The following is a 54,114-nucleotide window of genomic DNA, read 5'->3' on the forward strand; positions in this document are numbered from 1 at the left end:
CGGTCTCCTCGGCGGTCAGTCCGACCGCGACCCGCAGCACGAGCAGCTCGCGCTGGTTCTCCGGGAGGTTGGCGAGCAGCTTCTTGGCCCACTCGGCGTCATCGCTGAGCAGGGCGCGCTCCTCGGGGCCGAGGGAGTCGTCGGGCCGCTCGGGCATCTCGTCGGAGGGCACGGCCGTGGACCCGGGGTGCCGCATGGCGGCGCGCTGCAGGTCGGCGACCTTGTGTCCGGCGATGGCGAAGACGAAGGCCTCGAAGGGCCTGCCAGTGTCCTTGTAGCGCGGGAGCGCCATCAGGACGGCGACACAGACCTCCTGGGCCAGGTCCTCGACGAAGTGCCGGGCGTCGCCGGGCAGCCGGTTGAGGCGGGTGCGGCAGTACCGCAGGGCGAGCGGGTGGACGCGCGCGAGCAGGTCGTGCGTGGCCTGCGCGTCGCCGTCGACCGCGCGGTGCACGAGCGCGCCGATCTCCCCCTGCCCGGCAGGCATGGGGGTACCCACGGTCTCGTCGTCGCGCATCGCTCCATGGTGCCCCGACGCCTCGGCGTTCGTGGCACCGCGTCCGTAGTTGTGCACCGAAGCGTTATGAGTAGGTGCGCCGGCACTCATCTCCTGCGCCCTCCCGTCCCGCTCGATCGACTCGTCCCCGAGGAACTCCACATCTCAAGGATGCGGCATTCCGCGGGGAAGTGACACAAGCCCACCCCGTCCACCCCACGACGGACGCGGGCGAGGACGGGGATACGGCAGGTGACCTGCGATTCAGCGGACCAGGCCCCAGCGGAACCCGAGCGCGACGGCGTGCGCCCGGTCGGAGGCGCCCAGCTTCTTGAAGAGGCGCCGGGCGTGCGTCTTGACCGTGTCCTCGGAGAGGAAGAGCTCGCGCCCGATCTCCGCGTTGGACCGGCCGTGGCTCATGCCTTCGAGGACCTGGATCTCGCGCGCGGTGAGGGTGGGCGCGGCGCCCATCTCGGCCGAACGGAGGCGGCGCGGGGCGAGCCGCCACGTCGGGTCGGCGAGCGCCTGCGTGACCGTGGCCCGCAGCTCGGCGCGCGAGGCGTCCTTGTGCAGGTAGCCACGGGCACCCGCGGCGACCGCGAGGGCGACGCCGTCGAGGTCCTCGGCGACCGTGAGCATGATGATGCGGGCGCCGGGGTCCGCGGAGAGCAGCCGGCGGACGGTCTCCACGCCGCCCAGACCGGGCATGCGTACGTCCATCAGAATCAGGTCCGAGCGGTCCGCGCCCCAGCGGCGGAGGACTTCCTCGCCGTTGGCCGCGGTGGTCACGCGCTCGACGCCGGGCACGGTCGCGACCGCGCGGCGGAGCGCCTCTCGGGCAAGCGGGGAGTCGTCGCAGACGAGGACGGATGTCATGCCTGACCTCCGCGGCTCTCGCAGCTGTTGCGCGTCACCTTGAGCCTCCAGGGCTGTACGTATCGTCACCTGTGCGGTTGACGCTCTCGGACGTTTGCCCGATCGCTTGTTCTTTCAACCGCCTCCGCACTCTCAACGACGGTCACTCGAAAGAGTTACGGGTCGGACGGCGTCTTCGGCACTCTACGTGAGGGGTCGTGCGCGGAGGAGAGTGTCGCAGGTCGTTCGTCCCAACATCGAAAGCTATGCCCCATTTAGCGGGTTTTCTTCCCTTTTCGCAGTGTCTGTGACTAGATTCGCAATGAGTCATATTTACATCTACTTCGACAGTAGGTGTAGCCACCGGACCTGTCGGGACCCGAGGAGCCCCGGCCATCAGCCATCCACCCGCCCACCTATCCGTTCGACACGGTTTCAAGGGGACAAGCGCAATGGCAGATTTCTCCCGCCTTCCCGGACCCAACGCCGATCTGTGGGACTGGCAACTCCTCGCGGCCTGCCGCGGAGTCGACAGCTCCCTGTTCTTCCACCCCGAGGGAGAGCGCGGCGCGGCACGGAGTGCGCGTGAGAACTCGGCGAAAGAGGTCTGCATGCGGTGCCCGGTGCGCGCGGAGTGCGCGGCACACGCACTCGCCGTGCGGGAGCCCTACGGCGTATGGGGCGGCCTCACCGAGGACGAACGCGAAGAACTCATGGGACGCGCGCGCAATCGTCTGATCACGACGGCACCGGCCACCACGCCGGTCGCCTCCGCCACGCCCGTGACATCCATGACGTCGATGACATCCCTCGGGGAACGTATGTGAAGGAACGTTTCTTCACTGCCCTGGGCAGCTGAGCGGGCTGAACAGCGCCCGCAGCGGACCGTGCGCCCGCGCGCGTCGCCCTACGCGCGCGCGGCGGCGCGGATCAGTTCGTCGAGCGTGGCGGCCACGGTCGGGACCTGCGCGAGATCCGGCAGCGTCAGGGCCACGATCTCCCGCTCCACGGCGGGCTCCACGGCGACCGTCCGCGCGCCCTTGGGCCGTACGGACTCGATGGCCAGCTCCGGCAGGACGGCGACGCCCAGACCGGCGCCGACCAGGCCCACCACGGCCGGGTAGTCGTCGGTGGCGAAGTCGATGCGGGGGGTGAAGCCCGCCTCCTCGCAGACGTCCACGAGCTGGCGGCGGCAGCGCGGGCAGCCCGCGATCCAGGACTCGTCCGCGAGTTCCGCGATGCCGACCGAACCGGCCCCGGCGAGCCGGTGCCCCTCGGGCACCAGGCCGACGAGCCGGTCGGCGAGGAGCGGGCGGACGACCAGGTCGTCCCACTCGGCCTGCCCCGCCCCGTACCGGAACGCCAGGGCGATGTCGCAGTCGCCCTCGCGCAGCATCTCGATCGAGCGCGGCGGCTCGGCCTCGACGAGGGAGACCCGGGTGCCGGGGTGCGCGGCCCGGAGCGCGGCGAGCGCGGTGGGCACGAGGGTGGAGCTGCCGCTGGGGAAGGAGACCAGGCGGACGCGGCCCGCCCGGAGCCCGGCGATGGCGGCGACCTCCTCCTCGGCGGCGGTGAGCCCGGCGAGGATGCCGGAGGCGTGGCGCACGAGGACCTCGCCGGCCTGGGTGAGGCGCATCTCGCGTCCCGTACGGATCAGCAGCGGCGTGCCGGCGGAGGCTTCGAGCGCCTTCATCTGCTGGCTGACGGCGGGCTGGGTGCAGCCGAGTTCGCGGGCGGCGGCCGAGAAGGAGCCGGTGGCGGCGACGGCGCGCAGGACGCGGAGGTGGCGGGCCTCGATCATGCGTCCAGCATAAGCGACTCTTGGGTGAAGCAGCCCATTTTCGCGAGCGCCTTTGAGATCGGCGCCCGTAAAGTGCCGGCATGACCTTGCTGAGTGTGAATGTGGGCCGCGCGAGGTCCGTGGAGTACACGGACGCCGCCTCGGGGATGACGGGCATCGACAAGCGCCCCGTGGAGGGGCCCGTGCGGATCGAGGCGCCCGGGGCGCCCGGCGTCGGGGCGAGCGGGGTCGCCGGGGACACGGTCTGCGACCTGCGCTTCCACGGCGGGGACGACCGGGCGGCGTACGCCTTCGCCCGGGAGGACATGGACCTGTGGGAACGGGAGCTCGGCCGCGAACTGGCCAACGGCTCCTTCGGCGAGAACCTCACCACCCGCGGCCTCGACGTGAACGGGGCCCTGATCGGCGAGCGGTGGCGGATCGGCGAGGAGGTGGTCCTGGAGGTGACCGGCGGGCGCATCCCGTGCCGCACCTTCGCGGGCTTCGTCGAGGAGAAGGGCTGGGTGAAGCGGTTCACGCAGTCGCAGGCCGGTCCCGGCGCGCTGCTGCGGGTGATCGTGCCGGGCGAGGTGCGGGCCGGCGACCCGATCACGGTGCTGCACCGCCCCGACCACGACATCACCGTGGCGCTCCTGCACCGCGCCGCGACCACCGAACGCGCCCTGCTGCCCCGCACGTTGGCCGCCGCCGAGTGGATGGAGTCCGGACTGCTCGCGCTCGCCCGCCAGTACACGGAGAAGTACGCCCAGGCGTAGGCGCGGGACGGGGCACTAGGTTGCCCGTATGACGACAGCACTGATTACGGGCGCCACCGCGGGCATCGGCGCCGCCTTCGCACGGAGACTGGCGGCGGACGGCCACGACGTCGTGCTCGTGGCCAGGGACGTGAAGCGGCTCCGGGAGCAGGCGACCGAGCTGCACGACCGGCACGGCGTCGAGGCCGAGGTGCTCGCGGCGGACCTCTCCGAGGAGAAGGGCATCGCCGCCGTCGAGGCCCGGCTCTCGGACCCGAAGCAGCCGGTGGACATGCTGGTGAACAACGCCGGTTTCGGCAACAAGGGCCGCTTCCTCGAGGTCTCCATGGCCGACGAGCTGAAGATGCTGACGGTGCACTGCGAGGCGGTGCTGCGGCTGACCTCGGCGGCCGCCGCCTCGATGAAGGGCCGCCGCCGGGGCGCCGTGGTGAACGTGGCGTCGGTGGCGGCGTTCCTGCCCCGCGGCACCTACGGCGCCTCGAAGGCCTGGGTCGTGCAGTTCACCCAGGGCGCGGCGCGGGACCTCGCGGGCAGCGGGGTGCGTCTGATGGCGCTCTGCCCCGGCTTCGTGCGCACCGAGTTCCACGAGCGGGCCGGGATGGGCACGGACAACATCCCGGGCTGGATGTGGCTCGACGCGGACAAGCTGGTGGCGGCCGCGCTCACCGACCTGGAGCGGGGGAGGACCCTGTCGATCCCGGACCCCCGCTACAAGGCCCTCATGGGTGTGGTGAAGCTGGCGCCGCGGGGCCTGCTCGGCGGGGTCTCCTCCAAGGCGGGCCGCAAGTACGGTCCGGAGTAGGCCGGGTCAGGAGGCCGGCCCGGTGCGCGAGGTCGGTCCCGGCCCCTCGTACGACCCGATGGCGGGAGCCGCCGTCGCCGACACGGCGGCCAGGTCCAGTCGGGCGGTGGCGCCGTTCCGCCAGGTCACGGTGAGGGTGTGGGGGCCCGTGACCCGGACGTTCGCGAGGTCCGACACGGGTGCGGGGTCGGGCTCGGCCGTGAGGGAGGCGAGCGCGACGAAGAGCGAGGCCGGTCCGCGGGTGGTGCCGTGCAGGGCGAGGGTGCGGCTGCCGGGGCCCTGAAGGGTCTCCCCGGTGGGGAGTTCCGCGGTTTCGGGGCGGTAGCCGTGGACCGGGTGGAGCTGGGCGCGGACGGGATGACGCCGGTCGGGGGCCGGTGGGAGCTGGGCACGGACCGGGGGCTGGGCGTGCGGGTCGTCGGGGGTGACGGCCCATCCGGTCTGCCGTACGGGGGTCCCCTCCGGGGCGCCCAGGACGAGGTGGGCGCGGAGTTCGGCGCGGCCGTGGACGAGGGTCGCGGAGAGGACCCGGACGCCGGGCAGCGGGTGGTGGACGGAGGCGGCCCGGTCGGGGCCGGTGCCGACGGGGACGGCGGGGCCCCGGGTGGTGGCCCTCCCGTCGACGAGCAGGGCGAAGTGGTTGTCGGCCACCGCGGTCCCCGTACTGGGTCCCGTACGGGTGGAGTAGGCCTGGCGGGCGTAGCCGGGGTCGTCCTCCGCGCCCGGTGCGCTGTGGACGTGGTTGCTGCCGTGGTTGTGGAGGCGTACGAGCCCGTCGGCGGCGGTGGTCTGGACGAGCAGCCCTGCGGGCGCGACGGGGAGGACCGTGTCGGCGCGTTCGGCGGGCAGGGGTTCCTCGGGGTCGGTCCAGGCGGGGTGGCCGGCGGGGAGGAGGAGGCCGAGGAAGCCCTTGGACGCCCAGTAGGGGGAGCCGGGGCCCGAGTACTCCTGGACGAGCGGCGGGTACGGGCCGTGCCAGCCGAGGCCGAGCAGCCCGCGCTCGTCGGTGGCGCCGCGGTCGAGGAAGTACCGCAGGGTGCCGGAGGCGAGGCGGCGGGTGGCGCCGGGGGCGAGCGGGGTGTGGCCGGTGAGGGCGCCGAGCCAGGGGGCGGCGGCCGCGGCGAAGCGGTAGATCAGGGACCGCCCGTACGGGAGGGGGGCGCCGTTCGCGTCGAAGAGGTGGACGTAGGTGTCGAGGTGGGCGCGCAGCCGGGGCCCGTACCGGTCGAGGAGGTCCTTGTCGCCGGAGAGGTGGGCGTGGAGGACGGGGTAGAAGTGCAGGGCCCAGGCGTTGTAGTGGTCGAAGGCGTGGTTGTCGCCGTCGCTGTACCAGCCGTCGCCGAGGTACCAGTCCTCGATCCGGGCGAGGGAGCGGTCGATCGTGGCGGCGGCGCGGTCGGTCTCGATCCCGGCGTCCCGGAGGAAGCCGGCGACGGTGAGGCCGAAGAGCCACCAGTTGTTGTCGACCGGGGACGGGCCGAGGGCGGGGAGGAGCCAGTCGGCGGTCCGCCGTCGGGTGCGGTCGTCGAGCCGGTCCCAGAGCCAGGGGCGGGTGAGGCGGAGACCGAGGGCGATCGAGGCGGACTCGACGATCGCCTGGCGGGTGCCGGCCATCGCGGGCCAGGACTCCCGGTCCTCCCGTCCCGGCTGCGCGGTCCCGGCGGCGAGCCCTTCGGCGTACCGGTCGAGGTGGCCGTGCGGGTCCTCGCCGTGGGCGCCCGCGACGCGGAGGGCCGCGAGGAGGAAGGTGCGGGCCCAGCCCTCCAGGCCGTCGGAGCGGGGTCCCGACCAGCTGGGGCGGGGCCCGGGGAGGTCGACGAGGCCGCGTCCCGGTGAGGCGAACGGGCGCACGTCCAGGAGGAGTCGGTCGGCCGCGGCCTCCCAGTGGGCACGGGTCCAGCCGGTGTACGGGCTGAGCTCACGGTTCTCGGGCGGCGTGGGCATGATGCTCCCTGGGGCTCCCTGCGGTGACGTCTGCGTCGCCGGGAATCCTGAACAAGACTCCGATCGAACGTCAAGAGAATCGGAGCGAATGATCGAAACTCCCGTCGTTCGATCATTTCTGGGCTAGGGTGGGCGACCCCGACCCGCCGGGCCCACCCTGGGGTCGACGGATCACCACCACCGCGAGGGGGAACACGCCGTGCGCGAGAGTGCCGCCGAACGACACGACCGACTGCTGGCCCTGGTGCGCGAGCGCGGCACCGCCCGCGTCTCCGAACTGGCCGAACGCCTCGGGGTCTCCCCCGTCACCGCCCGCCGGGACGTCGAGGTCCTGGCCGGCCGGGGCCTGCTCGACCGGGTGCACGGCCAGGTGTCCTGGCCCCAGCGGCAGGGCGCCTCGGGCGGGCGCCCCGGCGAGGGCCTGGTCCTCGGTCTGCTCGCCCCCTCCGCCACGTACTACTTCGCCGAGGTCATCCGGGGGGCGCACGAGGCGGCGGCCCGCGCCGGGGCGCGGCTCGTGCTGCGGATCTCCGACTACCGGCCGGAGGAGGACCGCGCCCGCACCGAGGGCCTCCTCGCGGCGGGCGCCGAGGGCGTGCTCGTCGCGCCCGGCTGGCGGGGCCCCGAGGACCGGCTCGCGTACGGGGACTGGCTGGCCGAGCTGCCCGTGCCGGCCGTCCTCCTGGAGCGCCGCGCCGAGCCCGGCAGCCCGCTCGACGGCCTGGACCGGGTCTCCTCCGACCACGCCCACGGCGTGCTGCTCGCCCTGCGCCACCTGCTCGCGCTCGGCCACGCGACGCCGCTGCTCGTGGCCCGCCGGGACTCCCCGACCGCGCTCGCGGTGCGCGCGGGCTACGCCGAGGCGCTGGGGACGCTGGGCCTGAAGGAGCCGCGCCCGGTCATCGACTCCGTACCGGCGGAGGCGGACCCGGAGGGCTTCGAGCGGGCGGTGCGGGCGCTGCACGAGGCCGTCGGCTCGGGCCTGGCGAGCGCGGCCCTGGTCCACAACGACGTGGACGCGATCGAGGTCGTGCAGCGCCTGGCCGAGCTGGGCGTGCGGGTGCCGCAGGACCTGGCCCTGATCGCGTACGACGACGAGGTCGCCGCGCTGGCCGACACCCCGCTGACGGCGGTCGCCCCGCCGAAGCGGCAGGTGGGGCGGCATGCCACGGAGCTCCTGGTGGAGCGGCTCACGGAGGCCCCCGACGAGGACGCGGCGCGGCGCCATCTGAGCCTGCTGCCGTGGCTGCGGGTGCGGGAATCGTGCGGCGCGCACCTCACGCCTCCGGCCTGAGACGCCGCCCCTTCGATCGGAACCGCCGCACACCTTCGATCTGATCTTTTTTCGATCAATCAATCTTTCGCTCTTGACTTCGGTCATGAACGGTCACAGGATCACGGCCACAACCTCCCAGCCGCCCGCCCTCAGGAGCCGTGCCGTGACCCGTACCTGGAGCAGAACGTCCCGCGTCATAGCCGGCACCGCCACCGCCCTGGCCGTCCTCACGGCCTGCGGCGGCGGCGGTGACGACACCGCAAGCAAGCCGAACGGGCCCGTGACCATCACTTTCTGGGGCTGGGCCAAGGGCTCCAAGGACGTCGTGGACGCCTTCAACGCCTCCCACACCGACATCCAGGTGAAGTTCGAGGAGATCCCCTCCGGCACCGCCGGCGGCTACGCCAAGATCTCCAACGCCGTGAAGGCGGGCAACGCCCCCGACCTGGTCTCCATCGAGTACTCCTCGCTCCCCGAGTTCGTGAGCTCCGGCGCCCTCCAGGACATCGGCGACCAGTTCACCGAGGCCGACCGCGGCAAGCTCCTCCCGCAGGCCGTCGAACTCACCACCCTCGGCGGGAAGTCCTGGGCCGTCCCCTTCGACGCCGCCCCGCAGGCCTTCTTCTACCGCAAGGACCTCTTCGCCAAGTACAAGGTCCAGGTCCCCACCACCTGGGACGCGTTCAAGAAGGCCGCCGAGCAGGTCAGGAAGGCCGACGCCAAGACCCGCATCGCCACCTTCTTCCCCGACGACCCGACCACCTTCGAGGCCATGGCCTGGCAGGCCGGCGCCCAGTGGTTCAAGGCCGAGAACGACACCTGGAAGATCGACACCACCGACCCGGCCACCACCAAGGTCACCGCCTACTGGCAGGGCCTCCTCGACGCCGGACTCGTCCACAAGAACGCCTCCTTCAGCCCCGAGTGGACCGGATCCCTCAAGAACGGCACCACCATCGGCTACCTCGGCGCCTCCTGGGGCGCGGGCGTCCTCAAGGGCACCCTGCCCGAGCAGGACGGCAAGTGGGCCGTCGCCCCCATCCCCACCTGGGACGGCAAGCCCGCCAGCGGCATGCTCGGCGGCACCTCCTTCGCCGTCACCAAGGACAGCAAGCAGAAGGCCGCGGCCGTCACCTTCGCCGAGTGGATGTCCACCACCGAGGACGGCGTGAAGGCCCGGATCGCCTCCGGCACCTCCTCCGCCTTCCCGGCCGCCGCCGCCCTGCGCCCGGTCGCCAAGAAGGCCTTCGACGCCGGCTACTACGGCGGCCAGGACATCTACGCCCTCTTCGAGGCCGCCGGCGCCTCCATCAGCCCCGACTGGGCCTGGGGCCCGACCACCGGCACCACCAACACCGCCATCAAGGACCAGTTCGGCAAGATCACCCAGGGCGGCCCGGCCATCGCCGACGCCGTCAAGGCCGGTCACGACGCCACCGTCGCCGAACTCACCAAGCGCGGCCTGAAGGTCGAGGGCTGACCGGATGAAGGCCCGCACCCGCGCCGCCACGCTCCTGCTGACCCCCTTCTTCGTCCTGTTCACCGCGGTGATGGTGGTGCCGATCGGATACGCGGTCTGGCTCAGCCTCTTCACCGAGAAGCAGTCCGGACTGGGCTTCGGCGGCACCGAGACCGTCTTCACCGGCCTCGACAACTACACCGCGGCGCTGGGTGACCGGGCCTTCCTGGAGGGCTTCGGCGTCCTGCTCGGGTACTGCCTGTTCTACATCCCGCTGCTGCTCGCCGGGGCCCTCGGCCTCGCCCTCCTGCTCGACTCCGCGCTCGCCCGCGCCCGCCGCTTCTTCCAGCTCGCGCTCTTCCTGCCGCACGCCGTCCCCGGCATCATCGCCGCCCTGATCTGGGTCTACCTCTACACGCCCCAGCTCAGCCCGGTCGTGCAGGCCATGGAGGCCGGAGGCATCGGCTTCGACTTCTTCTCCCCCGAAGGCGCCCTGCCCTCCATCGTCAACATCGCCCTGTGGGAGTGGCTCGGCTACAACATGGTGATCTTCTACGCCGCCCTCCAGGCCATCGACCGCTCCGTCCTCGAAGCGGCCACCGTCGACGGCGCGAGCGCCTGGCGCATCGCCTTCGCCATCAAGGTCCCGCTCATCAGGGCCTCCCTCGCGATGGTCGCCCTCTTCACGATCATCGGCTCCCTCCAGCTCTTCACCGAGCCGCTCATCCTCAACAAGGGCACCGGCTCCGCCGTCACCTCCACCTGGACGCCGAACATGTACGCCTACACCGCGGCCTTCGACCGCAACGACTACGGACTCGCCGCCGCGGCCTCCGTACTCCTCGCCCTGACGGCGGCACTGCTCTCCTTCGCCGTCACCCGGCTGACGGGCCGCCGCAAGGCGGGCACGGCAGGAAAGGAGCGGACGGCATGAGCAAGCCCCGTACACCCTCCGTCTGGCTGTCCAAGGCCGCCGTCAACGGCGCCCTCGTCCTCGCCGTCGTCTACATGCTCTTCCCGCTGGTCTGGCTGCTCACCGCCGCCACCAAGGACGCCGGAGGACTCCTCGCCGGAAACGCCTTCTCCTTCGAGGGCTTCGACCTCGGCGGCAACCTCTCCCGGATCGCCGAGTACAACGACGGCATCTACTTCCACTGGTACGCCAACAGCCTCCTGTACGCGGGCCTCGGCGCCCTCGCCTGCTCCCTGGTCAGCGTCGCCGCCGGATACGCCTTCCACGTCTACGACTTCCGGGGCAAGGAGAAGCTCTTCGGCCTCGTCCTCCTGGGCGTGCTCGTCCCCACCACCGCGCTCGCCCTGCCGATGTACCTCCTCGCCAGCGAGGTCGGCATCGTCAACACCTACTGGGCCGTCCTGATCCCCGTCCTCGTCAACCCCTTCGGCGTCTACCTCTCCCGGGTCTTCTGCGCCGGCTACATCCCCGACGAGGCCCTGGAGGCCGCCCGTATCGACGGGGCCGGCGAGATGCGCGTCTTCTGGTCCATCGGCCTGCGCATGGTCATGCCCGGCTTCGTGACCGTCTTCCTCTTCCAGTTCACCGCCGTCTGGAACAACTTCTTCCTCCCCCTGGTGATGCTGTCCGACCAGAAGCTCTATCCGCTGAGCCTCGGCCTGTACGCATGGAACAGCAACGCCCATGCCGAGCCCGACTACTACCCCCTCGTCGTCACCGGATCCCTGCTCGCCGTCGTCCCCCTCGTCGTCGCCTTCGTCTCCCTCCAGCGCCACTGGAAGGCCGGCCTGACGGCCGGCAGCGTCAAGTGAGGAGCACAGGTACAACGATGCACCCGACCACCGACAACCGCCCCGCCCTCCTCCTCGCCATGGGCCCCGGAGTCGACGAGCGCCTCCTGACGGCGGACCACCACGCCCGCCTCACCCGGCTCGCGCACACCGACCCCCGCCTGGTCGCCCACGACCTGACCGCCCCCGGCCCGCGGGTCGCCGCCGCCCTCGCCGAGGCCGAGATCCTCTTCACCTGCTGGGGAGCGACCCCGCTCACCGCCGAGGTCCTCGACCGCGCGCCCCGGCTTCGGGCCGTCGTCCACGCCGCCGGCTCCGTCAAGCACCACATCACCGACGCCTGCTGGGAACGCGGCCTCCGGGTCACCTCCGCCGCCGCGGCCAACGCGCTGCCGGTCGCCGAGTACACGCTCGCCGCGATCCTCCTCGCCGGGAAGCGCGTCCTCCGCTCCGCCCAGCGGTACGCCGAACTGCGCACCGACCACGCCTGGCTGGAGGAGTCCACCACCTGGGGGAACTACCGCCGCACCATCGGCATCGTCGGCGCCTCCCGCATCGGCCGCCGGGTCGTCGAACTCCTGCGCCCCTTCGACGTCGAGATCCTGCTGTACGACCCGTACGTGACGACCCCGCCGCCCGGGGTGGAACTCGTCGGCCTCGACGACCTGTGCGCCCGCAGCACGGTCGTCTCGGTCCACGCGCCCCAGCTCCCCTCCACGTACCGCATGATCGGCCCCGCCCAGCTCGCCGCGATGCCCGACGGCACCACCCTGATCAACACCGCCCGCGGCTCCCTCGTCGACGAGGCGGCGCTCCTCCCCCACCTCGTCACGGGCCGCCTCCAGGCGATCCTCGACGTGACGGACCCGGAGCTCCCGCCCGCGGACTCCCCCCTCTACACCCTCCCGAACGTCCTCCTCACCCCCCACGTCGCCGGCTCCCTCGGCAACGAACTCCACCGCATGGCGGACCAGGCGCTGGAGGAGGTGGCCCGGTACGGGCGGGGCGAACCGTTCGCCGAGGAGGTCCGGGCCTCCGACCTCCAGCGGTCGGCGTAACGCGGCGCGGACCGGCCCCGGCGGTTCCGCCCGGGGTTCAGGCCCGCGCCGCGGCCCCGGGCGCACAGGCCGCGAAGACGAGGGGAGCGGCGGCGGGTTCGAGGTGCAGGACGTCGTTGAGGAGGTCCTGCAGGCTGTGCTCGCGCAGGAGTCGCGCGAGCATCACCCGCCCGCGGGCGGGCTCGACGACACGGACCAGCCTGCCGAGTCCGAACGGCATCTCCCCGGCCTCGTCCGTGTCGCCGGGCAGTCCCCGCGACCGTGTCTCGGCGGCCGCTCGGTCCCGCTCCCCTGCCTCCGCGAGGGCCATGACCAGCGCGATCCACACGTGGAGGGTGCCCCGTTCGTCCGGGAGGGACCCGACCAGGTCGCACGCGCGGTCGTACTCGCCAGCCGCCACCAGGGCGCGGACGGTCTCCGTGAGGAGCCCGGACGTCATCCAGTGGGACGTGTCCGTCGCATGGGAGACGACGTCCGCGAGGAGGGCGTCCCCGGCCTCCTCCGCGCCCAGTTCGAAGAAGGCGCGCACCGTGCCCGGGACGGTCGTGAAGGCGTAGGGGCCCTGTTCGTGGTGGGACAGTCCCTCGTCCAGGCAGGTGTGGGCCCGCTCCGTCTCCCCCGTCTTCGCGTAGGCCACCGCGACCGCGGTCCACGCGCGGACACGGTCGTCCGCCGTGGTGACGCGCCGTGCGTACGCTTCCGCCGTCACCGGATCCCCGTGGTCGGCGGCCCCCTCCGCCAGGACGCTCCACAGGTGCTCCCGCAGAGGGTCCCCCAGGACCTCCGCGACCTCCTCGGCCCGCGCGAACAGCCCCTCGCGCGCGAGGCGCCGCACCGACGTCGCCACCGCCGCGTAGGTCGACGGAAGGGCGTTGAGCCGGCGCACCAGCGCGCAGGCCCGGTCGAACTCCCCCAACCGGATCAGCGCCTCGACCGCCGAAGCCAGGTGGATCTGCCAGCCGATCGGGGCGTCTCCGTCCTCGTCGGGCTCCCCGTGCCCGGCCCCGTACTCGAACCCGCGCAGCAGTTCGCGAGCCAGGTCGGCGAAGCCCTCCTCCGCCAGGGCCAGCGCCGTAAGGAACGCGTTGAGGCCCCCGGCCCTGGACTCCGCCCTGGCCCGGGACTCCACCTCCGCCACGACCTCCGCCGCGGCGGCGACGGCCCCGGGCTGCCCGGCCTCGACGGAACTCGCCGTCACCACACCTCGTACCAGCGCGAATCCGCCGCGGCCGTAGGGCACGTCGGGCGCGAGCTCACGCGCCCGGCGCAGGTCACCGGAGCGCGCCAACGCCTCGACGACGACACCCAGCGGATCCCGGGACAACGTCGGATACGGCGCTTCGCGCCGGGCGAGGGCCTCCGCCCGGTCGAACGCGCCCGCCTCCGCCAGCGCCTCCACCACGGTGCGCAGAGCGCGTTCCCGCTGCCCGTCGTCCTCGATGGACCGGGCAAGCTCCTCGGCAGCCCTCAGACCGCCCGCGTCGTCCGCACCGGGATCCGAGGCGAGACCGGCCACCACCTCACGCAGGGCGGAACCCCGGGCCTCCCGGTCCCGGATCGCCTCCGCGAGCTCCCGAGCCCGGTCCCGCCGCCCGGCGGTCACCAGAGCGGCGACCACCTCGCACAAGGCCCAGCCCCGCGCGTCCGGTGCGTCGAACGACTCCGCGGCCGCCACAGCCCGCGCGTACTCACCGGCCTCCGCCAGCGCCTCGACCACACCCACGAGCACGGGCGACGCGCCGACCAGCGCGTCCACACGGTCCAGGATCCCGGCGGCCCTCCCGTCACCGTCCCGCCGGAGGACCGAGGCGATGCGGGCCAACGGCAGGATCTCGCCTTCCGGCCGCGCCTCCTCCGCGAGCCGCAGGGCCTGCTCGACGTCCCCCCGCCCGGCGTGGTCCTCGGCCATCGCGGCCAGCAACACCGCCCGGGCCGTGGCGTCCTCCTCGGCACGGCAGAGGGCGAGGGCCCGGTCGTCCTCGCCGGCCTCCGCCCATGCCCGGGACACCTCGCGGAGCAGCTCCGCCCTCCTCCAGGGGTGCTCCAGCAGCCGTGCGGTCTCCACCGCCCTGTCGTGGAGGCCGACATGGGCCCAGCCACGGCTGACGGTCTCCAGCGTCCTCTCCCGCTCGGACAAGTAGCCGCACAGGAGCGCGGCGTCCGAGGCGGCACTCAGCAGAGTGACGGCGTCCTCCCGCCGGCCGGCGCGGTGGAGCCGCCGCGCGACGTCCACGAGTGCCTGCGCCCGCCAGTCGTCGCTGATGATGCTGCGGGCGAGACCTTCGGCCCGTTCGTACCGGCCCAGCTCCGCCCACGCCCACGGCAGGGTCGGCGGGATGCGGTCGCTCCTTCCCGTGAGCTCCTCACGGACGATCACCAACCGCAGGAAGTCGAGGAAGTCCGGCACGCCCGCGTCGACGAGGGCGGCCTCCGTCGTCCCGATCTCCGTGAGCGCCGCGAGGTCCCCGCCCGTCGCGGCGAGGAGTCGGTCCTGGCGCGGGCCGTCCAGCGCGCACTCCACCATCCGCGTCAGATCCCCCGTGGCGCGCAACAGGGGGAAGTAGCCGTCGAGCAGGTACGCCGGTGTCTCCTCCGGCCAGTCGCACGCCCGCCAGCGGTCCGCCCAGGCGTGCAGGGCCGTCCGGTGCCGGGCCGACTCGCGGGCGCCCAGCATCTCCTGGGCCCGCACCTGGAGTTCCTCGTGCGCCACCAGGTACCGGCCGGCCCGCACGGCGAACGTCCGGCCGGGGCCCGTGCGCAGCACGTCCCGGATGCGGTAGGGGACTTCGCCGGTGAGCTCCGCCAGGTCGTCGGCGGTCAGCCCGCCGCCCGCCGCGACCAGCAGGCCCAGCAGGTCGTGGGGCAGGCCGCCGTCCTCCAGCAGGTACTTCAGTTCCCGCTCGGCCTCCACCCGGATCGCCCGGGCCTCCGGGGACGGGGCCAGGAGGCGGACGATCGACGGGTCACGGAGCGGGTGGGTGTCGGGAACGTCCCCCGGCAGGGGCGGGTTGAGGCGGCCGGAGGCGATGACGGGCAGGTCGTACGGGAGGAGGGCGGCGATCGAGTGGGCGTCGGGTCCGGTGGTGACGCCCCGGTCCTCGTCGAGGCCGTCGACGAGCAGGACCAGGCGGGAGCCGCGCGCCGCGCAGGCCTCGGCGGCGGACCTGTAGAGGCGGAGGAGATGGGCCTCCCGGGTCGCCTCGGTGAGAAGGGCCGGAAGGCCCTCGCCCGCCAGCTCGGCGAGCTGTTCCAGGAGCACGTCGACGTACGCCCCGACGTGGTTCTGCGCGCCCAGCCGCGCGGTGACGAAGAAGGGAACGACGCACACCCCGGGCGGCGGGTTCAGCGCGAACCAGGACAGGAGGGCGGTCTTCCCGGCCCAGGCTCCGGCGCGCCACCAGCTGTACGCCGGACCGGAGTCCGGGCCCGTGCCCTGCGCCAGGCAGAACGCGGCGAGCTCGGCCAGCTCCGCCTCCCGGCCGACCAGCCGGTCCGGGGCGATGCGGCGGACCTGCTCCCAGTAGGCCGAGCGCACGGGCGGCGCGGCGCTCGTCAGGTGGACGTCACCCGTGACGACGACTCCCGCGTCTCGCCCGACGGCGACCGACTGATTCCCCCTGGCCAGCTGCATGCCCCCATGCTGCCAGGGCATCTCCCGCGCCCGGTCCTAGACTGGAGAGGTCCTACCTGGGTCGGGAGGCGTCATGACATTCGTGCAAATCATCGACTGCAAGACGAGCCGGGTCGAGGACCTGAACCGGCTCATGGACCGGTGGGTCGAGCAGACCAAGGGCAAGCGCACCGCGACGCACAGCATCGTCGGCAAGGACCGTTCGGACGCCTCCCACGTCGTGGAGATCGTCGAGTTCCCCTCGTACGACGTGGCCATGCGGAATTCGCAGCTCCCCGAGACCGACCGGATCTTCCGGGAGATGGTCGCGCTCTGTGACGAGATGCCGACCTTCACGGACCTGGACGTCGTCCGGGACGAGCAGATGTACAAGGCGGCCTCGCGCCGGTTCTTCGAGCTGATCTCGACCGCCGGGGAGCTTCCGCCGCTCGACGAGGTGTTCGCCGAGGGGTACCACGACCACGATCCGAGCAACCCGAGCGACTCGTACGGCATGGACGCGCTGCGGCGCGAGGCCGAGATGTGGCGGGCCGCGTTCGACTTCACCTTCACCGTCGAGGACCAGATCGCCGACGGCGACCGGGTCTGCACCCGCTGGACCTGGAACGGAACCCATGTCGGCGACTTCATGGGGATCCAGCCCACCGGGATGGAGGTGACCATGACCGGGATGGTCGTCCACCGCTTCCGGGAGGACGGCAAGGCCGTCGAGGGCTGGTGGCAGTACGACCTGATGGGGCTCATGGGGCAGCTCGGCGTCGAGATGGCGTGAGACGGCAGCGAGGCCCGGTGCCCCCGCGACGGGGGCACCGGGCCTCGGCTGTGAGCTACGAGCGGTGAGCTACGCGCCCTGGGCTACGAGCCTCAGTGGGAGTGGCCGTGACCGTGGCCGTGGCCGTGGTCCGCCGGCTCCTCTTCCTTCTTCTCCACCACGAGGGTCTCGGTGGTGAGGAGGAGGGAGGCGATCGAGGCGGCGTTCTCCAGGGCGGAGCGCGTCACCTTCACCGGGTCGATGACGCCGGCCTTGACCAGGTCGCCGTACTCGCCGGTCGCGGCGTTGAAGCCCTGGCCCTTGTCGAGCTCGGCCACCTTCGAGGTGATGACGTAGCCCTCGAGGCCGGCGTTCTCGGCGATCCAGCGCAGCGGCTCGACGGCAGCGCGGCGGACGACCGCGACACCGGTGGCCTCGTCGCCGGTCTTGTCGAGGTTGCCCTCGAGGACCTTGACGGCGTGGACGAGCGCGGAGCCACCACCGGAGACGATGCCCTCCTCGACCGCGGCGCGGGTCGCGGAGATGGCGTCCTCCAGACGGTGCTTCTTCTCCTTCAGCTCCACCTCGGTGGCGGCGCCGACCTTGATGACGCACACGCCGCCGGCGAGCTTCGCGAGGCGCTCCTGGAGCTTCTCGCGGTCCCAGTCGGAGTCCGTGGACTCGATCTCGGCCTTGATCTGACCGACGCGACCGGCGATGTCCTCGGCGTTGCCGCCACCGTCGACGATGGTGGTGGAGTCCTTGGTGATGGTCACGCGGCGAGCGGTGCCCAGCACGTCGAGACCGGCCTGGTCGAGCTTGAGGCCGACCTCCTCGGCGATGACGGTGGCGCCGGTGAGCGTCGCCATGTCGCCGAGCATCGCCTTGCGGCGGTCGCCGAAGCCGGGGGCCTTGACGGCCACGGCGTTGAAGGTGCCACGGATCTTGTTGACGACGAGGGTGGAGAGGGCCTCGCCCTCGACGTCCTCGGCGATGATCAGGAGCGGCTTGCTGGCGCCGGCCTGGATGACCTTCTCCAGGATGGGCAGCAGGTCCTGGATCGAGGAGATCTTGCCCTGGTTGATCAGGATGTACGGGTCGTCGAGGACGGCCTCCATACGCTCCTGGTCGGTCACCATGTACGGGGACAGGTAGCCCTTGTCGAAGGCCATGCCCTCGGTGAAGTCGAGCTCCAGGCCGAAGGTGTTGGACTCCTCGACGGTGATGACACCGTCCTTGCCGACCTTGTCCATCGCCTCGGCGATGAGCTCGCCGACCTGCTGGTCCTGCGCGGAGAGCGCGGCGACGGCGGCGATGTCGGACTTGTCCTCGATCGGGCGCGCGGTGGCGAGGAGCTCGTCGGAGACGGCCTTGACGGCGGCGTCGATGCCCTTCTTCAGGGCGGCCGGGGAGGCGCCGGCGGCGACGTTGCGCAGACCCTCGCGGACCAGGGCCTGGGCGAGCACGGTGGCGGTGGTGGTGCCGTCACCCGCGATGTCGTTGGTCTTGGTCGCCACCTCCTTCACCAGCTGGGCGCCGAGGTTCTCGTACGGGTCCTCGATCTCGACCTCGCGGGCGATCGTGACACCGTCGTTGGTGATGGTGGGGGCGCCGAACTTCTTGTCGATGACGACGTTGCGGCCCTTGGGGCCGATCGTCACCTTCACCGTGTCGGCAAGCTTGTTGACGCCGCGCTCAAGGGCGCGACGGGCGTCCTCGTCGAACTTCAGGATCTTCGCCATGGGAGCGGTTCAGCCCTCTCGGAATGGGGTGGAACGAACCGCGCCCCCGGACGCCCTGTGCGGGGTCAAGGGGCGCAGCTCAAGCATCTGCTTCAGATACTTCGGTGAATTACTTCTCGACGATCGCGAGCACGTCGCGAGCCGAGAGGACGAGGTACTCCTCGCCGTTGTACTTCACCTCGGTGCCGCCGTACTTGCTGTACAGCACGATGTCGCCGGTCTTGACGTCGAGCGGCAGACGCTCGCCGTTCTCGAAGCGGCCCGGGCCCACGGCCAGGACGACGCCCTCCTGGGGCTTCTCCTTGGCGGTGTCCGGAATGACCAGGCCAGAGGCGGTGGTCTGCTCGGCGTCGAGCGGCTGGACCACAATGCGGTCCTCGAGCGGCTTGATGGCAACCTTGGAGCTGGTGGTCGTCACGATCCGACCTCCCCCTTCGGAGATCTCACGGGGTTAACTGTCTGAGGTGGCGACCAGGTGGATCCGTCGTCGCGGGTGCCGGACCTGCCCGTCGCTGTGTTGGCACTCTCCAGTGGGGAGTGCCAGAGCCGAGACTATGACCGCGATTAGCACTCGGTCAAGCGGAGTGCCAATTCATCGCTCTGTGGCGTGACCGTACGGGGCGCCGGCGTCTCTTCGCAGCGCTTCGCGTCCACTGCCGCCCGGACGGGTTCGGCGGGTGCGGGCCGGGGGCTCACCCGCTCCGCCGCCTTGCGGCCGAGCCGTTCGATCGGGTCGACCGAGGAGGCGCAGGCGGGGAGGGCGAGGAGGGCGCCGGTCACCGCCAGGGAGGCGGTCCACCGCCGCGCCCTCGCGCTCACACGTAGTCCTCGAGCTTCGCGACCGCGTACCCCTTGGACGTGATCACGTTCATCACACGGCGGATCATGTCCGCCATGGAGCCCTTCCAGTCCTCCTTGCCCCGGAAGTGGGTGAGCACGATGTCGCCGGGGTGCAGGTCCCGGTCCCACTCGCGCCACTCCATGTGGTCGGGGAAGGCCTCGGCGGCCCAGAGCGGGACCGCCTTGACGCCGCAGGACTGCGCGGCGCGCAGGGTGTCCTCGTTGTAGTTGCCGTACGGCGGGCGGAAGAGCGGGGGCCGCTTGCCGAAGCGCTTCTCGATGACGTCCTGCATGCCGCAGATCTCGCGCTTCTGCGTGCTGTACGAGAGTGCGGGCAGGTAGCGGTGGTTGAGGGTGTGGTTGTGCAGGGAGACGCCGGACTTCTGCGACTTCTGCATCTTCGCGAAGTAGCCGTAGTCGTCCTTGACGACGTAGTCGCTGAGGAAGGCGCTGTAGGGGATCCGGAGCTCGCTCATCATCCGCAGCAGCTCGGGGTCCTTCTCCGCGCCGTCGTCGATCGTCAGGAAGACGACCTTCTGCTTGGTCGGCACGGTGGTGAAGACGGGCGGCAGGCCTTCGCCGTCCGTCTCGAAGCCCTTGCGGGTGGTGATCCGCGGCTTGACGGCGGGCGGGGCGGGCGCTTCGAGCGGGGGTTTGGCGAGGCCCCACTTCTTGGCGGCGAGCACGCGGGCGGCCCGCTGCGCGCGGACCCTCTCGACGTACGCGTCGAGGGCGCCGGCGGCGCCCTGGGCCTGCTGTCCGGCGGCGGGGGCGGGCGCGGTGCGCTCGGGTTCGGCGCTGCCCGAGCAGGCCGTGGCGGCGGAGGCGAGGGCCGCTACGGCGAGCGCCGCCCCGAGCGTCCGACGGGAGCGGTGCGCACCGTGTGCCATCATCTGGTCCTTTTGTCGTACGAGCTGCATGGCGCCGCATCCTGTCAGCGCGAGACCCCCTTCCGGGCCGCGACACCGCCGTACCGCCCCCGGCGTCCCCCGGCCGGCCCACAGCGTTCCAGGGGCCAGAATGGGACGGGTGACCGACCTCGCCTCCTTCGCCGCCCTGCTCACGCCCGAGGGGCAGGCGCTCCTCGCCGCCCTGCGCGACTACGACCCCGCCCAGGAGCTGGCGGTCGCCTCCCGGCTGCGCCGCGAGCATCCCGCCGAGCTCGTCGGCGCCGCCCTCGGCCAGGCACGGCTGCGGCAGCGGGCGGTGGCGAAGTTCGGCGCCGAGGACGCGTACCGGATGTACTTCACGCCCCACGGCGTCGAGCAGTCGACCCGCGCCTCGGTCGGCACGTACCGCGCGGCCCGGCTGAAGGCACTGGGCGTCCGGAGCGTCGCGGACCTCTGCTCCGGCATCGGCGGCGACGCGATCGCCCTCGCCCGCGCCGGGATCTCCGTCCTCGCCGTCGACCGGGACCCGCTGACCGCCGAGGCGGTCCGGGCCAACGCGGCGGCGCTCGGCCTCGCCGAGCTGATCGAGGTCCGCTGCGCGGACGTGACCGAGATCGACACCAGCCCGTACGACGCGGTCTTCGTCGACCCGGCGCGGCGCGGCGGCCGGGGCAGGATCTTCGACCCCGAGGCGTACTCCCCGCCGCTCTCCTGGGCGATCGACGCGGCCCGCCGGGCGCCGCACGCCGCCCTGAAGGTGGCGCCGGGCATCCCGCACGAGGCGGTGCCCGAGGAGGCCGAGGCCGAGTGGATCTCGGACGGCGGGGACGTGAAGGAGGCCGTGCTCTGGTTCGGCACGGAGCCGGGCGCCCGCCGGGCGACCCTGCTGCCCTCCGGCGCCGGGCTCCTCGGCCGGGGGCTGCCCGACCCGGCGGTCCGCCCGGTCGGCCGCTACCTGTACGAGCCGGACGGCGCCGTCATCCGCGCCCACCTCGTCGCCGAGGTGGCCGAGGAGCTGGACGGCGGACTGATCGACGAGACCATCGCGTACATCACGGCGGACGCGCTCGTCCCCACGCCGTACGCCGCCGCCTACGAGATCACCGACGAACTCCCCTTCAACCTGAAGAAGCTGAAGGCCCTGCTGCGGGAGCGCGAGGTGGGCACGCTCACCGTGAAGAAGCGCGGCTCGGCCGTCGAACCCGAGGAGATCCGGCGCAGGGTGAAGCCGAAGGGCCCCCACGCGGCGACGGTGCTGCTGACTCGGGTCGCGGGAGCCCCGACGATGCTGATCGGGCGTCCGGCGGCCACGTCCTGACACACCACGAACAGGGGGGATCATGGCACTGCATCCGGAGGGCATGTTCACCGGCGGACCGCTCGCCCACCTCGTCGGGCTCGCGGCCGACGGGCCCGACCCGCTGGAGTGGGAGGTCCCGCGCCTCAGGCGGGTCCTGCGGCTGAACCACTGGGACGCGGCCTGGCGGGAGGCGCCGCAGAGGCTCGCCTCCCAGCTGGACTACCTGTCCACCGCGTTCAGCGAGGAGTTCTTCGCGACCTGCCCCGAACCGGCCCGGCGCACCTGGCGGGCGGCCGCGGGAGCGAAGAGCCTGCCCGTGTTCATGACCGAGCTGGCGATGCTGCTGCGGCTCGCGGACCGCGAGGGGGACGCCCGCTACGAGGACGTGCCCCTGGCGGCGTGGGAGGTGCGGGCGCGGTTCCCGCTGCTGATGTCCCTGGACCACTGGGCGTACGACGGCGAGTTCTCCTCGTACGAGGAGAGCCTGAAGGCCTTCGTCGAGGCCGAGCACCCCTTCTGCTCCTACGAGTTGATCCCGCGCCTCACCCAGGCCCTGGAGGCGCGAACCCTCTGCGCGGACTCGCCGGCCTTCGCCGCGTCCTTCCGCGTCCTCGCGCCGACGGCGACCCCGGAGACCCTGGACGTCCTCGTCCGCACGACCTTCACCCACCTGACGGAGCACCATGGCTGAGCCCAAGGCCCCCTTCCACGAGCAGCCGTTCCCCGAGCTGCTCGGCCTCGCCACCGAGGCGGTCGTCAGCGACGACGGGCGATGGGTCGCGGTCAGTTCGGTGCTGTCGGGCCTGAGCCGGGTGGCGGTCCACCGCATCGCCGACCTCTCCTGCGCACACGTCCTGACCGTCGCGATGGAGACGGAGACGATGGCCTTCCACCCCACACTCCCGCTTCTCGCCATCGGCTTCGACAACGGCGACGCGTACCTGCGCGAGGGCCGCCTCGTCCTCCTCGAACCCGAGAGCGGCCACCGCGTCGACTTCGCCGATGCCTACTGGGGTGTCGAGCTGGTCCGCTGGACGGACGCCCGCACCCTCGAACTCACCTTCTGTGCCATGCACGACGGGGCCGAGTTCGAGCGGTCCCGGGCCATCGCGGCCCGGGAGGAGTGGCTCGGCCTCGATCCCGGCGCCCTCGACCTGGCGGCCCTCGACCGCGGCCCGCTCGACCCGGACGGTCCGCTCCCCTGGCCCGACACGGGCCCCGCGCTGCCGCGCCTGCAGGCGCTCGCCGAGCGCGTCGGCCGGAGCTACGACGGCAGGGGCGGGGTCCGGGCCGTGGCCGGGCTGAGCGACGGCCGGGTGCTCGCCACCCGCAGCCACACCACGCTGGAGTGCTGGTCCCCCACCGGATCGCTGCTGTGGAGCGTTCCCGCGCCGTCGGCCGCCGGCGGGACCCGGATCGCGGTCGCCGCCGACGAGCGGACGGCACGGGTCGCCGTCCCCGGCCCCGACTCCCGCACCCGGACCGAGTTCCCGCTGGTCGACACCTCCGACGGCACGGTCCTCGATCGCCCCTCCGTGCCCTTCTCGGCCGCCCTGACGGCCCGTACGGACGGGGTCTGGGCGATCAGGGACACGTACGACCGCGAATACGGGAAGGAGGTCCCCGCGCCCAGCACCCGGATCTTCGCCGCCGACGGCGCCCCGCTGGGCACGGCCGACGAGCCGGACCGGTACGAGCTCGTCCCGCTCGACGTGGGCCGCTGCCCCGAGCTGCTGTTCACCCGACGGCGGCGCCGGGACGTGCTCGCGCTCGACCCCCGCACCGCTGCCGAGACCCTGCTCTTCGCCACCGAAGCTCCCCTGGGCAAGGCGGTGTACGTCTCCGATGCCGCCGGCCCCGCCCTCCTGCACGGACAGCAGGGGCTGGTCCGCCGGACCTTCCCCGGCGGGGACGTCGTCTGGCGCCGTCCCCTGGACGCCGTGGTCGCCGCCCTCGACGCGCACGGCGGTGTCCTGCACGCCGCGTGCGAGGACGGCACCCTCGTCTCGGTCGACACGGCCGACGGCACCGTCCTCGACCGGCGCCCCCTGCCCCCGTACGGCACGCTCTCCCTGCACGCGGCCCCCGACGGAACGGTGCTCGTCGGCACCCAGGCGGGCCGGATCCTGCGCTACTGAGCCTCCCGAGCCCGTGTCAGCAGCAGCGCCCGCTCGCTCTCGTTCCGGGTGAGCCCGGCCGCCCGCGCGAACTCCGCCCGCGCCTCCGCCGTCCGGCCGAGCCGGGCGAGCAGGTCGCCCCGGACGCTCGGCAGCAGGTGGTAGCGCGCCAGGGCCGGTTCCGCGGCGAGGGCGTCGACGATCCGGAGGGCGGCCTCGGGGCCCTCGGTCATCGACACGGCGACCGCCCGGTTCAGCTCGACCACCGGGGACGGCGCGAGGGTGCCGAGCCGTCCGTACAGCGCGGCGATGGTCGCCCAGTCCGTGGCCTCGTACGAGCCGGCCCGCGCGTGGCAGGCGGCGATCGCGGCCTGGAGGGCGTACGGCCCGTAGGAGCGGCCGTCCCCGGCCCGCTCCAGGGCGGCGAACCCGCGCCGGACGAGCAGCCGGTTCCAGCGGCTCCTGTTCTGGTCGGCGAGGAGCACCGGCTCCCCGTCGGGGCCGGTCCGGGCCGCCGTCCGGGAGGCCTGGAGCTCCAGCAGGGCGGCGAGCCCGTGCACCTCGCTCTCCCCCGGCATCAGGGCGGCGAGCCCCCGGGCGAGCCGCAGGGCGTCCTCGCACAGACCGGGCCGCAGCAGGTCGTCGCCCGCGGTGGCCGCGTACCCCTCGTTGAAGATCAGGTAGACGACCTCCAGGACGGAGCCGAGCCGGGCGGCCCGCTCCTCCCCGTACGGCACCTCGAACTCGACGCCCGCCTTCGCGAGCGTCCGCTTGGCCCGGGTGATCCGCGCCGCGACCGTCGCCTCCGGCGCGAGGAAGGCGCGGGCGATCTCGTCCGTCCGCAGCCCGCCGACGAGCCGCAGGGTGAGCGCCGCGCGGGCGTCGGCGGAGAGCACCGGGTGGCAGGTGGTGAAGACGAGCCGGAGGACGTCGTCGTCGATGTCGCCCGGGCCGGACGGCTCGGGGTCGTACGACTCCTCGCCGAGGTCGAGCGTCCGGCCCACCTCGGCGAGCTTCCGGGCGTACGTCTCGCGCCGCCGCACGAGGTCGACGGCGCGGTGCTTGGCGGCGGCCGTCAGCCAGGCGCCCGGCTTCTCCGGGATCCCTGACCGCGGCCACTGCTCCAGCGCGGAGACGAGGGCGTCCTGGGCCAGTTCCTCGGCGATGCCGACGTCCCGGACGATCCGCGCCACCGTGGCGATGATCCGCGCCGACTCCATCCGGAAGACCGTCTCAAGGGTGCTCTCCACCGTCACATCCCGTATGACAGCACAGGGCGGGTCAGCCCTCCGGCATCTCCTCGACCTCGCGGACCTCCAGGCCGACCTTCCAGTGCGGCGGGTGGACGGCCAGGAAGCGCTTCCCCCACTCGACGGCCTCGGCCATGTCCTTGCACTGGAGCATCGCGTAGCCGCCGACGACCTCCTTGGTCTCGGTGAAGGGGCCGTCGGTGAACGACAGGCTCCCGTCCGACCAGGTGATCCGGGTGGCCTCGGCGGTCGGCCTGAGCCCGGCCGTGTCCACCATGGCGCCGGCCTTCGTGATCTCCTCGAAGAGCGCGCCCATGCGCTGCTCGAAGCCGGGGTCGGCGCTCTCCATGTCGATGGTGTTCTCCTCGATGCGGACGAGGGACAGGAAGCGGGGCATGACGACTCCTCGGTGGTGCGGTGGCGGGGCCGTTCCCCGCCGTCCACACATACGTCGAACGGGGTCCCTCCGCATCGACACCGCGCCCGGAGAATTCCTCAGACGTAGTCCTCCAGGCGGGCCACCGTGAAGCCCTGCTCCTGGATCTTCCGCAGCATCGTCGCCGTCATCTCGGTCATCGTCCGGCCCTTGAGCTCGGACGGGCCGCGGAAGTGGGCGAGGATGATGTCGCCGGGGTGCAGCTTCCGGTCGCCGCGCTGGTACTGCATGTTCTTGATCTGCATGGACTCGCGCCACAGCACGATCGCGTCGACCCCGCACTCCCCCGCCGCCGCGCGCGTGGCCTCGTTCCAGTTGCCGTACGGCGGGCGGAAGAGCCGCGGGGTGGTGCCGTACCGCTGCTTCAGCTTCGTCTGCTGGCCGCAGATCTCCCGGCGCTGGGCCTCCGGGCCGAGGGTGCGCAGGTTCGGGTGGGTGAGGGTGTGGTTGGCGAGGCCGTGTCCCTGGGCGACGAGTGGCGCGAAGTACGGGTAGTCGGCGCGGATGGCCGCGTCCGTGAGGAACATCGTGACCGGGATCTTGAGGTCCTTCATCATGCGGACGAACTCGGGGTCCTTCTCGGCCCCGTCGTCGATGGTGATGAAGACGATCTTCTCGCGGGTGGGGATCTCGCTGATGACGGGCACCGGTCCGCCGGCCGGACGGATCACCGGCTTGACCGCGGGCGGGGCCGGCGGCGCGGCGAAGGGCTTCAGGCCCCATCTCCGGTACGCGGCGGCCGCGGCGGCTCCGGGGGCCTCGGGCGCCTTGTGTCCGGCCTCGGGTGCGGTCGTCCTCGCCGGAGCGGACGCGGCGGCGCCGCGTTCCTCGGCCGCCGAGGCCGTGCAGCCGGTCACCAGGAGGGCGACAGAGGTCAGGGCCGCCCACAGCGCGATGGTCTTCTTCACGCGCTGTGGGATGCCCGACAGAGTCGAAAGGTTGCTCGGTTTTCGTTTATTCGACCGATTCGAAGCGCCAGCGGTGGACCGGACGGGTGATCAGCTCCGCGTCCGGCTCCGGCAGCTCGGGCAGTTCGGCGTCGAAGGTCTCCGCCTCCCACCAGGTGAGGACGAGGACCCGGTCCTGCGGGGCCCGGAAGATCTCCCGGCGGACCGGCTCACGGGCGAGGACCCGCGCCCGCGCCCACTCCAGGAGCTCGGCTCCCCGGCCCTGGGCGGCCCTGGCCTCCCACATGAGCGTGAGCCTCACGAGTACAGGTTCTCCTTGCTGACCTCGTGCACGTGGTCGTGGTCGTGGGAGTGACCCGGGACGTGCGGGTCGGTCACCGGCAGCGAGGAGTCCGCCGACAGCTCCAGGTCCGAGGCCGGCCGGTTGCGGGCGACCATCTCCGAGCCGAGGGCCGCGACCATCGCGCCGTTGTCCGTGCACAGGCCCGGCCGGGGCACCCGGAGGCGGATCCCGGCGCGGTCGCAGCGCTCCTGGGCGAGGGCCCGCAGCCGCGAGTTGGCGGCGACGCCGCCGCCGATCATCAGGTGGTCGACGCCCTCGTCCTTGCAGGCCCGGACGGCCTTGCGGGTGAGCACGTCGACGACCGCCTCCTGGAAGGACGCGGCGACGTCCCGGACGGGCACGTCCTCGCCGGCCGCCCGCTTGGCCTCGATCCAGCGGGCCACGGCGGTCTTGAGGCCGGAGAAGGAGAAGTCGTAGGCGGGATCCCGGGAGCCGCTGAGGCCGCGCGGGAAGGCGATCGCCGCCGGGTCGCCCTCCTTGGCGAGCCGGTCGATGACCGGTCCGCCGGGGAAGCCGAGGTCGAGCACGCGGGCGATCTTGTCGAACGCCTCGCCGGCCGCGTCGTCGATGGTGGCGCCCATCGGCCGCACGTCGGAGGTGATGTCGGAGGAGAGCAGCAGCGAGGAGTGCCCGCCGGAGACCAGCAGGGCCATCGTCGGCTCGGGCAGCTTGCCGTGCTCCAGCTGGTCGACGCAGATGTGCGAGGCGAGGTGGTTGACGCCGTAGAGCGGCTTGCCGAGGGCGTAGGCGTACGCCTTGGCGGCGGAGACGCCGACGAGCAGGGCGCCCGCGAGGCCGGGTCCGGCGGTGACGGCGATGCCGTCGAGGTCCTTCGCGGAGATCCCGGCCGTCTTCAGGGCGCGCTCGATCGTCGGGACCATGGCCTCCAGGTGGGCGCGGGAGGCGATCTCGGGCACGACGCCGCCGAAGCGGGCGTGGGTGTCGACGCTGGAGGCGACGGCGTCGGCGAGGAGGGTGGTCCCGTGGACGATGCCGACGCCGGTCTCGTCGCAGGAGGTCTCGATGCCGAGTACCAGCGGTTCGTCAGCAGCCATCAGATCTCAGTCCCAGTTCCTTGAACGATCAGTCGCATCACGAGCGCGTCGACATTGCCCGGCTGGTAGTAACCGCGCCGGAAACCGATGGGCTCGAAGCCGAAGCGCTCGTAGAGCTTCTGGGCCCGGGTGTTGTCCACGCGCACTTCGAGGAGGACCTCCTCGCACTCGAAGGCGGTGGCTTCCTTCAGCAGGTCGGTGAGGAGCCGGGCGCCGAGGCCGGTGCCCCACTGGTCGGGGGAGACGGCGATCGTCTGCACGTCGCCGAGTCCGCCGGCGGCGGCGAGCCCGGCGTACCCGACGAGACGGCCGTCGGCCGGGTCCTCCGCGACGACGTAGTGACGGGTGGCCCGGGGACCCCTGGCGTGCGCGAGCTCCGACCAGAACATCCCCTCCGACCAGGCGTCCTCGGGGAACAGCTCGGCCTCGAGCGCGAGCACCGGCTCGATGTCCCACCAGCGCATCTCGCGCAGCACGGCCCCGGTCACGGTGGCGCTCACTTGGGGGTGACCACCTTGTAGTTCTTCGGCACCTGCGCGTCGGGGCGGCGCAGGTACATCGGCAGCGGGTCGAGGAAGCCGTCCCCGCCGGCCGCGAGCCGCTCGGCGGCGAGCCCGGCGAGCGCGGCGGCCGACTGGTGCTCGGGGTCACGGGCGTCCGGGAAGGCCTCGGGGTAGAGGCGGGCGCCGGCGCCGACGACGGGGAGTCCGGCGAGCGAGCCGGCGATGTCGGCGGGCCGGTCGACGGCCGCGTCGCCCACGCGGGTGCGGGAGTCCGCGTACCGCGCCCAGTAGACCTCCTTGCGGCGCGCGTCCGTCGCGACGGCGAAGGGCTCGTCGATCCCGGAGGCGTACGCGAGGCCGTCGAGGGTGCACAGGCCGTGCACCGGCACGCCCAGCGCGGACGAGAAGGCCGCGGCCGTGACGAGACCGACGCGGAGCCCGGTGTACGGGCCGGGGCCGACGCCGACGACGATCCCGGTGACCGCGTCGAGCTTCAGCCCGGCCTCCGAGAGGACCCGGTCGACGGCGGGCAGCAGCAGCTCCCCGTGGCGGCGGGCGTCGACCTGACTCGACGAGGCGACGACGGCCTCGCCGTCGTGGAGGGCGACGGTGACGGCGGGGGTGGCGGTATCCATGGCGAGCAACAGCACGCGAACAGCCTACGGCTCCCGGGCCCGGTGCCCCGAACCTCGGGGCGGCGGCTGCTACCGTCACCCTCGATACGTTCGTACGAGAGGTGGGCACGGTGGCAAGGAGCAGCTCGGGATTCGTGGCCGGGCTCACCGCGGCGGCCGTCGTGGCGGTCGGCGTCCTCGCCTACCAGGCCTCGGCGAACGCGCCCGCCGATCTGTCGGTGAAGCCGCAGAGGCCGGGCAAGGTCACCCCCTCGGTCTCGCCGAGCGGCGGCCCGAAGCAGCCGGTCAAGGATCCCCTCGCCGTCCCCGCGAGCTCGGGCACCGGCGAGCGGGTCGTGTACTCCCTCGCCGACCGCCGGGTGTGGCTGGTGAACGGGAAGGGCAAGGCGACCCGGACGTTCGCGGTGTGGCCGAGCACGGTCGACCCGGTGCCGGGGCCGTACAAGGTGACCTCGCGCTCGGGCTCCGTGCAGGGTTCGGACGGCGTGCAGATCGAGCACGTGGTGCGGTTCGCGACGGCCGAGGACGTGGCGATCGGCTTCAGCGCGGCGGTCGACGGCTCGACGCCGTCCCCGGATCCGGCGCGGAAGACCGGCGGCATCCGGATGAAGCGGGCCGACGGCGACGCGATGTGGACGTTCGCGGTGATCGGCGCGAAGGTCGTCGTCGTCGGCTGAGCCGTCGCGGTCCGAGCCGTCGCGGTCCGAGCCGTCGTGGCCCGAGTCCGGGCCGTACGGAAGGGCTAGGCGGCCTCGTCCCGTACGGTCTCGTCCTCCTCGCCCTGCTCGGACGGCTCCGGCGGGGTCGAGAGGGCCCGGGCGGCCGCGCAGGACGCGAGCAGCTCACTCATCGAGACGTGGTCCCGGCTGGGTTCCGCGCGTTCCGGCGTCGCCATGCATGCCTCCCGTAGGTTAGGTACACCTAACCAGCTCGTGCATCCATGTGACCACGGCTCGTGCGACCCACGCAACACCTTCCCGACACGTTGTCGGAACCTACGTACGCCCGCCTCAGAACAGCGCGAGGTCCTCCTCGGCCCAGCGCGCGCCGATCCCGCGCAGCACGACCGTGCGCCGGTCGTCGTCGGTGTCCCCGGTCACCCGGTGGATGAGCAGGTGCAGCCGGTCGTCGGTCAGCTCCTCCACCTTGCCGTCGCCCCACTCGACGACGACCACGGACTCGGGCAGCGAGACGTCCAGGTCGAGGTCCTCCATCTCGTCGAGACCGCCGCCGAGGCGGTACGCGTCGACGTGGACCAGGGCCGGGCCGCCGACCAGGGACGGGTGGACACGGGCGATGACGAAGGTCGGGGAGGTGACGGCACCCCGCACACCGAGGCCCTCGCCGAGGCCGCGGGTCAGGGTGGTCTTCCCGGCGCCGAGCTCACCGGTGAGCATCACGAGATCGCCGGGGCGGAGGATCTTCGCGAGCCGGCGGCCGAGCTCCTGCATCTGCTGCGGGGAGTCGACGGAGAGAGTGGCGCCGGAGACGGAGGGGGTGGCGCCGGAGAGGTGCGGGTGCGCTGCTTCCATACCCGCAAACCTAGCGCGTGCGGAAGGTCTCCCCGGCCGGGACGACACCGGCCCGGACCAGCAGGTCGGCCAGCCGGTCGGTCACCGCCTCCGGGTGCTCCAGCATCACCAGATGGCCCGCGTCCGGGACGATGACCAGCTCCGCGTCCGGCAGGAGGTCCGCGATGGCCTCGGTGTGCGAGCTGGGGGTGACCAGGTCGTTGTCCCCGGCGAGCGCGAGCACCGGCAGCTCGCCGAAGGCGGCCAGGGCGGCGGCCTTGTCGTGCTCGGCGAAGGCCGGGTAGAAGGCGGCGACCACGTCGATCGGGGTCGACTCGATCATCCGCTCCGCGAAGCGGGCGACCGCCGGGTCGACGTCCTTCGAGGCGAACGAGTACTTCTTGATCAGCCCGGCGAAGAGGTCCGCGGTCGCCCGGCGCCCGCGCTCGACCAGCTCCGCCTGGGAGCCCAGCGCCCGCAGGACGCCCGGCAGGACCCGCCGGACGGCGTTGACGCCGGCGAGCGGCAGCCCGTAGGTCACCTCGCCCAGCTTCCCCGCCGAGGTGCCGACGAGCGCGACGCCGACGACCCGGTCGCGGATCAGCTCCGGGTACTGCTCGGCGAGCGCCATCACCGTCATGCCGCCCATCGAGTGCCCCACGAGGACGAGCGGCCCCTCGGGCGCGGCCGCGTCGATGACGGTCCTGAGGTCGCGGCCCAGCCGGTCGATGGAGACCGGCACCGCGTCGGGCCCGGTCTGCGAGCTCCCGTGCCCGGAGCGGCCGTGGCTGCGCTGGTCCCAGTGGACGGTGCGGACGAGACCGCGCAGGGCGGCCCGCTGGAAGTGCCAGGAGTCCTGGTTGAGACAGTAGCCGTGGCTGAAGACGACGGTGACGGGAGCGGGTTCGCGACGCCCGAAGAGCCGCCGCCGGCGGGCGACCGGGGTGTCCGCCTCGACCTCGTCCACCTCGTAGTACAGGACGGTCCCGTCGTCGGCGAGGGCCCGGCCGGGGGTGCCGCGCAGCCCGCCGTACGGACCGGTGGCGTCCAGGGCGAGCCGCGCCTTCTGCCGTACGGAACGGCCGACGGTGAGCCGCTCGACGGCGACTCCGGCCGCCGCGCCCGCGGCGAGGACGCCTATCGCGGCACCGGCGAACCCCGCACGCCGCCAGCTGCTCGACTCGCCCACGCCGCCGCCCCCTACTCGCCCAGGTAGACGCGCGGGACGCGCGCCCCGATCCGGGTGACGATCTCGTACGCGATGGTGTCGGCCGCCACCGCCCAGTCCTCGGCGGTCGGCTCGCCCCGGTCGCCGGGACCGAAGAGCACGGCCTCGGTGCCGGGTTCGGGGGTGTCCCCTTCGAGGTCGACCACGAACTGGTCCATGGCGACGCGGCCGGCGACGGTGCGGACGCGGTCGCCGACGAGGACGGGCCCGCGCCCCGAGGCGTGCCGGGGAACCCCGTCGGCGTACCCCAGCGGAACGAGCCCCAGGGTGGTCTCGCCCGCCGTGACGTAGTGATGCCCGTAGCTCACCCCGTGCCCGGCGGGAACGTGCTTGACCAGCGCGACGCTCGCCTTGAGCGACATGACGGGCCGCAGGCCCAGCTCGGCGGAGGTGCCGAGCTCGGGGCTCGGCGAGACGCCGTACATCGCGATGCCGGGCCGGACCAGGTCGAAGTGGGCCTCGGGCAGGGTCAGGGTGGCCGGCGAGTTCGCGATGTGCCGGACCTCCGGACGGATCCCCGCCTTCTCCGCGTGGTCGAGCATCGAGCGGAAGACGTCCAGCTGGGCGGCGATGGACGGGTGGTGCGGCTCGTCGGCGCACGCGAAGTGCGACCAGAGGCCGGTGACCTTGACGTGCCCGTCGACCTCCGCCTTCAGGGCGGCGCCGACCAGCTCGGGCCAGTCGGCGGGCTGGCAGCCGTTGCGCCCGAGCCCCGTGTCGGCCTTGAGCTGGATCCGCGCGGTCCTCCCGACCGCCCTCGCGGCCTCGACGACCTCGTCCAGGGCCCACATCCCGCTCACGGACATGTCGAGACCGGCCTCGATGCCCTGGTCCCAGGGGTCGCCGGGAGTCCACAGCCAGCACATGACGGGAACGTCCGTGATCCCGGCGGCGCGCAGGGCCAGCGCCTCGTGCGGGGTGGCCGTGCCGAGCCAGTCCGCGCCCGCGTCCAGGGCGGCGCGGGCGCAGCGCAGGGCGCCGTGTCCGTATGCGTCGGCCTTGACCACGGCCATGATCCGGACGTGGGGGGCGACACGGGCGCGCAGCGTGCGGACGTTCGCACGCAGCGCGCCGAGGTCGATCTCGGCGCGGGCCCTGCGGGGCGGAGGTGTCTCAGTCATCGCGCCCAGTCTCTCAGGTGTCAGCTCCCGGGCCGCTTTCCCCAGATGTAGACCCGGTCACCCTTACGGAGGACGTCCCAGAGTTTCCGTGCGTCGCGGTGGCTGAGATTGACGCAGCCACGGCTTCCGCCGGGCGTGGCGAGCTGCCCGTAGACGGCGTGGAACGCCTGGCCGCCGCTGAAGAACTGGGCGTACGGCATGGGCGTGCTGTAGATCGACGACCAGTGGTCCTTGTGGCGCCAGTAGACGGTGTGCCAGCCGGTCCGCGTGGCATACCCCGGCCGTCCGCTCCGCATGTTGACGACGGGATAGGTCACCTTCTTCCCCTTCTTCACCCACATGAGCTGGCGGTCGAGGTCGACGCAGGCGACGGCGTACTTCCTCTCGGGACAGCGGCGGCCCGGGTCGAGCTTCTTCCGGGCGGCGAGCAGCTCGGCGCGGGCCCAGGTGACGGGTCCGGCGTAGCCGACGGCCGGCTTGATCCCCTCCCGCACCTGGAAGGCGCGGACGGCCCGGCAGTCGGCGACCGACTGCCTCCCGTCGACCGGCAGCCCGAGCAGCCGCTCGACCCGCCGCTGATGGGGGCCCGTGCGCGCGGTGCAGGCGGCCGCGACGGCGCTGCGGGGCAGGTACTCGACGAGCTCGTCGACCTCCTTCTCCGGCTCGGGCACGGCGACGCCCTCCTCGTCCTCCTGCAACGGCGGAAGCACCTGGTCGGGCGTGTCCATCGGATACTCGGCCCGCCCGCCCCCGACGACCCCGGGCACGAGCGGATCCTCGGCGGGCACGGGATCGGGCGGTGCGGCGAGGGCCACGGGCGCCGGATCGGGCGGGGCGGCGAGGGCCACGGGCCCGGGCGCGAGCGCGAGCGAGGCGGCGAGGGCGAACAACAACGGCGCGGTACGGCTTCTCCGACTGATCACCCCACCCACCCAATCCGCCCCCCGCGCCACCAGCGCGCCGGAACCCACGGCTGGGCCAACGGGTTCGCCCGAGTGGGGGGCGGGGCGGGGCGGACCGCCCCGGCCCTCCTCCGCCACCCGACCCGTACGAGCCGCCCCGCGGACCTACGCGGCGCGTGGGGGCGGGACGGACCGGTCCCGGCCCTGCTTCCGCCGCCCGACCCGTACGAGCCGCCCCGCGGACCTACGCGCCGCCCGCCGTCACGTCACGCCACGCCCCCCGCAGGGAGTCCGCCACCTCCGTCGCCGTCACCGGCGCACCGCCCTCCGACGCCCGGCGCGCGGCGAGCCCGTGGAGGTAGGCCGCGCACGAGGCCGCGTCGAGGGCCGGGAGGCCGGCCGCGAGGAGGGAGCCCGCGAGGCCGGAGAGGACGTCGCCGCTGCCGGCCGTGGCCAGCCACGAGGTCCCGGTCGGGTTGACCCGCACCGGACCGGTCCCGTCGGCCCCGCACACCACCGTCGTCGAGCCCTTCAGGAGGACCGTCGCGCCGAAGCGGCCCGCCAGTTCACGGACCGCCGCGAGCCGCCCCGCCTCGACCTCCTCCCGCGCGACGCCGAGCAGCGCCGCCGCCTCGCCGGCGTGCGGGGTGAGGACGGTCGGTGCGCCGCGCCCCCGGACGGCCGCAGGGTCGAGGCCCCGCAGCCCGTCGGCGTCGACGAGGACCGGGACGTCGGAGGAGAGGACCTCCGCGACCGCTACCCCGGCCCCGGGCCCTTCGCCGAGGCCGGGCCCCACGACCCAGGCCTGGACCCGCCCGGCCTTCTCCGGCCGCCCCGAGTGGACCAGGGTCTCGGGGTGCGCGGCGAGCACCGCGTCCCCGGCGGGCCCGACGTACCGCACGGCCCCCGCGCCGCCGCGCAGCGCGCCCGCCACGGCGAGGACGGCGGCGCCCGGGTAGCGGGAGGACCCGGCGACGATGCCGACGACCCCGCGCCGGTACTTGTCGCTCTCGGCGCCCGGCACGGGCAGCAGCCAGGCGAGGTCCTCGTGCTGGAGGGCCTCCAGATCGGGCACGCCGGGCAGGAGGTCGCCGAGGCCGATGTCGACGAGGCGCAGGGCACCCGCGTACTCCCGCGCGGGGTCGACGAGCAGCCCCGGCTTGTACGCGCCGAAGGTGATCGTCGCGTCGGCGGGCAGCGCCTCCCCGTGGACCTCCCCGGTGTCGGCGTCGACGCCGCTCGGCAGGTCCACGGCCACGACGACGGCGTCGGAGCCGCGCGCGGCCCGGGCGACGGGCACCGCGTCGGGCCGGAGCCCGCCGCGCCCGCCGATGCCGGTGATGCCGTCGAGGACGAGGTCGGCGCCGGCGAGGGGGTCGAACGGGTCGTCGGCGACCCGGCCTCCGGCGGCCCGGAGCGCCGCGAGCCCGCCCTCGTGGGCGCGGTCGCCGAGCAGCACCGCCGTGACGCCGGCGCCCCGCCGGGCGAGCCGGGCCCCGGCGTACAGGGCGTCGCCGCCGTTGTCGCCGCTGCCGACGAGCAGGACGACCCTGGCCCCGTACACCCGCCCCTTCCCGAGCAGGGAGCAGCAGGCGGCGGCGAGGCCGGCGGCGGCCCGCTGCATGAGAGCGCCGTCGGGAAGGCGGGCCATGAGGGCGGCTTCGGCGGCCCGGACGGTCTCGACGCGATAAGCGGTACGCATGCCAGCAGTCTGCCCCGCGCCCGGGCCCCGCGCCCGTGTGAGCGGCGCCCCCGCCCTTGTGGGCAATCGTTCCGCAGGGCGGAACGGGTGGGCACAACGGCGGGGCGCCGCCCACGGCAGACGGGCACCCCGCGCGGGCGCGGCGCCCGGCGCTCTAGCCCTCCGCGATCACCACCGCCGACGCCACCCCCGCGTCATGGCTCAGCGACACGTGCCAGTGCTTCACGCCCAGTTCCGCCGCCCGCGCCGCCACCGTCCCCTGGACCCGCAGCCGGGGCTGTCCGGTGTCCTCGACGTACACCTCGGCGTCCGTCCAGTGCAGTCCGCCCGGCGCGCCGAGCGCCTTCGCGAGCGCCTCCTTCGCGGCGAAGCGGACCGCGAGCGAGGCGGGCCCGCGCCGTTCGCCGCTCGGGAGCGTCACCTCGCGCTCGACGAAGAGGCGCTGCAGCAGCCCCGGTGTGCGCTCGATGGACGCGGCGAAGCGGTCGATCTCCGCCACGTCGATCCCCACCCCAATGATCATTTCCCACTCACTCCACGGTCACGGATTTGGCCAGGTTGCGCGGCTGGTCGACCTCGTTGCCCCGCGCGGTGGCGAGCTCGCAGGCGAAGACCTGGAGCGGCACCGTGGCGACCAGCGGCTGGAGCAGCGTAGGCGTGGCGGGGATGCGGACGAGGTGGTCGGCGTAGGGGACGACGGCCTCGTCGCCCTCCTCCGCGATGACGATGGTCCGGGCTCCGCGGGCCCGGATCTCCTGGATGTTGGAGACGATCTTGTCGTGAAGGACGGAGCGCCCGCGCGGCGAGGGGACGACCACGACGACCGGCAGGTCCTGCTCGATGAGCGCGATCGGCCCGTGCTTGAGCTCGCCGGCCGCGAAGCCCTCGGCGTGCATGTACGCGAGTTCCTTGAGCTTGAGCGCGCCCTCCAGGGCCACGGGGTAGCCGACGTGCCGGCCGAGGAACAGGACGGTGTCCTTGTCGGCGAGGGACCTGGCGAGGGCCCGTACCGGCTCCATGGTCTCCAGGACCCGCTCGACCTCGTCGCCGATCCGGGCGAGCTCGCGGACGACGGCGTGGATCTCGTCGCCCCACTTGGTGCCGCGCACCTGGCCGAGGTAGAGGGCGAGGAGGTAGCAGGCGACGAGCTGCGTGAGGAAGGCCTTGGTGGAGGCGACGGCGACCTCGGGCCCGGCGTGGGTGTAGAGGACGGCGTCCGACTCCCTCGGGATCGTCGAGCCGTTCGTGTTGCACACGGCGAGCACCTTCGCGCCCTGTTCCCGGGCGTGCCGGAGCGCCATGAGGGTGTCCATGGTCTCGCCGGACTGGGAGATCGCGATGACCAGGGTGCGCCGGCCGAGGATCGGGTCGCGGTAGCGGAACTCGCTGGCGAGCTCGACCTCGCAGGGGATCCGGGTCCAGTGCTCGATGGCGTACTTGGCGATGAGCCCGGCGTGGAAGGCGGTGCCGCACGCGATGATGACGACCTTGTCGGCCTCGCGGAGCACGGTGTCGGGGATGCGCACCTCGTCGAGGGTGAGCCGGCCGGCCCCGTCGATCCGCCCGAGGAGGGTGTCGGCGACGGCCTTGGGCTGCTCGGCGATCTCCTTGAGCATGAAGTAGTCGTAGCCGCCCTTCTCGGCGGCGGAGGCGTCCCAGTCGACGTGGTAGGCCCGGACGTCGGCGGGCACCCCGTCGAAGTCGGTGACGGTGACGCCGTCCCTGGTCAGCTCGACGACCTGGTCCTGGCCGAGTTCGATCGCGGAGCGGGTGTGGGCGATGAAGGCGGACACGTCGGAGGCGAGGAAGTTCTCGCCCTCGCCCACGCCGACGACGAGCGGTGAGTTCCGGCGGGCGCCGACGACGACGTCCGGCTGGTCGGCGTGCACGGCGACCAGGGTGAACGCCCCGTCGAGCCGGCGGCAGACGAGCCGCATGGCCTCCGCGAGGTCGCCGGCGGAGGAGAACTCCTCGGCGAGGAGGTGGGCCACGACCTCGGTGTCGGTGTCGGAGAGCAGCACGTGGCCGCGGTCGGCGAGCTCCTCCCGCAGGGCGGCGAAGTTCTCGATGATGCCGTTGTGGACGACGGCGACGCGCCCGGCGTTGTCCAGGTGCGGGTGCGCGTTGGCGTCGGTCGGGCCGCCGTGGGTGGCCCAGCGGGTGTGCCCGATGCCGACGGAGCCGCCGGCCAGCGGCCGGTCGACGAGCTCCTTCTCCAGATTGACGAGCTTGCCCGCCTTCTTGGCCGCGGCGAGCCCCCCGTCGGCGAGCACCGCGACACCGGCCGAGTCGTAGCCCCGGTATTCGAGCCGCTTGAGGCCCGCGACCACCACATCAAGCGCCGACTGCCCGCCGACGTATCCCACGATTCCGCACATGACGGCAGAGTACGGCGGAACCCGCCCCACCGGCCGGACCCGGACCGGAGTCGGCGCGGAACGCGTCAACCGCCGGGCCGCGTGACCGACCCCACGGCCCACGGAGTCCGTCGACCCCCGACAATGGCGGGGTGATCACTTCGCCGCCACGAAGCCCCGACGGAGACCCCGGCAACGCCGCCGGCCCCGGAGGGAGCCCCGGACACGGGAGTCCGAGGAACGCGTCCGGGAGCTCCCGGAACGGAACCGGACACCGCCGGCCGTCCGAGGCGACCCCGTACGTCGACCTCACCCGGGCCGAGTGGAGCGCCCTGCGCGACAAGACGCCGCTCCCGCTGACCGCCGACGAGGTCGAGCGGCTCCGCGGCCTCGGGGACGTCATCGACCTCGACGAGGTCCGGGACATCTACCTCCCGCTCTCCCGGCTGCTCAACCTGTACGTGCAGGCCACCAGCGGCCTGCGGGGCGCGCTGAACACCTTCCTCGGCGAGAGCGCGGAGCAGCGCGGCACCCCCTTCGTCATAGGGGTCGCCGGTTCGGTGGCCGTCGGCAAGTCGACGGTCTCCCGGCTCCTGCAGGCGCTGCTCGCCCGCTGGCCGGAGCACCCGCGCGTGGAGCTGGTGACCACGGACGCCTTCCTCTACCCGATGGAGGAGCTGAAGGCGCGCGGCCTGATGTCCCGCAAGGGTTTCCCCGAGTCGTACGACCGCCGGGCCCTGACCCGCTTCGTCGCGGACGTGAAGGCGGGCAAGGAGGAGGTCACGGCCCCGGTCTACTCGCACCTGATCTACGACCGCGTGCCCGGCGAGCGGCTCGTCGTCCGCCGCCCGGACATCCTCATCGTGGAGGGGCTGAACGTCCTCCAGCCGGCCCTGCCCGGGAAGGACGGCCGCACCCGGGTGGGTCTCGCCGACTACTTCGACTTCTCGGTGTACGTGGACGCGCGGCCGGAGGACATCGAGCGCTGGTACCTGAACCGCTTCCGGAAGCTGCGCGACACCGCGTTCCAGGACCCGTCCTCGTACTTCCGGCGCTGGACGCAGGTCTCCGAGGAGGAGGCCTTCGACTACGCGCGCACGATGTGGCGGACCATCAACAAGGTGAACCTGCTGGAGAACGTGGCCCCGACCCGCGGCCGGGCGACCCTCGTCGTCCGCAAGGGCCCCGACCACAAGGTGCAGCGCCTGAGCCTCCGGAAGCTCTGAGGCTCCGTACCCTCTCCCCATGCTGCATCTGAGGATGATCGTCCCTCCCGACCGCACATCCGAAGCGGTCCGGCTGATCGAGTCGACGGTGGGCACCACCCATCTGGTGGTGCTGCCCGGCGCGGCCAGGGACCCCTCCGGCGACCTCGTGATGTGCGACGTGGCCCGCGAGGCCGGGGACGAACTCCTCAACGGACTGCGCGGGCTGAGGATCGATCAGGACGGTTCGATCGCCGTCGACTCCATCGACCTCTCCCTGTCGGCGCGGGCCGACGCGGCCGAGGAGGAGGCCCCGGGCGAGCCCGCGGACGCGGTGATCTGGGAGCAGCTGGCGGGGGCGACGCACGAGGAGTCGACGCTCTCCATCACGTACAGCGCGTTCATGATCCTGGCGACGATGATCGCGGCCTGTGGTGTCGTCCTGGACAACGCGATCCTGATCGTGGGCGCGATGGCGGTCGGGCCGGAGTTCGGACCGCTGGCCGGGATCTGTACGGCGGTCGTGCAGCGCGCTCCGAAGCTGGCGGCCCGCTCGCTGCTCGCGCTGGTCGTCGGCTTCGCTGCCGCGATCGCGGCGACGACGGTGTTCAGCCTGGGGATGGACGCGCTCGACCTGTTCAGCAGGTCCCAGCTGGAGGCGGACCGGCCCAACACCAAGTTCATCTGGCAGCCGGACCCGTTCTCGTTCGTCGTGGCGCTGCTCGCGGGCGCGGCCGGCACCCTCTCGCTGACCTCCGCCAAGTCGGGGGCCCTGGTCGGTGTGGCCATCTCGGTGACGACGGTCCCGGCGGGTGCGAACGCGGCGGTGGCGCTCAGCTACGGCGATCTGAGCCAGACGTGGGGATCGATCGAGCAGCTGGGGCTCAACCTCTTCGGCATCATGCTGGCCGGGACGCTCACCCTGTACGGGCAGAAGCTGCTGTGGCGCACCCAGCGCGGCCGGTGGCGGCGGACGCCGAAGGTCTGACGTACGGAGGAGGGCCCCCGACCGAAGATCCGGCGGGGGCCCTCGCCCTTGCATGACGGTGCCTCAGAAAGGCTAGCCCAGCGCGGACTTCACGACATCCGCGAGGCGCTGCGCGACCGCGCGGGCCTGCTCGATGTCGGCGGCCTCGACCATGACGCGGACCAGCGGCTCGGTGCCGGAGGAGCGCAGCAGGACACGGCCGGTGGAGCCCAGCTCGCGCTCGGCGTCGGTGACGGCCGCGGCGAGCTCGCCCGAGGTGTTCACCCGGGACTTGTCGACGTCCTTGACGTTGATGAGGATCTGCGGCAGCCGCTCCATGACGCCGGCGAGGTCCGCGAGCGACTTGCCGGTGGCGGCGACGCGGGCGGCCAGCATCAGGCCGGTGAGGGTGCCGTCGCCGGTGGTGGCGTGGTCGAGCACGATGACGTGACCCGACTGCTCGCCGCCGAGCGCGTAGCCGTTCTCCTTCATGGACTCCAGGACGTAGCGGTCGCCGACCGCGGTCTGGACGAGGTTCAGGCCCTCGCGCTCCATGGCGAGCTTGAAGCCCAGGTTGGACATCACGGTCGCGACGACGGTGTCGCCGCGCAGGGTGCCGGCCTCGCGCATGGCGAGGGAGAGCACGGCGAGGATCTGGTCGCCGTCGACCTCGTTGCCGGAGGCGTCGACCGCGAGGCAGCGGTCGGCGTCGCCGTCGTGGGCGATGCCCAGGTCGGCGCCGTGCTCGACGACGGCGGCGCGGAGCAGCCCGAGGTGGGTGGAGCCGCAGCCGTCGTTGATGTTGAGGCCGTCCGGCTCGGCGCCGATGGTGACGACCTGGGCGCCGGCGCGGGTGAAGGCCTCGGGCGAGACGCGGGCGGCGGCGCCGTGGGCCTCGTCGAGGACGATCTTCAGGCCGTCGAGGCGGTTGGGGAGGACGGAGATGAGGTGGGAGACGTACGTCTCGAAGCCCTCGTCGTAGTCGCGGACGCGGCCGACGCCGGCACCGGTCGGGCGCTCCCAGGGGGCGCCGGTGCGGTGCTCCTCGTACACGGCCTCGATCTTGTCCTCGAGGTCGTCGGCGAGCTTGTGGCCGCCGCGCGCGAAGAACTTGATGCCGTTGTCGGGCATGGCGTTGTGGCTGGCGGAGAGCATGACGCCGAGGTCGGCGCCGAGGACGCCGGTGAGGTGCGCCACGGCCGGGGTGGGCAGGACGCCGACGCGCAGCACGTCGACACCGGCGCTGGCGAGGCCCGCCACGACGGCCGCTTCGAGGAACTCTCCGGAAGCGCGCGGGTCCCGCCCGACCACGGCGGTCGGCCGGTGGCCCTCGAAGGTGCCCGCCTCGGCGAGCACGTGCGCGGCCGCGACCGACAGGCCGAGCGCCAGCTCCGCCGTCAGGTCCGCGTTGGCGACGCCGCGTACGCCGTCCGTGCCGAAGAGTCGTCCCACAGCTGTCCTCCGAAAATACGTGCCCAAGCTGATGAAAGATGAAGGGTGATGAAAGAGGTTATGAAAAAACGTACGCCCCGACGGCACGGGCAGTGCCGCCGGGGCGTACGAAAGCAGACCGAGCAGGCGATTAACGCTTGCTGTACTGCGGAGCCTTACGGGCCTTCTTGAGACCGGCCTTCTTCCGCTCGACCGCACGGTCGTCACGGGAGAGGAAGCCGGCCTTCTTCAGCGCCGGGCGGTTGTTCTCGACGTCCGCCTCGTTCAGCGCACGGGCCACGCCGAGGCGCAGGGCACCGGCCTGACCGGAGACACCGCCACCCGCGATGCGGGCGATGACGTCGTAGCGGTTGTCGAGCTCGAGCACCTTGAAGGGCTCGTTGACTTCCTGCTGGTGCACCTTGTTGGGGAAGTAGTCCTCAAGGGTGCGACCGTTGATCTTCCACTTGCCGGTGCCCGGAACGATCCGGACGCGGGCGATGGCGTTCTTGCGACGGCCCAGGCCGGCGGCCGGCTGCGGGTCGCCGAAGCGGGACGCGAGCGACTCGGAGGTGTACTCACCCTCGACGAGCTCGGTCTCGGTGGTGTACTCCTCAACGCCCTCGAACTCGTCGACGGGGGTCTCGGGGGTGGTCTCGGCCACGATTCTCCTCAGATTTCTTTCGTTCTTAGGGGGTGTGGCCGGAACTACTGCGCGACCTGGGTGATCTCGAACGGGACCGGCTGCTGGGCAGCGTGCGGGTGGTTCTCGCCCGCGTAGACCTTCAGCTTCGAGAGCATCTGACGGCCCAGGGAGTTCTTGGGGATCATGCCCTTGATGGCCTTCTCGACGGCCTTCTCGGGGTTCTTGTCGAGCAGCTCGTCGTAGCGGACGGAGCGCAGACCACCCGGGAAGCCAGAGTGGCGGTAGGCCATCTTCTGGGTCTTCTTGTTGCCGGACAGGTGAACCTTGTCGGCGTTGATGATGATGACGAAGTCGCCCATGTCCATGTGGGGGGCGTAGACGGGCTTGTGCTTGCCTCGCAGGAGGTTCGCAGCCGTCGTCGCCAGACGGCCCAGGACGATGTCCTGCGCGTCAATGATGTGCCACTGGCGAGTGACATCGCCGGGCTTGGGGCTGTACGTACGCACTTCGTAGCCTTCGCTTCTTCAGTGGATGGAGTCCAGACACACCTGAAGCGATCATGCAGCTGGGGCCTGCACTGCCGGGAACGACGCCCGTATGCGAGCCACTGGTAACTGCTCCAGGGAACCTGCGTAAGGGCCTCTCGCGTGAGAACGGCGAAGCCAATACGCATAACAAACCGCAACAGTACCCGCGGCACCCCCGACGGGTCAAAATGCCGCGAGACCACTCCCCCACGCCGCCCACCTGAGCCCGACCGCCGACCGCCGACCGCCGCCCGCCGCCCGCCGCCCGCCGACCGCACAGGTCAGCGCGCCCGCTCCACCCGCCGCTCGTCCCACACCGGCTCGGACGTCTCCCGTACGACGCCGTCCGACCCGAAGACCAGGAACCGGTCGAAGCTCTTCGCGAACCACCGGTCGTGCGTGACGGCCATCACCGTCCCGTCGTACGACTCGAGGCCCTCCTGGAGCGCCTCGGCGGACTCCAGGTCCAGGTTGTCCGTGGGCTCGTCGAGCAGCAGCGCCGTCGTCCCCGCCAGCTCCAGGAGCAGGATCTGGAACCGCGCCTGCTGCCCGCCCGACAGCTTGTCGAACGGCTGGTCGCCCTGCCGCTCCAGCTCGTACCGCCGCAGCACCGACATCGCCCCGCCCCGGTCCTTGGCGTGCTCCGTCCACAGGATGTCGACGAGCGGCCGCCCGGCCAGCTCCGGGTGCGCGTGGGTCTGCGCGAAGTGCCCCGGCACCACCCGGGCGCCGAGCTTCCACGAACCGGTATGGGCGACGGACGGGTCCCCCGCGAGCAGCCGCAGGAAGTGCGACTTGCCGGAGCCGTTCGACCCGAGGACGGCGACCCGCTCCCCGTAGAAGATCTCCAGGGAGAACGGCTTCATCAGACCGGTCAGCTCAAGGTTCTCGCAGGTCACGGCCCGCACCCCGGTCCGCCCGCCGCGCAGCCGCATCCGGATGTCCTGCTCGCGCGGCGGCTCCGGCGGCGGACCCGCCTCCTCGAACTTCCTCAGCCGGGTCTGCGCCGCCGCGTACCGGGAGGCCATCTCGTGGCTGACCGCGGCCGCCTGCCGCAGGTTGATCACCAGCTTCTTCAGCTGCGCGTGCTTCTCGTCCCAGCGGCGCTTCAGCTCCTCGAAGCGGGCGAACCGCTCCCGCCGTGCCTCGTGGAAGGTGTCGAAGCCACCGCCGTGCACCCAGACGTCCGAGCCGGCCGGGCCGGGCTCGACCGCGATGATCTTCTGGGCGCCCCGGGAGAGCAGCTCCCGGTCGTGGGAGATGAAGAGCACGGTCTTACGGGTCTCCCGCAGCCGCTCCTCCAGCCACCGCTTGCCGGGCACGTCGAGGTAGTTGTCCGGCTCGTCGAGGAGCAGCACCTCGTCGGGGCCGCGCAGCAGCGACTCCAGGACCAGCCGCTTCTGCTCGCCGCCGGAGAGCGTCCGGACCTCGCGGAACTGCGCCTTCTCGTACGGGACGCCCAGCGCGGCCATCGTGCAGATGTCCCAGAGGGTCTCCGCCTCGTACCCCTGCACCTCGGCCCAGTCGCTGAGGGCCTGCGCGTACTTCATCTGCGCGGCCTCGTCGTCGACCGTCATGATCAGGTGCTCGGCCTCGTCGACCGCCTTCGCGGCCTCCCGGATCCGGGGCTGGGCGACCGAGACCAGCAGGTCACGGACGGTGGACCCGTCCCGTACGGAGCCGACGAACTGCGGCATCACACCGAGGCCGCCGCTGACCGTGACGGTGCCGCCGTGCGGCTGGAGCTCCCCGGCGATCATCCGGAGCAGTGTGGTCTTGCCGGCGCCGTTGGCCCCGACGAGGGCGACGACGGCGCCCTCTCCGACCCGGAAGGAGGCATCCCCGAGCAGGACCCTCCCGTCGGGAAGGTAGTACTCCAGATGCGCGGCCTCGACATGTCCCATGGGATGCATTGTCACCGCCCGCGTGGGCCCGGCCCAACCGGTTTAGGATGCGCGGCATGAGCTTTGGGGGACCGCAGTGGCCGCAGGAGCCGCAGCAGCAGGGGCAGCAGGGGTACGGACAGCAGCCCGGGTACGGACAGCAGGGACAGGGACAGCAGCACGGCTACGGGTACCCGCCGCCTCAGCAGCCGGCGCAGCCGAACCCCTTCCCGGGCGCGCAGGGCAGCGGTGACACACCCGACTGGGGCGCCCTGGCCGCCGCCTCGGAATCGCGCGGCCGCCGCAAGCGCCTCCTGCTGATCGCCGGTGGCGTGCTGGCCACGGTGGCCGTGGGCGCGGTCGTCGCGACCGCCGTCGTGAGCACGAACAAGAAGAACGAAGAGGCCAAGAACGGCCCGGTCCCCACCGGCACCGTCTCCCCCACCGGCACGCCGAGCCCCGAGCCGACCTTCTCGTCGGTGGCGCCGCCGCCCCCGCCGAACCCGAAGGACTACATCTCGGACCCGAAGAAGGACAAGGCCCCGCTGAGCGCGGAGGGCCTCTTCCCGGGCAAGAAGCTCACCATGAGCGGCCGCCCGTACAAGAAGGGCGCGACCTCCTCGACGACGAACTGCGCGGCCGTCACCCAGGGCGGCCTCGGCGCGGTCCTGAAGCGGAACGGCTGCCAGCGGGTGCTCCGCGCCACCTATGTGAAGGACGGCGTGGCGGTCACCGTCGGCGTCGCCGTCTTCCCCTCCGAGGCGGCGGCCCAGAAGGCGAAGGAGCAGGCCACCGGCGGCATCGCCCCCCTGGTGGGCGCGGGTGTGGGTGATTTCTGCCACGCCACGGTCTGCCTGCGCCGCTCGAACGCGATCGGCCGGTACGCGTACTTCACCCAGGCCGGCTTCGCCAACGGCAAGAAGGTCACCAAGGCCGACAAGCCCGTCTTCCAGGCCAGCGACGACCTCGGCACCTTCGCCTTCAACCAGATCTACGCCCGGGGCCGCGCCCAGGCCTCAGCAGCAGCCGGCGCTCCCGGGGAGTGACCGCTTGTTGCGGGCCTCCCTGCTGCGGGCGGCGAGCAGCTCGTCCGCCGGGTAGCCGACCTCTTCGAGGGTGAGGCCGTGCGGCCGCACGACGTGGACGGCCGAGTCACGGACCCCGGCGGCGAGCACCTTGCCGGGCCAGTCGACCGGCCGGTGGCCGTCGCCGACGAAGAGCAGGGCGCCGACGAGCGAGCGGACCATGTTGTGGCAGAAGGCGTCCGCCTTCACGGTCGCCTCCAGGATGCCGTCCTCGCGCCGCTCCCAGCGCAGCACCTGGAGGGTGCGGATGGTGGTGGCGCCCTCGCGCTTCTTGCAGTACGCGGCGAAGTCGTGCTCGCCGACGAGCGCGGTGGCGGCCTCGTTCATGGCGTCCATGTCGAGGGCCCAGTCGTGCCACAGCACGTGCCCGCGGAGCAGCGGGTCGACACCGCCGGGGTTGTCGGTGACGCGGTAGGCGTAGCGGCGCCAGACGGCCGAGAAGCGGGCGTTGAAGCCGGCGGGGGCCTCGGTGACGGACCACACCCGGACATCGTGAGAGAGCCGCCCTGCGAGCCGCCGCAGCAGCTTGTCCCGGTGCTCCTCCCACACCTCCGCGGGCAGGTCGACATGGGCGACCTGGCCGCGCGCGTGCACACCGGCGTCGGTGCGGCCGGCGACGGTCAGCTCGTACGTCTCCTTGGACCGGGTCACGGTCCGCAGGGCGTCCTCGATCTCTCCCTGTACGGTCCGCTGCCCCTGGGCCTGCTTGGCCCACCCGGAGAAGTCCTTGCCGTCGTACGACAGGTCCAGCCGAACCCGTACGAACCCGTCCTGCACGTCATCACTCACGCGGAGATCCTCTCAGACACACGGGAACGGGCCCGCACCCCAGGGGGTACGGGCCCGCTCACGAGAAACGGAAGAGCGCTTACGCGTCCTTCGACTCCTCGGCCGGAGCCTCGGCGGCCGCGTCGGCCTCCTTGACGGCGCGCACGGTGGCGGCCTCGGCCTCGGCGACGGTCGCCTTCTTGGCGATCTCGCCCTCGACCAGCTCGATCACGGCCATCGGGGCGTTGTCGCCACGACGGTTGCCGATCTTGGTGATGCGGGTGTAGCCACCCGGACGCTCCGAGTAACGCGGGGCGATCTCGGTGAAGAGGGTGTGGACGACGCCCTTGTCGGTGATCGTCTGCAGCACCAGGCGACGGTTGTGGATGTCGCCCTTCTTCGCCTTGGTGATCAGGCGCTCGGCGACCGGACGCAGGCGACGGGCCTTGGCCTCGGTCGTGGTGATGCGGCCGTGCTCGAAGAGCGACTTCGCCAGGTTGGCGAGGAGCAGCTTCTCGTGCGCGGCGGAACCGCCGAGGCGGGCACCCTTCGCGGGACGCGGCATGGTGTTTCTCCTTGTGATCTGCACCGGCCGTATGAGGTACCGATGTCAGTGTCCGAGCGGGCGGTCACCCGTCGGAGACCCCGCGCCCCATAGGGGCGCGGGGAACTGCGCGACCAGCCGGAACCGGTCCGCAGCAAGACTGCGACTAGTACTGCTCGGTCTCGACGAAACCGGCATCCGCGTCGTCGTCGGCGCCGAAGGCGTCCGCCGCGGCGGTCGGGTCGAATCCGGGCGGGCTGTCCTTCAGGGCCAGGCCCATGCCGGCCAGCTTCGCCTTGACCTCGTCGATCGACTTCGCACCGAAGTTGCGGATGTCGAGCAGGTCGGCCTCGGAGCGGGCGACGAGCTCACCCACGGAGTGGATGCCCTCACGCTTGAGGCAGTTGTACGAGCGAACGGTGAGCTCGAGCTCCTCGATCGGCAGCGCCAGGTCGGCGGCGAGGGCGGCGTCCGTCGGGGACGGGCCCATGTCGATGCCCTCGGCGTCGATGTTGAGCTCGCGGGCCAGACCGAACAGCTCGACCAGGGTCTTGCCGGCGGACGCCATGGCGTCACGCGGGCGCATGGCCTGCTTGGTCTCGACGTCGACGATGAGCTTGTCGAAGTCGGTGCGCTGCTCGACTCGGGTCGCCTCGACCTTGTAGGTGACCTTCAGCACGGGGCTGTAGATGGAGTCGACCGGGATGCGGCCGATCTCCTGGCCGACCTGCTTGTTCTGGACGGCGGAGACGTAGCCGCGACCGCGCTCGACGGTCAGCTCCATCTCCAGCTTGCCCTTGCCGTTGAGCGTGGCGAGAACGAGGTCGGGGTTGTGGACCTCGACACCGGCCGGGGGCGCGATGTCGGCGGCGGTGACCAGACCCGGGCCCTGCTTGCGCAGGTACATCACGACCGGCTCGTCGTGCTCCGAGGAGACGACCAGCTGCTTGATGTTGAGGATGAGGTCGGTGACGTCCTCCTTGACGCCCGGCACGGTGGTGAACTCGTGCAGGACACCGTCGATGCGGATGCTGGTGACAGCGGCACCCGGGATCGAGGAGAGGAGGGTACGGCGGAGGGAGTTGCCGAGGGTGTAGCCGAAGCCCGGCTCCAGCGGCTCGATGACGAACCGGGAGCGGAACTCGTCGACGACCTCTTCGGTCAGCGACGGACGCTGAGCGATAAGCATGTCTGTGTTTCCTTCAGTCGTGGACGCCCACCATTTGACGTCCTCGGGGTACTACGTACTGCAAGGGTACGGGCGGTACACCCCCAGAAGGGGGCGCACCGCCCGAAAGCCCTGGTCAAGCAGGCCGTGCGTCAGACGCGGCGGCGCTTGGGGGGACGGCAGCCGTTGTGCGGCGTGGGGGTGACGTCCTGGATCGAACCGACCTCGAGGCCCGTGGCCTGGAGGGAGCGGATCGCGGTCTCGCGGCCGGAGCCCGGACCCTTGACGAAGACGTCGACCTTGCGCATGCCGTGCTCCTGCGCGCGGCGAGCGGCCGACTCGGCGGCCATCTGCGCGGCGAACGGGGTGGACTTGCGCGAGCCCTTGAAGCCGACGTGGCCGGCGGAGGCCCAGGAGATCACGTTGCCCGAGGGGTCCGTGATCGAGACGATCGTGTTGTTGAACGTGCTCTTGATGTGCGCGTGGCCGTGAGCGACGTTCTTCTTTTCCTTGCGGCGCACCTTCTTGGCAGCGCCCTGACGACCCTTGGGGGGCATCTATAACTCCTACGGGAGGTGGTCGGTCCTACAGCGAAGACCGCTTGGTCAAGCGTCCGCTGAGGACTACTTCTTGCCCGGCTTCTTCTTGCCGGCGATGGCGCGACGCGGGCCCTTGCGGGTACGAGCGTTCGTGCTGGTGCGCTGGCCGCGGACGGGCAGGCCACGACGGTGGCGGAGGCCCTGGTAGCAGCCGATCTCGACCTTGCGGCGGATGTCGGCGGCGATCTCGCGGCGGAGGTCACCCTCGGTCTGGAGGTTGGCGTCCACGTACTCGCGGATCTTGACGAGGTCTTCCTCGGCAAGGTCGCGGACACGGGTGGACGGGTTCACGCCGGTCGCGGCGAGGATCTCCTCGGACCGGGTACGCCCGATGCCGAAGACGTAGGTGAGTGCGACCACCACACGCTTTTCGCGCGGGATGTCAACACCGGAAACGCGTGCCATTCAATGGCTCCTGTGTTCTCGGGGGTCTGCTGCAGAACCGTTCCCGGCTGCCGTATGAGGTACAGGTCGGGTCCCCGGCCCCCGCCGGAGGTGCCGTCAACCGTGGGACACGGTCGGACGGGCTCTGCGTATGTACGTATTGCTATGCGTCGCGCGAAGAACTGCGAAATGCAGGTCGGTCGGCGTGCGTCAGCCCTGGCGCTGCTTGTGGCGCAGGTTGTCGCAGATGACCATGACCCGGCCGTGACGGCGGATCACCTTGCACTTGTCGCAGATCTTCTTGACGCTCGGCTTGACCTTCATGGGATGTGAGGTTCTCCGGGTCAGTGCCACCACCCGCGCGGAAGGCGGGTGCGGGCAAGATCTACTTGTACCGGTAGACGATCCGGCCACGCGTCAGGTCGTACGGAGAGAGCTCCACGACGACCCGGTCGTCCGGGAGGATTCGGATGTAGTGCATCCGCATCTTGCCGGAGATGTGCGCGAGGACCTTGTGACCGTTCTGGAGCTCCACCTTGAACATGGCGTTCGGGAGGGACTCGATCACGGTGCCCTCGATTTCGATGGCACCTTGCTTCTTGGCCACGCTTCGCCTTTCGAATCGGCTACCTTGATCGACTCTCGACGCCGAGTGCGGACACACGGGTACACGAGAGCCGACGCATCAGTCTACGTCAGGCCCCTGGAAAAGACGAATCGGGAAGTCTGCCCACCGTAGAAGATCATTACGCGGGACACGAATCCGCACCCCGCCGACGATCGCGCCCTACGCCAGCGGGTCCGGCGCCGCCGTGACGCCCAGCTCCGCCAGCTTCGCCTTGCCCCCGACCCGATCCCCGACGCACCCCTCGCGGGCTCGGCGCCCGGGGGCGCCTCACAAGCTTCGGCCTGCTGCGCCGGACTCCGTCCGCCGACCCAGGGCCCGCGGCGCCGCTGCCCCACGCGGGGCCGGCGCCCAGACACGGACGGCAGGTCCGGGCCGCAGGCGCCGCGCCCTACGCCAGCGGGTCCGGCGCCGCCGTGACGCCCAGCTCCGCCAGCTTCGCCTTGCCCCCGTCGACCGCGGTGAGGACCAGCGGGCCCTCCTCGGTCAGGGCGATGGAGTGCTCCCAGTGGGAGGACCAGGTGTTGTCCGTCGTGATGACGGTCCAGTCGTCCTTCAGGACCTCGGTGTGCGGGGTTCCGAGGGAGACCATCGGCTCGATCGCCAGGCAGAGGCCGGGGACCAGCTTCGGGCCCTTGCCGCGCTTGCGGGAGACGTAGTTCAGCAGGTGCGGGTCCATGTGCATCTCGGTGCCGATGCCGTGGCCGCCGTAGTCCTCGATGATCCCGTACCGGCCGAGGCTGTGGTCGCCGACGGCCGGACGCGGCTGGCGCTTGATGTACGTCTCGATCGCCTTCGAGATGTCCACCAGACGGTTGCCGAGCTTCATGGCCGCGATGCCGGCCCACATCGACTCCTCCGTCACCCGCGAGAGCTCGACGAGCTCGGGCGCGTGCCCGGTGCCCACGAAGGCCGTGTAGGCGGCGTCACCGTGCCAGCCGTCCACGATCGCGCCCGCGTCGATGGAGATGATGTCGCCGTCCTTCAGGACGGTCTTGTCGTCGGGGATGCCGTGGACGACGACCTCGTTCACCGAGGTGCAGATCGTCGCGGGGAAGCCGCCGTACCCGAGGAAGTTCGACTTCGCCCCGTGGTCGGCGATGACCTTGCGCGCGACCTCGTCCAGGTCCTTCGTCGTGGCGCCCGGCACGGCCGCCTCGCGGGTCGCCGCGTGGATGGCGGCGACGACCAGCCCCGCCTCGCGCATCTTCGCGATCTGCTCGGGGGTCTTGATCTGCACCATCGTGGCCGCGGCCTTTCCATCGAGTACGGGGAACAGAACAACGATACGGCCGCGACGCCCCCGAGGGGCACCGCGGCCGTATCGAACGAACCAGGGGTTACTTCTTGAGCGCGGCCATCGCCTTGGCGGTGACCTCGTCCACCTTGCCGAGCGCCGAGATCGTCGCCACCAGGTTCTGCGCCCGGTAGTAGTCGATGATCGGCTCGGTCTCCGTGTGGTAGACCGCCAGACGCTTGCGGACGGTCTCCTCCGTGTCGTCGTCGCGCTGGTACAGCTCGCCGCCGCAGGCGTCACAGACGCCCTCGGTCTTCGGAGCGTTGTACGTCACGTGGAAGACGTGCGCGGAGTCCTTGCGGCAGATGCGGCGACCCGCGATCCGCTTCACGACCTCGTCCTCGGGGACCTCGAGGTCCAGGACCGCGTCCAGCTCGATGCCGTTGGCCTTGAGGAACACGTCCAGAGCCTCGGCCTGGGCCACGTTCCGCGGGAACCCGTCGAGCAGGAAGCCGCCCTCGGCGTCCGCCTGGCGCATGCGGTCCTCGGCCATCCCGATCGTCACGGAGTCCGGCACGAGCTGGCCGGCCTTCATGTACGACTGCGCCTCTACGCCCAGCGGCGTGCCCTGCGAGATGTTGGCACGGAACAGGTCGCCCGTAGAGATGTGCGGGATGCCCAGGTTCTTGGCGAGGTACGCGGCCTGCGTGCCCTTGCCCGCACCGGGCGGTCCGACGAGGACGATTCGCATCAGCGGAGGAACCCTTCGTAATTGCGCTGCTGGAGCTGGCTCTCGATCTGCTTCACGGTCTCCAGCCCCACACCCACGATGATGAGGATGCTCGTCCCACCGAAGGGGAAGTTGGCATTGGCGCCACCGAAGCCTGCCAACGCCATCGTCGGCACAAGAGCGATCAGACCCAAGTACAGCGAGCCCGGCCAAGTGATCCGGTTGAGCACGTAGCTCAGATACTCGGCAGTAGGTCGACCAGCCCGGATACCCGGGATGAAGCCACCATACTTCTTCATGTTGTCCGCGACTTCCTCGGGGTTGAACGAGATCGCCACGTAGAAGAAGGCGAAGAACACGATCAGAAGGAAGTACGCGGCGATGTAGTAGGGGTGGTCACCCTTGACGAAGTGGGCTTCGATCCAGGTCTTCCACCCTGCGGTGGAGTTCGAGAACTGGGCGATCAAGGCCGGGATGTAGAGCAGCGACGACGCGAAGATGACAGGAATCACACCCGCCTGGTTCACCTTCAACGGGATGTAAGTGGACGTTCCGCCGTAGGAACGCCGGCCGATCATGCGCTTCGCGTACTGGACCGGGATGCGCCGCTGGGCCTGCTCGACGAAGACCACGAGGGCCACCATCACGAAGCCGATGAGGATGACGGTGCCGAACTCGATCCAGCCCTTGGCGAGCTTGCCGCTCTCCTTGATGGCCCACAGGGCGCCGGGGAAGCCCGCGGCGATCGAGATGAACATCAGGATCGACATGCCGTTGCCGATGCCGCGGTCCGTGATGAGCTCGCCGAGCCACATGACGATGCAGGTACCGGCGGTCATCGTGATGACCATGGTGGCGATGGTGAAGATCGACTGGTCGGGCACGACCTGGTCGGCGACGATGCAGCCGCTGAAGAGCGCACCGCTCTTGGCGGTCGCGACGAGACCGGTGCCCTGGAGGATGGCGAGAGCCACGGTCAGGTACCGGGTGTACTGCGTGATCTTGGCAGTACCGGCCTGACCCTCCTTCTTGAGGGCTTCGAGACGCGGGATCACGACGGTCAGCAGCTGCAGGATGATGCTGGCCGTGATGTACGGCATGATGCCGAGCGCGAAGATGGTGATCTGCAGCAGCGCTCCGCCACTGAACATGTTGACCAGGCCGAAGAGGCTGTTGTTGCCCTCGCTGGCCTGCTTGACACACTGCTGGACGGCCTCGTAGCTGACGCCGGGGACCGGGATGTGGGCCCCGAGGCGGTACAGCACGATGATGGCGAGCGTGAAGAGCAGCTTCTTGCGCAGGTCGGGCGTCTTGAACGCCCGGGCGAACGCGGTGAGCACGGTGCCTCCTGCGACCCCCGCGCTATGCGTCAAGGGTGACGGTCTTGAGGTTCGACGAATAGGTATCGGTCATCAATCCCGTGCGGGCATACCGCACGGAGCCTAGACAGTGCACGCCACCTTACCGGCGACCATGCCCCCCTAGGAACGACCAATCGGGGATGCCCCTTTTGGGAGGCATCCCCGATCGGATGTTCAAGCCATCGAGTCGTCTCAGACGAGCTCGGTGACGGTGCCGCCGGCGGCGACGATCTTGTCCTTGGCGGAGCCGGAGACGGCGTCAACCGAAACCTGCAGCGCCACGGTGATCTCACCGGTGCCGAGCACCTTGACGAGCTGGTTCTTGCGAACCGCGCCCTTGGCGACCAGGTCGGCCACCGTGACCTCTCCACCCTCGGGGTAGAGAGCGCCGAGCTTGTCCAGGTTCACGACCTGGAACTCGGTGCGGAACGGGTTCTTGAAGCCCTTGAGCTTCGGCAGACGCATGTGGAGGGGCATCTGCCCACCCTCGAAGCGCTGCGGAACCTGGTAACGGGCCTTCGTGCCCTTGGTACCACGACCGGCCGTCTTACCCTTCGACGCCTCACCGCGACCCACACGGGTCTTCGCGGTCTTGGCGCCGGGGGCCGGACGGAGGTTGTGGGCCTTCAGCGGGTTGGTCTCCGCCATGTCAGTCAACCTCCTCGACCGTCACGAGGTGGCGGACGGTGTGCACCATGCCGCGGAACTCGGGGCGGTCCTCCTTGACAACCACGTCGTTGACCTTCTTGAGGCCGAGCGAGCGCAGGGTGTCGCGGTGGTTCTGCTTGCTGCCGATGTACGACTTCGTCTGCGTGACCTTGAGGCGAGCCATTACGCACCCGCCCCAGCACGCGCACGGAGCAGAGCCGCGGGAGCGACGTCCTCGAGGGGCAGACCACGGCGAGCCGCGATCTCCTCGGGACGCTGCAGGCCCTTGAGGGCCTCCACGGTCGCGTGCACGATGTTGATCGCGTTGTCGGAGCCGAGCGACTTCGACAGGATGTCGTGAACGCCGGCGCACTCGAGCACGGCGCGCACCGGGCCACCGGCGATAACACCGGTACCGGGGGAAGCCGGCTTGAGCAGGACGACGCCCGCGGCCTTCTCGCCCTGGATCGGGTGAGGGATGGTGCCCTGGATGCGGGGAACCTTGAAGAAGTTCTTCTTGGCTTCCTCGACGCCCTTGGCGATGGCCGCGGGAACTTCCTTGGCCTTGCCGTAACCGACACCTACGGTGCCGTCACCGTCACCCACCACGACGAGCGCGGTGAAGCTGAAGCGACGACCACCCTTGACAACCTTGGCGACGCGGTTGATCGCGACAACGCGCTCAACGTACGCGGTCTTCTCGGCGGCAGCGCCACCGTCGCGGCCCTTCCGGTCCCGCCGCTCGCCGCCACCGGCACCGCTTCCGCGGCGCTGGGGTCCAGCCATTGGATTACCTCTCTCTGTTACGTCCGTTAGTCCCGGAACCGGGGCTTAGAACTTCAGCCCGGCTTCGCGGGCGGCGTCAGCCAGAGCG

Annotated in this window: 58 protein-coding genes (2 of these 58 only partly in view); 16 read left to right on the forward strand and 42 right to left on the reverse strand. The window is 71.9% G+C overall.

The window, feature by feature from the left end; all coding sequences use genetic code 11:
- Both IE237_RS03785 and IE237_RS03790 read right to left on the reverse strand, forming a co-directional pair.
- A protein-coding gene (locus tag IE237_RS03785) for a sigma-70 family RNA polymerase sigma factor (protein WP_308433031.1) crosses the window boundary here: on the reverse strand, window positions 1-517 show its 5' portion. It extends 86 nt beyond the left edge of the window; 517 of the gene's 603 nt are visible here — the first part of the coding sequence; its start codon is at window positions 515-517; its stop codon lies off the left edge, out of view.
- A gap of 243 nt (window positions 518-760) precedes the next feature.
- Complete coding sequence (locus IE237_RS03790; RefSeq protein ID WP_003948568.1) at window positions 761-1,372, reverse strand: response regulator transcription factor; 612 nt, start codon at window positions 1,370-1,372, stop codon at window positions 761-763.
- Window positions 1,373-1,803: 431 nt separating this feature from the next.
- On the opposite strand from IE237_RS03790, the gene IE237_RS03795 reads away from it, so the two are divergent.
- The gene (locus IE237_RS03795; RefSeq protein WP_189800340.1) at window positions 1,804-2,178 is read left to right on the forward strand and encodes a WhiB family transcriptional regulator; all 375 of its coding nucleotides are present in this window, start codon (window positions 1,804-1,806) and stop codon (window positions 2,176-2,178) included.
- Window positions 2,179-2,258: 80 nt separating this feature from the next.
- On the opposite strand, the gene IE237_RS03800 is transcribed toward IE237_RS03795, so the two are convergent.
- Window positions 2,259-3,152: a LysR family transcriptional regulator gene (locus IE237_RS03800; RefSeq protein WP_189800341.1), complete on the reverse strand. Its 894-nt coding sequence runs from the start codon at window positions 3,150-3,152 to the stop codon at window positions 2,259-2,261.
- 80 nt (window positions 3,153-3,232) lie between these two features.
- Between IE237_RS03800 and IE237_RS03805 the strand changes: the two genes are divergently transcribed.
- On the forward strand, window positions 3,233-3,907 hold the full coding sequence (locus IE237_RS03805) for an MOSC domain-containing protein (RefSeq protein ID WP_189800342.1): 675 nt from the start codon (window positions 3,233-3,235) through the stop codon (window positions 3,905-3,907).
- A 28-nt stretch (window positions 3,908-3,935) separates the two neighbouring features.
- Window positions 3,936-4,709 (forward strand): SDR family NAD(P)-dependent oxidoreductase, encoded by a 774-nt coding sequence (locus IE237_RS03810; RefSeq protein ID WP_189800343.1) that lies wholly within the window; start codon window positions 3,936-3,938, stop codon window positions 4,707-4,709.
- 6 nt (window positions 4,710-4,715) lie between these two features.
- Here IE237_RS03810 and IE237_RS03815 read toward each other — a convergent pair whose 3' ends face one another.
- Window positions 4,716-6,653 carry a DUF2264 domain-containing protein gene (locus tag IE237_RS03815; protein ID WP_189800344.1) on the reverse strand — a complete coding sequence of 646 codons (1,938 nt, stop codon included), beginning with the start codon at window positions 6,651-6,653 and terminating at the stop codon, window positions 4,716-4,718.
- 199 nt (window positions 6,654-6,852) lie between these two features.
- Here IE237_RS03815 and IE237_RS03820 point away from each other — a divergent pair, with 199 nt between their 5' ends.
- The 5 genes from IE237_RS03820 (at window position 6,853) to IE237_RS03840 (ending at window position 12,210) form a co-directional block, all read left to right on the forward strand.
- Window positions 6,853-7,947 (forward strand): substrate-binding domain-containing protein, encoded by a 1,095-nt coding sequence (locus tag IE237_RS03820; protein ID WP_189800345.1) that lies wholly within the window; start codon window positions 6,853-6,855, stop codon window positions 7,945-7,947.
- A gap of 145 nt (window positions 7,948-8,092) precedes the next feature.
- The gene (locus tag IE237_RS03825; protein WP_189800346.1) at window positions 8,093-9,409 is read left to right on the forward strand and encodes an ABC transporter substrate-binding protein; all 1,317 of its coding nucleotides are present in this window, start codon (window positions 8,093-8,095) and stop codon (window positions 9,407-9,409) included.
- 4 nt (window positions 9,410-9,413) lie between these two features.
- Window positions 9,414-10,322, forward strand: coding sequence for a carbohydrate ABC transporter permease (locus tag IE237_RS03830; protein WP_189800347.1), 909 nt, complete (start codon window positions 9,414-9,416; stop codon window positions 10,320-10,322).
- Window positions 10,319-11,173, forward strand: coding sequence for a carbohydrate ABC transporter permease (locus IE237_RS03835; RefSeq protein WP_189800348.1), 855 nt, complete (start codon window positions 10,319-10,321; stop codon window positions 11,171-11,173). Before IE237_RS03830 ends, IE237_RS03835 begins: the two co-directional genes overlap by 4 nt.
- Window positions 11,174-11,190: 17 nt before the next feature.
- Window positions 11,191-12,210 carry a hydroxyacid dehydrogenase gene (locus IE237_RS03840; RefSeq protein WP_189800349.1) on the forward strand — a complete coding sequence of 340 codons (1,020 nt, stop codon included), beginning with the start codon at window positions 11,191-11,193 and terminating at the stop codon, window positions 12,208-12,210.
- A gap of 37 nt (window positions 12,211-12,247) precedes the next feature.
- On the opposite strand, the gene IE237_RS03845 is transcribed toward IE237_RS03840, so the two are convergent.
- Entirely contained in the window at window positions 12,248-15,841 is a 3,594-nt protein-coding gene (locus IE237_RS03845) for a hypothetical protein (protein WP_189800350.1), read from the reverse strand.
- Window positions 15,842-15,914: 73 nt separating this feature from the next.
- Between IE237_RS03845 and IE237_RS03850 the strand changes: the two genes are divergently transcribed.
- Window positions 15,915-16,613 (forward strand): ester cyclase, encoded by a 699-nt coding sequence (locus IE237_RS03850; protein ID WP_189800351.1) that lies wholly within the window; start codon window positions 15,915-15,917, stop codon window positions 16,611-16,613.
- A gap of 92 nt (window positions 16,614-16,705) precedes the next feature.
- On the opposite strand, the gene groL is transcribed toward IE237_RS03850, so the two are convergent.
- The 4 genes from groL to IE237_RS03870 all read right to left on the reverse strand — a co-directional run bounded on the left by groL (window position 16,706) and on the right by IE237_RS03870 (window position 20,094).
- A complete protein-coding gene (groL, locus tag IE237_RS03855) occupies window positions 16,706-18,334 on the reverse strand; it encodes a chaperonin GroEL (RefSeq protein WP_189800352.1) in 1,629 nt (542 codons plus the stop codon).
- A 109-nt stretch (window positions 18,335-18,443) separates the two neighbouring features.
- On the reverse strand, window positions 18,444-18,752 hold the full coding sequence (gene groES / locus IE237_RS03860) for a co-chaperone GroES (RefSeq protein ID WP_017239619.1): 309 nt from the start codon (window positions 18,750-18,752) through the stop codon (window positions 18,444-18,446).
- A gap of 146 nt (window positions 18,753-18,898) precedes the next feature.
- Window positions 18,899-19,153: a hypothetical protein gene (locus IE237_RS03865; RefSeq protein WP_189800353.1), complete on the reverse strand. Its 255-nt coding sequence runs from the start codon at window positions 19,151-19,153 to the stop codon at window positions 18,899-18,901.
- The gene (locus IE237_RS03870; protein WP_229842237.1) at window positions 19,150-20,094 is read right to left on the reverse strand and encodes a polysaccharide deacetylase family protein; all 945 of its coding nucleotides are present in this window, start codon (window positions 20,092-20,094) and stop codon (window positions 19,150-19,152) included. Before IE237_RS03870 ends, IE237_RS03865 begins: the two co-directional genes overlap by 4 nt.
- A 100-nt stretch (window positions 20,095-20,194) precedes the next feature.
- Between IE237_RS03870 and IE237_RS03875 the strand changes: the two genes are divergently transcribed.
- From IE237_RS03875 to IE237_RS03885, 3 genes are read left to right on the forward strand one after another with little or no spacing between them, the layout of a single operon-like run.
- Window positions 20,195-21,382: a THUMP-like domain-containing protein gene (locus IE237_RS03875; protein ID WP_229842239.1), complete on the forward strand. Its 1,188-nt coding sequence runs from the start codon at window positions 20,195-20,197 to the stop codon at window positions 21,380-21,382.
- 22 nt (window positions 21,383-21,404) lie between these two features.
- A complete protein-coding gene (locus IE237_RS03880) occupies window positions 21,405-22,055 on the forward strand; it encodes a hypothetical protein (protein WP_189800355.1) in 651 nt (216 codons plus the stop codon).
- On the forward strand, window positions 22,048-23,502 hold the full coding sequence (locus IE237_RS03885) for a PQQ-binding-like beta-propeller repeat protein (protein WP_189800356.1): 1,455 nt from the start codon (window positions 22,048-22,050) through the stop codon (window positions 23,500-23,502). The genes IE237_RS03880 and IE237_RS03885 overlap by 8 nt, the downstream gene beginning before the upstream one ends.
- On the opposite strand, the gene IE237_RS03890 is transcribed toward IE237_RS03885, so the two are convergent.
- The 7 genes from IE237_RS03890 to tsaB all read right to left on the reverse strand — a co-directional run bounded on the left by IE237_RS03890 (window position 23,496) and on the right by tsaB (window position 28,626).
- Complete coding sequence (locus tag IE237_RS03890; RefSeq protein WP_189800678.1) at window positions 23,496-24,701, reverse strand: RNA polymerase sigma factor; 1,206 nt, start codon at window positions 24,699-24,701, stop codon at window positions 23,496-23,498. The two genes, IE237_RS03885 and IE237_RS03890, sit on opposite strands and share 7 nt — an antisense overlap.
- Before the next feature lie 61 nt (window positions 24,702-24,762).
- Window positions 24,763-25,128: a YciI family protein gene (locus IE237_RS03895; protein ID WP_189800357.1), complete on the reverse strand. Its 366-nt coding sequence runs from the start codon at window positions 25,126-25,128 to the stop codon at window positions 24,763-24,765.
- 98 nt (window positions 25,129-25,226) lie between these two features.
- Window positions 25,227-26,075, reverse strand: a complete 849-nt coding sequence (locus IE237_RS03900; RefSeq protein WP_189800358.1) for a polysaccharide deacetylase family protein — start codon at window positions 26,073-26,075, stop codon at window positions 25,227-25,229.
- A gap of 46 nt (window positions 26,076-26,121) precedes the next feature.
- Complete coding sequence (locus IE237_RS03905; RefSeq protein ID WP_189800680.1) at window positions 26,122-26,361, reverse strand: hypothetical protein; 240 nt, start codon at window positions 26,359-26,361, stop codon at window positions 26,122-26,124.
- Window positions 26,362-26,372: 11 nt separating this feature from the next.
- Window positions 26,373-27,473, reverse strand: coding sequence for a tRNA (adenosine(37)-N6)-threonylcarbamoyltransferase complex transferase subunit TsaD (gene tsaD / locus IE237_RS03910; RefSeq protein ID WP_189800359.1), 1,101 nt, complete (start codon window positions 27,471-27,473; stop codon window positions 26,373-26,375).
- Window positions 27,473-27,937 carry a ribosomal protein S18-alanine N-acetyltransferase gene (gene rimI / locus IE237_RS03915; RefSeq protein ID WP_189800679.1) on the reverse strand — a complete coding sequence of 155 codons (465 nt, stop codon included), beginning with the start codon at window positions 27,935-27,937 and terminating at the stop codon, window positions 27,473-27,475. The genes tsaD and rimI overlap by 1 nt, the downstream gene beginning before the upstream one ends.
- A gap of 32 nt (window positions 27,938-27,969) precedes the next feature.
- A complete protein-coding gene (tsaB, locus tag IE237_RS03920) occupies window positions 27,970-28,626 on the reverse strand; it encodes a tRNA (adenosine(37)-N6)-threonylcarbamoyltransferase complex dimerization subunit type 1 TsaB (protein WP_189800360.1) in 657 nt (218 codons plus the stop codon).
- 119 nt (window positions 28,627-28,745) lie between these two features.
- Between tsaB and IE237_RS03925 the strand changes: the two genes are divergently transcribed.
- Window positions 28,746-29,288 (forward strand): hypothetical protein, encoded by a 543-nt coding sequence (locus IE237_RS03925; RefSeq protein WP_189800681.1) that lies wholly within the window; start codon window positions 28,746-28,748, stop codon window positions 29,286-29,288.
- A gap of 65 nt (window positions 29,289-29,353) precedes the next feature.
- Here IE237_RS03925 and IE237_RS03930 read toward each other — a convergent pair whose 3' ends face one another.
- From IE237_RS03930 to glmS, 8 genes are all read right to left on the reverse strand, one after another.
- Window positions 29,354-29,506 carry a hypothetical protein gene (locus IE237_RS03930; protein ID WP_189800361.1) on the reverse strand — a complete coding sequence of 51 codons (153 nt, stop codon included), beginning with the start codon at window positions 29,504-29,506 and terminating at the stop codon, window positions 29,354-29,356.
- Window positions 29,507-29,621: 115 nt separating this feature from the next.
- Entirely contained in the window at window positions 29,622-30,143 is a 522-nt protein-coding gene (gene tsaE, locus IE237_RS03935; protein ID WP_189800362.1) for a tRNA (adenosine(37)-N6)-threonylcarbamoyltransferase complex ATPase subunit type 1 TsaE, read from the reverse strand.
- A 10-nt stretch (window positions 30,144-30,153) separates the two neighbouring features.
- Window positions 30,154-31,311, reverse strand: coding sequence for an alpha/beta fold hydrolase (locus IE237_RS03940; protein WP_189800363.1), 1,158 nt, complete (start codon window positions 31,309-31,311; stop codon window positions 30,154-30,156).
- Window positions 31,312-31,322: 11 nt separating this feature from the next.
- Window positions 31,323-32,471: an alanine racemase gene (gene alr / locus IE237_RS03945; protein WP_189800364.1), complete on the reverse strand. Its 1,149-nt coding sequence runs from the start codon at window positions 32,469-32,471 to the stop codon at window positions 31,323-31,325.
- Between the two features lie 20 nt (window positions 32,472-32,491).
- Entirely contained in the window at window positions 32,492-33,394 is a 903-nt protein-coding gene (locus IE237_RS03950; protein WP_308433032.1) for a L,D-transpeptidase family protein, read from the reverse strand.
- A 223-nt stretch (window positions 33,395-33,617) separates the two neighbouring features.
- Complete coding sequence (locus tag IE237_RS03955) at window positions 33,618-35,075, reverse strand: NAD(P)H-hydrate dehydratase (protein WP_189800365.1); 1,458 nt, start codon at window positions 35,073-35,075, stop codon at window positions 33,618-33,620.
- A 154-nt stretch (window positions 35,076-35,229) separates the two neighbouring features.
- Entirely contained in the window at window positions 35,230-35,598 is a 369-nt protein-coding gene (locus tag IE237_RS03960; RefSeq protein WP_189800366.1) for a holo-ACP synthase, read from the reverse strand.
- Between the two features lie 7 nt (window positions 35,599-35,605).
- Window positions 35,606-37,453: a glutamine--fructose-6-phosphate transaminase (isomerizing) gene (glmS, locus tag IE237_RS03965; protein WP_189800367.1), complete on the reverse strand. Its 1,848-nt coding sequence runs from the start codon at window positions 37,451-37,453 to the stop codon at window positions 35,606-35,608.
- 131 nt (window positions 37,454-37,584) lie between these two features.
- On the opposite strand from glmS, the gene coaA reads away from it, so the two are divergent.
- A complete protein-coding gene (gene coaA / locus IE237_RS03970; protein WP_229842243.1) occupies window positions 37,585-38,658 on the forward strand; it encodes a type I pantothenate kinase in 1,074 nt (357 codons plus the stop codon).
- Window positions 38,659-38,677: 19 nt separating this feature from the next.
- The gene (locus IE237_RS03975; RefSeq protein ID WP_189800368.1) at window positions 38,678-39,625 is read left to right on the forward strand and encodes a DUF389 domain-containing protein; all 948 of its coding nucleotides are present in this window, start codon (window positions 38,678-38,680) and stop codon (window positions 39,623-39,625) included.
- A gap of 72 nt (window positions 39,626-39,697) precedes the next feature.
- Here IE237_RS03975 and glmM read toward each other — a convergent pair whose 3' ends face one another.
- The 4 genes from glmM to IE237_RS03995 form a co-directional block, all read right to left on the reverse strand.
- Window positions 39,698-41,056, reverse strand: a complete 1,359-nt coding sequence (gene glmM / locus IE237_RS03980; protein WP_189800369.1) for a phosphoglucosamine mutase — start codon at window positions 41,054-41,056, stop codon at window positions 39,698-39,700.
- Window positions 41,057-41,186: 130 nt separating this feature from the next.
- Window positions 41,187-41,699 carry a 30S ribosomal protein S9 gene (gene rpsI, locus IE237_RS03985; protein WP_015035601.1) on the reverse strand — a complete coding sequence of 171 codons (513 nt, stop codon included), beginning with the start codon at window positions 41,697-41,699 and terminating at the stop codon, window positions 41,187-41,189.
- 44 nt (window positions 41,700-41,743) lie between these two features.
- The gene (gene rplM, locus IE237_RS03990; protein ID WP_041130788.1) at window positions 41,744-42,187 is read right to left on the reverse strand and encodes a 50S ribosomal protein L13; all 444 of its coding nucleotides are present in this window, start codon (window positions 42,185-42,187) and stop codon (window positions 41,744-41,746) included.
- Between the two features lie 302 nt (window positions 42,188-42,489).
- Window positions 42,490-44,112, reverse strand: a complete 1,623-nt coding sequence (locus tag IE237_RS03995) for an ABC-F family ATP-binding cassette domain-containing protein (RefSeq protein WP_370468144.1) — start codon at window positions 44,110-44,112, stop codon at window positions 42,490-42,492.
- Window positions 44,113-44,168: 56 nt separating this feature from the next.
- Between IE237_RS03995 and IE237_RS04000 the strand changes: the two genes are divergently transcribed.
- Entirely contained in the window at window positions 44,169-45,137 is a 969-nt protein-coding gene (locus tag IE237_RS04000) for a hypothetical protein (protein WP_189800371.1), read from the forward strand.
- Here the strand turns inward: IE237_RS04000 and truA are convergent.
- The 14 genes from truA to rplR all read right to left on the reverse strand — a co-directional run.
- A complete protein-coding gene (truA, locus tag IE237_RS04005) occupies window positions 45,108-45,965 on the reverse strand; it encodes a tRNA pseudouridine(38-40) synthase TruA (protein ID WP_189800372.1) in 858 nt (285 codons plus the stop codon). The two genes, IE237_RS04000 and truA, sit on opposite strands and share 30 nt — an antisense overlap.
- 79 nt (window positions 45,966-46,044) lie before the next feature.
- Window positions 46,045-46,509 carry a 50S ribosomal protein L17 gene (rplQ, locus tag IE237_RS04010; protein ID WP_189800373.1) on the reverse strand — a complete coding sequence of 155 codons (465 nt, stop codon included), beginning with the start codon at window positions 46,507-46,509 and terminating at the stop codon, window positions 46,045-46,047.
- A 145-nt stretch (window positions 46,510-46,654) separates the two neighbouring features.
- A complete protein-coding gene (locus IE237_RS04015) occupies window positions 46,655-47,677 on the reverse strand; it encodes a DNA-directed RNA polymerase subunit alpha (RefSeq protein ID WP_003966937.1) in 1,023 nt (340 codons plus the stop codon).
- A 131-nt stretch (window positions 47,678-47,808) separates the two neighbouring features.
- Window positions 47,809-48,213 (reverse strand): 30S ribosomal protein S11, encoded by a 405-nt coding sequence (rpsK, locus tag IE237_RS04020; protein ID WP_003956432.1) that lies wholly within the window; start codon window positions 48,211-48,213, stop codon window positions 47,809-47,811.
- A gap of 66 nt (window positions 48,214-48,279) precedes the next feature.
- Complete coding sequence (rpsM, locus tag IE237_RS04025; RefSeq protein ID WP_015035595.1) at window positions 48,280-48,660, reverse strand: 30S ribosomal protein S13; 381 nt, start codon at window positions 48,658-48,660, stop codon at window positions 48,280-48,282.
- A gap of 189 nt (window positions 48,661-48,849) precedes the next feature.
- Window positions 48,850-48,963 carry a 50S ribosomal protein L36 gene (gene rpmJ / locus IE237_RS04030; protein WP_003956441.1) on the reverse strand — a complete coding sequence of 38 codons (114 nt, stop codon included), beginning with the start codon at window positions 48,961-48,963 and terminating at the stop codon, window positions 48,850-48,852.
- A gap of 61 nt (window positions 48,964-49,024) precedes the next feature.
- Complete coding sequence (gene infA, locus IE237_RS04035; RefSeq protein WP_003956442.1) at window positions 49,025-49,246, reverse strand: translation initiation factor IF-1; 222 nt, start codon at window positions 49,244-49,246, stop codon at window positions 49,025-49,027.
- A gap of 409 nt (window positions 49,247-49,655) precedes the next feature.
- Window positions 49,656-50,507 carry a type I methionyl aminopeptidase gene (gene map / locus IE237_RS04040; protein ID WP_189800374.1) on the reverse strand — a complete coding sequence of 284 codons (852 nt, stop codon included), beginning with the start codon at window positions 50,505-50,507 and terminating at the stop codon, window positions 49,656-49,658.
- Between the two features lie 97 nt (window positions 50,508-50,604).
- On the reverse strand, window positions 50,605-51,252 hold the full coding sequence (locus IE237_RS04045; protein WP_189800375.1) for an adenylate kinase: 648 nt from the start codon (window positions 51,250-51,252) through the stop codon (window positions 50,605-50,607).
- Window positions 51,252-52,571, reverse strand: a complete 1,320-nt coding sequence (secY, locus tag IE237_RS04050) for a preprotein translocase subunit SecY (RefSeq protein WP_189800376.1) — start codon at window positions 52,569-52,571, stop codon at window positions 51,252-51,254. Before secY ends, IE237_RS04045 begins: the two co-directional genes overlap by 1 nt.
- A gap of 213 nt (window positions 52,572-52,784) precedes the next feature.
- Window positions 52,785-53,240 carry a 50S ribosomal protein L15 gene (rplO, locus tag IE237_RS04055; RefSeq protein WP_189800377.1) on the reverse strand — a complete coding sequence of 152 codons (456 nt, stop codon included), beginning with the start codon at window positions 53,238-53,240 and terminating at the stop codon, window positions 52,785-52,787.
- Between the two features lies 1 nt (window position 53,241).
- Window positions 53,242-53,424, reverse strand: coding sequence for a 50S ribosomal protein L30 (gene rpmD / locus IE237_RS04060; protein ID WP_015035589.1), 183 nt, complete (start codon window positions 53,422-53,424; stop codon window positions 53,242-53,244).
- On the reverse strand, window positions 53,424-54,026 hold the full coding sequence (gene rpsE / locus IE237_RS04065; protein WP_015035588.1) for a 30S ribosomal protein S5: 603 nt from the start codon (window positions 54,024-54,026) through the stop codon (window positions 53,424-53,426). The genes rpmD and rpsE overlap by 1 nt, the downstream gene beginning before the upstream one ends.
- A 45-nt stretch (window positions 54,027-54,071) precedes the next feature.
- Window positions 54,072-54,114 carry the end of a 50S ribosomal protein L18 gene (gene rplR, locus IE237_RS04070; protein WP_015035587.1) on the reverse strand. 341 nt of this gene lie beyond the right edge of the window, so 43 of the gene's 384 nt are visible here — the last part of the coding sequence; the start codon falls outside the window, past its right edge; its stop codon occupies window positions 54,072-54,074.

The sequence above is a fragment of the Streptomyces tanashiensis genome, from assembly GCF_014648895.1.
In the GTDB taxonomy this organism is placed as follows: Bacteria; Actinomycetota; Actinomycetes; order Streptomycetales; family Streptomycetaceae; genus Streptomyces; species Streptomyces tanashiensis.

What these genes read in the sequence shown, in the direction of transcription:
- map (WP_189800374.1), bottom strand. Translation starts at nt 50,507, where the DNA reads ATGGTGCAGATCAAGACCCCCGAGCAGATCGCGAAGATGCGCGAGGCG.
- alr (WP_189800364.1), bottom strand. Translation starts at nt 32,471, where the DNA reads ATGACTGAGACACCTCCGCCCCGCAGGGCCCGCGCCGAGATCGACCTC.
- IE237_RS04045 (WP_189800375.1), bottom strand. Translation starts at nt 51,252, where the DNA reads ATGCGAATCGTCCTCGTCGGACCGCCCGGTGCGGGCAAGGGCACGCAG.
- IE237_RS03870 (WP_229842237.1), bottom strand. Translation starts at nt 20,094, where the DNA reads ATGCAGCTCGTACGACAAAAGGACCAGATGATGGCACACGGTGCGCAC.
- rpsK (WP_003956432.1), bottom strand. Translation starts at nt 48,213, where the DNA reads ATGCCCCCCAAGGGTCGTCAGGGCGCTGCCAAGAAGGTGCGCCGCAAG.
- IE237_RS03835 (WP_189800348.1), top strand. Translation starts at nt 10,319, where the DNA reads ATGAGCAAGCCCCGTACACCCTCCGTCTGGCTGTCCAAGGCCGCCGTC.
- IE237_RS03800 (WP_189800341.1), bottom strand. Translation starts at nt 3,152, where the DNA reads ATGATCGAGGCCCGCCACCTCCGCGTCCTGCGCGCCGTCGCCGCCACC.
- rplO (WP_189800377.1), bottom strand. Translation starts at nt 53,240, where the DNA reads ATGGCGGAGACCAACCCGCTGAAGGCCCACAACCTCCGTCCGGCCCCC.
- tsaD (WP_189800359.1), bottom strand. Translation starts at nt 27,473, where the DNA reads ATGGCTGCTGACGAACCGCTGGTACTCGGCATCGAGACCTCCTGCGAC.
- glmS (WP_189800367.1), bottom strand. Translation starts at nt 37,453, where the DNA reads ATGTGCGGAATCGTGGGATACGTCGGCGGGCAGTCGGCGCTTGATGTG.
- IE237_RS03995 (WP_370468144.1), bottom strand. Translation starts at nt 44,112, where the DNA reads ATGGGACATGTCGAGGCCGCGCATCTGGAGTACTACCTTCCCGACGGG.
- rpmD (WP_015035589.1), bottom strand. Translation starts at nt 53,424, where the DNA reads ATGGCTCGCCTCAAGGTCACGCAGACGAAGTCGTACATCGGCAGCAAG.
- IE237_RS03845 (WP_189800350.1), bottom strand. Translation starts at nt 15,841, where the DNA reads ATGCAGCTGGCCAGGGGGAATCAGTCGGTCGCCGTCGGGCGAGACGCG.
- IE237_RS03795 (WP_189800340.1), top strand. Translation starts at nt 1,804, where the DNA reads ATGGCAGATTTCTCCCGCCTTCCCGGACCCAACGCCGATCTGTGGGAC.
- IE237_RS04015 (WP_003966937.1), bottom strand. Translation starts at nt 47,677, where the DNA reads ATGCTTATCGCTCAGCGTCCGTCGCTGACCGAAGAGGTCGTCGACGAG.
- rimI (WP_189800679.1), bottom strand. Translation starts at nt 27,937, where the DNA reads ATGCGCTGGTGGGACATCGAGCCGGTGCTCGCGCTCGAGGCCGAGCTG.
- rplQ (WP_189800373.1), bottom strand. Translation starts at nt 46,509, where the DNA reads ATGCCGCGTCCCGCGAAGGGTGCCCGCCTCGGCGGTTCCGCCGCGCAC.
- IE237_RS03805 (WP_189800342.1), top strand. Translation starts at nt 3,233, where the DNA reads ATGACCTTGCTGAGTGTGAATGTGGGCCGCGCGAGGTCCGTGGAGTAC.
- rpsM (WP_015035595.1), bottom strand. Translation starts at nt 48,660, where the DNA reads ATGGCACGCGTTTCCGGTGTTGACATCCCGCGCGAAAAGCGTGTGGTG.
- IE237_RS03930 (WP_189800361.1), bottom strand. Translation starts at nt 29,506, where the DNA reads ATGGCGACGCCGGAACGCGCGGAACCCAGCCGGGACCACGTCTCGATG.
- IE237_RS03790 (WP_003948568.1), bottom strand. Translation starts at nt 1,372, where the DNA reads ATGACATCCGTCCTCGTCTGCGACGACTCCCCGCTTGCCCGAGAGGCG.
- IE237_RS04000 (WP_189800371.1), top strand. Translation starts at nt 44,169, where the DNA reads ATGAGCTTTGGGGGACCGCAGTGGCCGCAGGAGCCGCAGCAGCAGGGG.
- IE237_RS03830 (WP_189800347.1), top strand. Translation starts at nt 9,414, where the DNA reads ATGAAGGCCCGCACCCGCGCCGCCACGCTCCTGCTGACCCCCTTCTTC.
- IE237_RS03890 (WP_189800678.1), bottom strand. Translation starts at nt 24,701, where the DNA reads ATGGAGTCGGCGCGGATCATCGCCACGGTGGCGCGGATCGTCCGGGAC.
- IE237_RS03975 (WP_189800368.1), top strand. Translation starts at nt 38,678, where the DNA reads ATGCTGCATCTGAGGATGATCGTCCCTCCCGACCGCACATCCGAAGCG.
- IE237_RS03850 (WP_189800351.1), top strand. Translation starts at nt 15,915, where the DNA reads ATGACATTCGTGCAAATCATCGACTGCAAGACGAGCCGGGTCGAGGAC.
- IE237_RS03960 (WP_189800366.1), bottom strand. Translation starts at nt 35,598, where the DNA reads ATGATCATTGGGGTGGGGATCGACGTGGCGGAGATCGACCGCTTCGCC.
- rpsE (WP_015035588.1), bottom strand. Translation starts at nt 54,026, where the DNA reads ATGGCTGGACCCCAGCGCCGCGGAAGCGGTGCCGGTGGCGGCGAGCGG.
- IE237_RS03815 (WP_189800344.1), bottom strand. Translation starts at nt 6,653, where the DNA reads ATGCCCACGCCGCCCGAGAACCGTGAGCTCAGCCCGTACACCGGCTGG.
- IE237_RS03880 (WP_189800355.1), top strand. Translation starts at nt 21,405, where the DNA reads ATGGCACTGCATCCGGAGGGCATGTTCACCGGCGGACCGCTCGCCCAC.
- IE237_RS03955 (WP_189800365.1), bottom strand. Translation starts at nt 35,075, where the DNA reads ATGCGTACCGCTTATCGCGTCGAGACCGTCCGGGCCGCCGAAGCCGCC.
- IE237_RS03905 (WP_189800680.1), bottom strand. Translation starts at nt 26,361, where the DNA reads ATGTGGGAGGCCAGGGCCGCCCAGGGCCGGGGAGCCGAGCTCCTGGAG.
- IE237_RS03895 (WP_189800357.1), bottom strand. Translation starts at nt 25,128, where the DNA reads ATGCCCCGCTTCCTGTCCCTCGTCCGCATCGAGGAGAACACCATCGAC.
- tsaE (WP_189800362.1), bottom strand. Translation starts at nt 30,143, where the DNA reads ATGGAAGCAGCGCACCCGCACCTCTCCGGCGCCACCCCCTCCGTCTCC.
- IE237_RS03810 (WP_189800343.1), top strand. Translation starts at nt 3,936, where the DNA reads ATGACGACAGCACTGATTACGGGCGCCACCGCGGGCATCGGCGCCGCC.
- IE237_RS03840 (WP_189800349.1), top strand. Translation starts at nt 11,191, where the DNA reads ATGCACCCGACCACCGACAACCGCCCCGCCCTCCTCCTCGCCATGGGC.
- rpmJ (WP_003956441.1), bottom strand. Translation starts at nt 48,963, where the DNA reads ATGAAGGTCAAGCCGAGCGTCAAGAAGATCTGCGACAAGTGCAAGGTG.
- IE237_RS03885 (WP_189800356.1), top strand. Translation starts at nt 22,048, where the DNA reads ATGGCTGAGCCCAAGGCCCCCTTCCACGAGCAGCCGTTCCCCGAGCTG.
- IE237_RS03875 (WP_229842239.1), top strand. Translation starts at nt 20,195, where the DNA reads ATGGGACGGGTGACCGACCTCGCCTCCTTCGCCGCCCTGCTCACGCCC.
- groL (WP_189800352.1), bottom strand. Translation starts at nt 18,334, where the DNA reads ATGGCGAAGATCCTGAAGTTCGACGAGGACGCCCGTCGCGCCCTTGAG.